This window comes from Streptomyces sp. NPDC002328, assembly GCF_042890065.1.
In the GTDB taxonomy this organism is placed as follows: domain Bacteria; phylum Actinomycetota; class Actinomycetes; order Streptomycetales; family Streptomycetaceae; genus Streptomyces.
In genome coordinates, this window is sequence record NZ_JBIARQ010000029.1 from 1 (window position 1) to 56,919 (window position 56,919).

The following is a 56,919-nucleotide window of genomic DNA, read 5'->3' on the forward strand; positions in this document are numbered from 1 at the left end:
GGGCCGCCCCGTCGCTGCTGCCCCTGCCCGCCCCCGCCGAACGCTCCGCACCCCCCCCCCCCCGCCCCCCCCGCCCCCCCCGCCCCCCCCGGCCCCCCCCGCCCCCCCCGCCCCCGCCCCGCCCCCCCCCCCCCCCCCCCCCCCCCCCCCCCCCCCCCCGGACCCGCGAGGAGGAGGAAGAGGACCAGGACCGGGACGTATGCGGTGAGTGCGTTCATGAGGTAAGCATCATCCGCAGCTGACACTCCTGACAGTGGCAGGACTGCCGTATGGCTTCAATTTCCTGCCACTCCCGGGGCACACTGGCGGCATGCTGAAGAACGTGGCCGCGATCCTCCTCGACGGAGTGCACCCCTTCGAACTCGGTGTGGTGTGCGAGGTGTTCGGCATCGACCGCAGCGACGAGGGGCTGCCGGTCTACGACTTCGCGGTCGCCTCGGCCGAGGGGCCGACGCTGACCACCCACGCGGGCTTCACCCTGGGCACCGAACACGGGCTGGAGCGGCTGGAGTCCGCCGATCTGATCGCCGTGCCGGCCGGGGACACCTACGCGGTGCGGGAGTACCCGCCCGAGCTGCTGGACGCGCTGCGCCGGGCCGTGGACCGGGGCGCGCGGGTCCTCAGCGTGTGCTCGGGGGCGTTCGTCCTGGCGGCGGCCGGGCTCCTGGACGGCCGCAGGTGCTCGGTGCACTGGCGGCACGCGGAGCAACTGGCCCGGCAGTACCCCCGGACGACCGTGGAGCCGGACGTGCTCTACGTCGACGACGACCCGGTGATCACCTCGGCCGGCACGGCCGCCGGCATCGACGCCTGTCTGCATCTGGTGCGCAAGGAGCAGGGGCCCGAGGTCGCCAACCGGATCGCCCGCCGGATGGTGGTGCCGCCGCACCGGGACGGCGGCCAGGCCCAGTACATCGAACGGCCGCTGCCCCGCTCGGCCTGCGACACCGTCGGCGAGGTGCTCGCGTGGATGGAGCAGCACCTCGACCAGGAGGTCACGGTCGAGCAGCTCGCGGCCCGCGCCCATATGTCGCCGCGCACCTTCGCCCGCCGCTTCCAGCAGGAGACCGGCACCACCCCCTACCGCTGGCTCCTGCGGCAGCGGGTGCTGCTGGCCCAGCACCTGCTGGAGGCGACGGACGAGACGGTCGACGCGATCGCCTGGCGCGCCGGGTTCGGCACGGCGGCCGCGCTGCGGCACCAGTTCGTGCGGGCGCTGGACACCACCCCGAACGCCTACCGGCGCACGTTCCGCGGCCCCGAGGCCGCGTGACCGCGCGCCGGTGCGGAGCCCGGTGTGACCGCGCGCCGGTGCGGAGGCCGGTTCAGCGTGGCACGGGCCGCAGCCGCAGCCGCTGCGGGCGCAGGGTGATGCCGATCCGGATCGCGTCCTGGGACCCGGGGACCTGCTCGAACCGGAACGCCGTCGCGAGCGCCGCGGTGACCAGCGTGAGCAGGGCCATCGAGAAGTGGTCGCTGGGGCACTTCCGGTTCCCCACGCTGAACGGCCGCATCGCGTACTTGGGGATGTCCTTCGACCGTTCCGGACGCCACCGGTCGGGGTCGAACTCCAGATGCCGCTCGTAGGAGCGCGGGTCGCGCTGGATCGCGTACGGGCTGTACACGATGTCGGCGCCCGCCGGAATGCGATACCCGCCGAGTTCGGTGTCGGCGACCGCACGCCGCGTCAATATCCATACGGCGGGCAGCAAACGCATCGCCTCGACGACGACGTTGTTCGTGTGCGTCAGCTTGCGTACGTCGTCGAATGCGACGGGCCTGCCGCCGGTTACGGCCCGGACCTCCGCGCGCACTTTGTCCGCGTGTTCCGGATGGTCGGCGAGGACCAGCAGCAACGACATGATCGTGGACGCGATGGTTTCGCTGCCCGGGGTGAGTATCGCGACGACCTGGTCGTGGATCTCCTGTTCCCCGATGGGGTCGCCATTGTCGTCCTTCGCTTCGAGCAATGCCGTCAGCAAATCGTCCGGCCTTTGACCGGATGCCCGGCGTTCGGCGATGATCTCGTCGACCAGGAGATGCAAATCGGCCAGCGCGCGGTTGAATTCACGGTTGGCCGGAAGCGGCAGCCGGTACAGCGGTCCGAGCGGCACCACCATGCGGTGGTACATGCCCTGGAACACGCTGGCGAGCGCGGTGCACAGCCGCTCGGCCCGCTCGTCCATGAACTGCCCGCGCAGCAGACAGCGGGCGGCGACGCGCACCGCGACGCGGAACGACTCCGAGGTGCAGTCGATCGCCTCGCCCACCTCGCCGTCCCGCCACCGGCGGGCCAGCCCGTGCGTCTCCTCCTCCATGATCGGGCCGTAGCCGGGGATGGCGTCGAGGCGGAACGCGGGCTGGACGGTGCGCCGTTGACGGCGGTGGAGCGGGCCGTTGGCGGTGGCCACGCCCTCCTTGCCGAGCAGGCCCTCCAGGGACTCCCACAGCGGCCCGGCGATGATGTAGTCCGGGCTGAGGGCCAGGGCCCCGGTGAGGGCCGGGGCGGTGACGGCGTACACCGTCTTCGGGCCGAGCTTGATGCGGACGACGTCGCCGTGGTCGCGCAGCCGGCTCATGAACGCCAGCGGGTCGCGGGCGAGCCGCCAGCCGTGGCCGAGGAGCGGAACCCTCCCGCCGGCCAGGGGCGGCTCCCGCAGCGCCGAGGCCTCGGGGGTCTCGGGAGCCTCGGGGGTTTCGGGGGTTTCGGGGAGTTCGGGCTTCACCGACTCGACGGTCATCGCTCACCTGCCGCTTCGTTGTCGACGTACGGGGGTGTGGACCGGTCGTCCCAGCTGTCGACCATGTAGCGGCCGGACTCGTGGTGGAACCAGTAGACGGAACTGAACCAGTTCCGCATGTTTCCGAGACAGGCCCGTACGGCGATGCTCAATTCCTTGCCGTGGACCGTCCCGTCGGCGAGCCGGTCGGCCAGCCGTAAGACCTCTTTCTCGACCGCGAGGAACTCGGAGACACAGTCCTCGACCCGCCGCCGGACCTCTTTCACCGCCTCTTCCAGAGTCAGTCCCTCATGGGTGATGAGACTGATTCCGAGATTGTGCACCTCGTCTCCCGCTATTTCCTTGGGGAGCGAGCAGAGGTCGTTGTACCAGGCGGCGAATTCCTGACTCAGCAGGGCGGCCCGCCGATAGGCCGGGTGTTTCCTCACCGGGTCGGGGAGTTCGCGTCCCGCGGCCGGTTCCAGCAGATCGGTCCAGATCCAGTGGGCGAAGGTGAGGCGACGCAGGGCGAGGTATTCCTCGACGGTGGGAATGCGTCCTTCGACGCGGTTGCGGAATTCCCGGTCGTACGCCTCGATCACGGTGTGGAAGTGCCGGGCGAACCGCGCGTTCCACGTCGCCGGCAGGAAGGAGAACAGCCGGCCCGCGCTGTCCGCGAGCCCGGCGACCAGAGGGTCCTCGTGGTGCAGGTGACCGGCGGGGGAGTCCAGGGCCGCGTGTAAGCGGAACCTCAACTGCCACCAGTCGGCGGCCCGGTCGTGCACGACGTCGCGGTCGTGCCGGTCGTCCCAGACGAAGAACCACGCGCTGTAGTCGGCGATGGCCTGGAGCACCTCGTCGGGGGCTCCGAGGTAGTAGCCCGCCATCAGATCGGTGTAGCACAGGCCGTCGGCATATTCGGCGACCTTGTCGGCCGGCATCAGCCGCTTTTCCAGCAGCCACGAGCGCGTCTTCTCCTGCAACCGGGGCCAATACGGGTGCAGTCGCCGGGGAAACGCCGTCTCGATGACCGGGAGGAAGAGCGAGGGAGGAACCGCGAGCGCGGTCCCCGTCGCTGCGGTGCGGTATGTGGTGCTGTATGGGAAAGCTGGCACGAACAACCCCTCTCAGCCGCCAGTGACGCACGCCCCTCCCGCTGTGCCGGGCGTGCGCCGTTGCGTATCCCCGCACTTCCCATTCAGCACTACAACTGACCGTTCTGGGAACCAATTTGCTTCATTCACTACCCCGACATGCTTCGAATCCACCCCGGCGGGACTGGTTATGGATCAGCGGATGTGCATAAGCGATCGAACGTGCGACAGACATACGAACGACGCCCGGCCGGGAGGGGATCCGGGCCGGGCGTCTCGTACGGGGGCGGCGGGGCTCAGCCGTTGGCGACCACGGGGTAGCGGGGCTCGTTCTCGGCCATCTGCCGCAGGGCGTCCTTGCGTTCGCGCTTGGAGAGACGGTCGATGTAGAGGTACCCGTACAGGTGGTCGGTCTCGTGCTGCAAACACCGAGCGAAGTAGCCGGTGCCGCGCACCTTGATCGGGTTGCCCTTCTCGTCCTGGCCGGTCACCTCTGCGTAGTCCGGCCGGGCCAGCGGCGCGTACGCGGTGGGCACCGACAGACAGCCCTCGTTGCTGTCGTCCAGTCGGCGCTGCTCGGCGGGCAGTTCGACGAGCTTGGGGTTGCAGACCACGCCGGTGTGCCGCACGCCGTCGTCGTCGGGGCAGTCGTAGACGAAGACCTTCAGGTCGACGCCGATCTGGTTGGCGGCCAGGCCCACGCCCTCGGCGGTGTGCTGCGAGGCGAACATGTCCGCCACCAGCTGCCGGAGCTCCTCGCCGAACTCGGTGACGTCCTTGCACTCCTTGTGCAGCACCGGGTTGCCGACCACGGTGATCGGCCGCGAGGTCCCGGCCTCACGCCAGGCCTGCTCGCGCTCCTCCGCCTCCTCGACGTCGATGACGAAGCCCTCGTCGTCCACGGGGAGCACGCCCGTGTGCTGCTGATCGGTGTCCTGCTGCGCCATGACCGACGATGCCTTCCTCAAAACCGGGGTGAAGTTGCGAATACAGGGTACGTGGCCGCGAGATCAGCAAACCTCTTCCAGATCCCGCCAATCCCTGGAGTCGGGGCTGTCGGCGACCCACCCGTCCAGCAACCCCCTCACCAGCCCAGCCGGCGCAGCCACCCCGCATTCCCGTTCCGGCACCCACAGTTGCCCGTTCGTCCGGTGCCCGAGCGGCCCGGGATGCCCCGGCTCGCTGTGGTCGTGCGGGTCGAGATGCTCCCCGTCGCCCTCGTCCGACGGCATCCGGGACTCCGAGCACGTACGGCACAGCAGCCGCACCGAGGACGACCAGTCCTCCGCCGCGAACCCGGCGTCTGCGGCGAGCTGTTCCAGCGCGTCGCGGTCGGCCTCCGTCGCCGCCTCCAGCAGCACCACCCAGGTCGGCACCGGAGAGGGCGCCCACAGCTCGATCTCGTCGAACACCGGGTACGCGTGTCCCGTGGACGTCGTCCGCTCCCCGTGCGGCACCCCGTCGTGCAGGACGACCTCGCCCCAGCGCCGCCCGGACGACGGCAGCGGGATCGACAGCACCTCGATCCGGGCCGGGTCCAGCCGCCGCCCCCACACCACCTCGGCCTCGCCCTCGGGCGAGAGCCGCACGGCCGCGCTGCCCAGCTGCATGCCGACGGGCTCGCCGGAGGCGGTCACGTTGCCGGGCACCCGCAACCCGTAGGCCTGCCAGGCGCGCCGGGCCAGCGGCCAGTCCTGGAGGGCGGTGGCCGCGATGCCGACGTTCCACCAGTCGGGGGCCCCGGTCTCCCGGTCGAGCAGGGCGACCGCGCGCAGACCGGCGCTGCGGGCCTGCTCCCAGTCGTGCCGGAACTTGTGCAGCAGGGCGAGGTTGAACCAGGACTCCGACAGCCAGGGTTCCAGGTCGGCGGCACGTGTCAGCAGCGCGCCCGCGTCCTCGTACCGGCCGTCGCCGATGAGCGTGAACGCACGGTCGGTGGCCTGCCGCCAGGAGGCGGAGGGCCGGTGCCGTCCCTTGCCGAAGATCCTCACGATTCCCGCCTGCCAGTTCCGAAATGTGGGCTGGCCAGTGCCCCCGGACACTCTCTCCCTCGCATCCAACCACGTGTGGCTGGGAGGACGCTCATTACCCATGGGTTACCCAGGGGCGGGCAGGGTAAGACAGTCCTTCGACAGCACCCTGGCCAGCGCTTCGACCACTTCGGGAGCGTACTCCCCGCCCGTGCCCAGCCGCAGTTCCTCCAGCGCGGACAGCGGCCCGCCGGGACCGGCGTCGCGCACCTTCTCCTCGTAGGCGTTGACCGCCCGGACGATCCGCGCGGCCGGCGGCTGCTCGGGGTAGGGGTCGGCCTGCCGCTCCACGACCGTCGCGACCTGCGCGTTCGCCCCGGTCCGGCGGACGACGGCCCCGCCGAGCAGCGCGATCCGCCGCTGCTCCGCCGGCGGCAGCCCGGCCGTGGCCCCCGCCGGGACCGGGTCGACGAGGCTGAGCTGCCCGATGTCGTGCATCAGCGCCGCGTACTCCAGGACGGTCAGCTCGGGCTCGGTGAACCCGAGGTCCCGGCCCACGGCCAGGCTGAGGGCGGCGACCCGGCGGGCGTGCCCGGGCGGGGTGTAGCCGGCGATCTCGGTGGCGCGGGCGAGGGAGGCGATGGTCTGCCGGTAGGTGGCGCGCACGGCGGCGTACCGGCGCAGGGACAGCTGGGTGAGCAGCAGCGGCACACAGAACATCGGCAGCGCCCACAGTCCGACGACGGCCACCGCGAGCGCCATGACCGCGCCGGTCGCGCACACGGCCGTGCCGATCCCGGGCAGGCCGCGCAGCTCGTCGCGCAGGAGCGGGGCGAACGGCCAGCCGGTGCGGGAGCGGGCGAGCACGGCGGCGACGAGGGCGTCGCACAGGGCGGTGAGGACGAGCAGCGCGAGCAGCAGCAGCGCGTACGCGGGGCCGCTCCAGGTCTCGAACGCCCCGTTGTTGTAGAGGGGTTGGAAGCAGACGGCGGCGAAGCCCACGGCCAGCACGCGGCGGACCAGGTGGTCGAGGACCGGCCCCTCCCCGCGGGCGATACGCGGCACGTTGCCGAGCAGGGAGGCGGCGGCCACGACGGAGACGACCTGTGCGAGCCCGTGGTGCGTGGCCTGCCCGGCGTGCTCCCCGAGCAGCGCGTACGACAACGAGCCCGCGGCCCCGAGCGGTGCGGCTTCCCGCAGCCCCGGCCCGCTCGCCGGGGTGACGCCGTGCGAGCGCGACCGGCAGCGGGGCAGGGTGAGCTCCCCCACGGCGACGAGCACGCCGAAGGCGAGGGCGACGGGCCGCTCCTCGACGCCGTCGCGGAACGTGACGAGGAGGGAGCCGACGACGAGGAGCGCGGCGGCGGTGTGCAGCGCGGTGGCTGTGTGCGGCGCGGTGGCGGTGTGCGGCATGGTCAGGGACCGACGGGAGCTCATCGCCGGGGCCTCGCTCGGGGTGCTTCCGGGCGGGCCGGGGAGAGGGAGGGGGCGGGGGACGGGACGGAGGGGGCGGCGGGCGGTGCCGGGGGGTCGTGCGGGGTGTCGGCTCCGTGCGGGGTGTCGGCTCCGTGCGGGGTGTCGGCGGTGACCACCGGGTGCCAGCCGTCGCGGGCGATCACCCGGACCAGCGCGGACACCATCCGCGGGTCGAAGTGCGAGCCCGCGCACCGCTCCAGTTCCTCCAGGGCCGTGCCGACCGGACGCGCCCGGCTGTAGCAGCGGGTGGAGGTCATCGCGTCGAAGGCGTCCGCGACCGCCACCACCCGGGCGGACTCGGGGATCTGGCTGCCCACCAGCCCGTAGGGGTAGCCGTTGCCGTCCATCCGTTCGTGGTGGTGGAGGATGGCCGAGCGGGCCTCGCCGAGGAAGGCGATGCCCCGGGTGATCTCGTGCCCGTACTCGGGGTGCAGCTCGATCACGCGGCGTTCCTCGGGCGTCAGCGCCCCGCTCTTGCGCAGCAGCCGGGTGGGGACGCCGAGCTTGCCGACGTCGTGCAGGATCCCGGCGAACCGGATCGTCTCGATCCGCCGCTCGTCCATGCCCAGCTCGCGCGCGATCATCATCGAGGCCTGTCCGACGCGTTCGCTGTGCCCGCGGGTGTAGCCGTCCTTGATGTCGACGGCCTGCACCAGCGCGCGGATGGTCGCCTGATGGGCGGCCCGCTCCTGGTGGTACTGGGCGAACACCCACCAGGAGACGCCCATCGGGAAGAGCACGAGCAGCGCGGCGACCGGCCCGTAGGGGCTGCGCCACAGCACGGCCATCATCAGCCCGGCCAGCCCGTGCACCCCTACGGGTGCGAGCGACCGCAGGAACAGCCCCCGCGTCACCCGGCGCGGCGGCAACCCCTCGGCCAGCGCGAGGATCCCGCCGTCCAGGACGGCGAGCACCAGGCAGAACGCGAGCACGGCGGCCCCGGCGGGCAGGAGGGCTCCGGGGACGTCGGAGTCGACGACCGCTTCCCCTCCGTCGAGCGCCCGGTGCACCCGGGCCGCGGCCCACACGCCGATCGCGAGATGGGCGGCCCGCCAGATCCGCCGCAGCAGGAAGGGCCGCTGTTCGACCAGGGAGAACAGCGCGCCGGGCAGCGGGACGAGCGCGGCGGCGGACGGCGGCAGCAGGAAAGCCCCGGCGAGGAGCACGGGGTAGAAGGTGCCGGCGAACCGGCGGCGGGCGATCCGCTCACCGCCGGCGTACAGCGCGGCGAGCAGCGGGACCGCCCACCACGACGTCGGTTCCGGGGGCGGAGGAGCCGGCCAGGACGGCGGAACCAGACAGAGCAGGGCTCCGAGGGCGGCGCAGACGACGTACACGCGCGCCCGCGCCGGAACTGCGTCCATGTCGCCCTCCCCCGACCACACCTTGGTCCGGGCACCGGAGCATAGGGTGGCGAGGGGTGGCGATGTGGGCTTATCACCCGCGGATTAGCACATTCGGGTGACGGCAAGGCGCTCAAGACGCCTGGCGCGCTCAGCAATCCCGGCGAATCCCGAAGCGCTCAGGACTCCTGGGGCGTGACCGTCACGTCGTGCTCGGGCACGGCCTGGCCGGAGCGGATCAGGTCGAGCCGCCCGAGGACCTTGGCCCGCAGGTCGGTCGGCACGTCGTCATGACCGCAGCACCGCTTGACCAGCTTTTTCACGGCCTCTTCGAGCCCGTACTTCTCCAGGCACGGCGAGCACTCGCTGAAGTGCTGCTTGAACTTGTCGCGGTCGAGGTCCGGCATCTCGCTGTCGAGGAACTCGTAGAGATGGTCGAGGACCTCACTGCAGTCCGTCTCGTGCGGCTCTCCGCAGCTCATGAGCCCGAGCCTTTCGCTTCGTTCGACTCTCCGGCGCCGGCCGGGACCAGCCCGCGCTCACGGGCGTAGTCCTCGAGCATGCCGCGCAGCTGACGGCGGCCCCGGTGCAGCCGGGACATCACCGTACCGATGGGGGTCCCCATGATGTCCGCGATCTCCTTGTACGCAAAGCCCTCGACGTCCGCGAGGTACACGGCGATGCGGAATTCCTCGGGGATGGCCTGGAGCGCTTCCTTCACGTCCGAGTCGGGCAGGTGGTCCAGCGCCTGCGACTCGGCCGAGCGCAGACCGGTCGACATGTGCGACTCGGCGCGCGCCAGCTGCCAGTCCTCGATCTCTTCGGCCGCGCTGCGCTGGGGTTCGCGCTGCTTCTTGCGGTACGAGTTGATGAACGTGTTGGTCAGGATCCGGTACAGCCAGGCCTTGAGATTGGTGCCTTCGCGGAACTGGTGGAAGGACGCGTACGCCTTGGCGTAGGTCTCCTGCACCAGGTCCTCGGCGTCGGCCGGGTTGCGCGTCATGCGCAGGGCGGCCGAGTACATCTGGTCGAGGAACTCCAGCGCGTCCCGCTCGAAGCGCGCACTGCGCTCGGCGGTCGACTCGGCGCTCGTCTCCACGCCCGTGCCCTGGCCCTCGGGCCGCTCCGCCTGGCCGTTGTCGGTCCCTGCGTCGGTACCGGTGACCGGACCCACCTCCTCAAGATCGCGGGCGGGACCGACGATTCGGAGTCCGGTCCCACTCGAATCGGAGGATAGACGACCCTCGGCCGGGGCGCTCTGCCCGACCGCGTCCTTCGCCTCGCGAACCGGTGCGGTCCTGGCCGCGTGCAGCACCGTCCAGTCCAGGTCAGCTCGGCTGCTGCGGCTGGGGCACAAGGTCGAACCCATGCGGCGGACTTCCTCTCCCACGACGTCTGCGCTGCGTGTTCAGCGCTTCCGTCGGGCTCAACAGCGACCCGCCCCGCAACATTCCCTGATTTTTACCCTGAGGACGCCTCAGCGGAGTGACGCGGCCCACTGGACGACGGCGTCGGTGACGATCCGCAGGGCCTGCTCCTGGGTGACGTCGGCCCGCTTGGGCACGGCGAACCCGTGGTCGCCGTAGGGCACCTCGACGAGCTCGTGAGCGCCCCGCGGGAACTCCTCGGGCTTCCCGAACGGGTCGTTGGCCCCCTGGACGACGAGCGTGGGCGCCCCGGCGCCGAGCAGTTCGGCGGCGCGGGACTTCTCCGGCCTGCCCGGCGGGTGGAGCGGGAAGCCGAGCGCGAGGACGGCGCGGGCGCCGAGTTCGGCGGCGGTGCGGCAGGCGACGCGGGCGCCGGCGGACCGGCCGCCGGAGATCACCGGCAGGCCGGGCTTCGCGAGCGCCGGCCAGATGCCGCGCCAGCCGACGTCCAGGGTCTTCGGCGCGGGCGCCACCTTCTTGCCGGCCACCCGCCAGGGCTGCTCGACGAGCGCGACGGTGACGCCGTGCCCGGGGAGGACCGCCGCGAGGGCCTGGAGGTCACGCGCCTCGATGCCGCCGCCCGCGCCGTGGCTCACCGCGAGGAGCAGGCGCGGCTTCTTCGCCGGGTGCCAGGTGATGCGGGCCTCGCCCGCGTCGGTGGGGACGGTCTCCGTCGTCATGCCGGTCGTCACATCGGTCGTCACATCGGGGGTCGCGTCAGGGATCTCGTCAGGGGTCTTGTCAGGGATCTCGTCAGGGCTTTCGTCGGTCGTCACGTCAGAAGAGTGTGCCCTCCTCGGGCCCCTCCAGCTCCTTCAGCAGCTCCGGTCCGTTGTTGCGGACGTTGCTGACGGCCGTGGGGACGGGATAGGCGCGCATCAGACCGGTGGGCGGGGGCGTGAGCAGCGCGCGCAGCTCCTCGGCGTCCGTGCGGCCGGGGTCCAGCCAGGCGTCCCAGCGGTCGGGGGTGAGCATCAGGGGCATCCGGGGGTGGATGTCGGACAGGGAGTGCGGGCCGTCGGCCGGGGCGACGGCCAGCGGGCCGGTCTCGGCCTCCGTGGTGATCACCGAGCAGGTCGCCCACCAGGCCTGCGGGTGCTCGTCCGGCAGGGTCCGGTCCCGCCAGAACTCGTACAGCCCGGCCATCGCGAAGACCGAGCCGTCGGCCGGGAGCACGAAGTAGGGCTGCTTGCGGGGCCGCTTCTTCTTCCCCTCGACCTCCAGGTCACGTTCCTGCTGTCCGGTGACCCACTCGTAGTAGCCGTCGGCGGGCAGGATGCAGCGCCGGGAGGAGAAGGCGCGGCGGTAGGACGGCTTCTCGTGGACGGTCTCCGCGCGCGCGTTGATCATCCGGGCGCCGCCCTCGGGGGTCTTCGACCAGGACGGGACCAGGCCCCACTTCAGCTTCCGCAGCTGACGAACCGGGCTCGGGTCGGCCACGTCCTTCAGAGGACGGTCCAGGACGGCGTAGACCTCCTTGGTGGGGGCCACGTTGAAATCGGGCGCCAACGTCTCCTCGGGCTCCCACTTCTCGATCTCAAAGATTCCTGCGAGATCCTCGGGCCTGCGACTCGCTGCATACCGTCCGCACATACGTGCCACACTGCCAGACTCCGAAGACGACAGGGAGCCACCAAGGAATATGGACAGCACCGCCGCCACCGCGCTGCCCGACCTGTGGGACCGGCTCACCGGCACCCAGCCCGACCCCGATCTGTGGGTGGTGCTGGCCACCATGGGCGCAGCCCTCGCCATAGTCGTCCCCCACACTCTGTGGCGTATCTCCCGCAACGCGATCACCATCGCCCACGAGGGGGGTCACGGACTGATAGCCCTGCTGACGGGCCGGACGCTGACCGGCATACGCCTGCACTCGGACACCAGCGGTCTGACCGTCAGCCGGGGCAAGCCGCACGGCCTCGGCATGATCCTCACCGCCGCCGCCGGCTACACCGCTCCCCCGCTGCTCGGCCTCGGCGGCGCCTCGCTGCTGGGCGCGGGCCGCATCACGCTGCTGCTGTGGGCGGCGACGGCGCTGCTGCTGGTGATGCTGGTGATGATCCGCAACGCGTACGGGGCGCTGACGGTGATCCTCACGGGCGGCACGTTCCTCGTGGTGTCCTGGCTGGCGGGCCCCCAGGTCCAGGCGGCGTTCGCGTACGCGGTGGTGTGGTTCCTGCTGCTGGGCGGGGTCCGGCCGGCGTTCGAACTCCAGGCGAAGCGGGCGCGCGGCGGGGCGGGCGACTCGGACGCGGACCAGCTGTCCCGGCTGACGCACGTCCCGGCGGCCCTGTGGTTCTTCCTGTTCCACGCGGTGAGCCTGTGCTCGCTGCTGGGCGGCGGCCGGTGGCTGCTGCGGCTGTAGCGCCACCGGCCCGCTCGCCGTACGCCCCGTGAGGGTGCGGGGCGGTCCTCGCGAACGTCGGGGCGGTCCGGCGGCGACTAAAGTGGGCGCATGCCCGTGAACCCCGCCCACACCGCCCTCTGGCCCGCCCCGCACGCGAGCGGAGCCGTCGACGCGACGGTCCACGTGCCGGGGTCCAAGTCGGTCACCAACCGCGCCCTCGTCCTGGCCGCGCTCGCCTCCGAGCCGGGCTGGCTGCGCCGCCCCCTGCGCTCCCGGGACACCCTGCTGATGGCGGGCGCCCTGCGCGCGATGGGCGTCGGCATCGAGGAGACGGTGTCGTCCAGCTCGTCGGTCCCGGGCGGGCCCGGCGGCGCCGGCGAGGCCTGGCGCGTCCTGCCCGCGGGGCTGCGCGGCCCGGCCACGGTCGACGTCGGCAACGCCGGCACGGTGATGCGGTTCCTGCCGCCGGTCGCCGCGCTCGCCGACGGTCCCGTCCGCTTCGACGGCGACCCCCGCTCCTACGAGCGCCCCCTGAACGGCGTCATCGACGCGCTGCGCGTGCTGGGCGCCCGGATCGACGACGACGGGCGCGGCGCGCTGCCGCTGACGGTGCACGGCGGGGGCGCGCTGGACGGCGGCCCGGTGGAGATCGACGCGTCGTCGTCCTCGCAGTTCGTCTCGGCGCTGCTGCTGTCCGGACCGCGCTTCAACCAGGGCGTGGAGGTCCGGCACACCGGCGCCTCCCTCCCCTCCGTGCCGCACATCCGGATGACCGTCGACATGCTGCGCGCGGTCGGCGCCCAGGTGGACACCCCGGAGTCGGGCGGCGAGCCGAACGTCTGGCGGGTCACGCCGGGCGCGCTGCTCGGCCGGGACCTGACGATCGAGCCGGACCTGTCCAACGCGCAGCCGTTCCTGGCGGCGGCGCTGGTGACCGGCGGCCGGGTGCTGATCCCGGACTGGCCGTCCCACACCACCCAGCCGGGCGACCGGCTGCGGGAGATCTTCACCGAGATGGGTGGTTCCTGCGAGCTGACCGAGTACGGCCTGGTCTTCACCGGGACGGGCTCGGTCCACGGCATCGACGTCGACCTGGGCGACGTCGGCGAGCTGACGCCCGGCGTCGCGGCGGTCGCCGCCCTCGCGGACTCCCCCTCCACCCTGCGGGGCGTCGCCCATCTGCGCCTGCACGAGACGGACCGGCTGGCCGCGCTGACGAAGGAGATCAACGAGCTCGGCGGCGACGTCACCGAGACCGCCGACGGCCTCCACATCCGCCCGCGCCGGCTGCACGGCGGGGTGTTCCACACCTACGACGACCACCGTATGGCGACGGCCGGCGCGATCATCGGACTGGCGGTGGAGGGCGTGCAGATCGAGAACGTGGCGACGACGGCGAAGACGCTGCCGGACTTCCCGGAGCTGTGGACCGGAATGCTCGGGGCATAGGGACTTCGCCATGCGCCGCTACGGCAAGCACACCGACGAGGACGACATCCGCAGCCGCCCGAACCGCAAGGGCAACCGGCCGCGTACGCACATCCGGCCCAAACACGAGGACGCCGCCGAGGGCATGGTCCTCACCGTCGACCGCGGGCGGCTCACCTGTCTCGTCGACGGGCGGATCGTCATGGCGATGAAGGCCCGCGAGCTGGGCCGCAAGGCCGCGATCGTGGGCGACCGGGTCGCCCTGGTCGGCGATCTGTCCGGCAAGAAGGACACCCTCGCGCGCATCGTCCGCATCGAGGAGCGCACCTCGGTGCTGCGCCGCACGGCGGACGACGACGACCCGTACGAGCGGGTGGTGGTCGCCAACGCCGACCAGCTCGCGATCGTCACCGCCCTGGCCGATCCGGAGCCCCGTCCGCGGCTGATCGACCGGTGCCTGGTCGCGGCCTACGACGGCGGTCTTGAACCGCTGCTGGTCATGACGAAGTCGGACCTCGCCGCCCCGGACAAGCTGCTGGAGCTGTACGGCGACCTCGACATCCCGTACGTGGTGACCAGCCGCGACGAACTGGAGAACGGCGACTCGGCGGACCGGGTGCGCGCCTATCTGACCGGGCGGATCACGGCGTTCGTGGGCCACTCCGGCGTCGGCAAGACGACCCTGGTCAACGCGCTGGTCCCGGAGGAGCGGCGGCGTCTGACGGGCCACGTCAACGCGGTGACCGGCCGTGGCCGCCACACGACGACGTCGGCCCTGGCCCTGCCCCTCCAGGGCACGGACGACTGGGTCATCGACACCCCGGGCGTCCGGTCCTTCGGGCTCGCCCACATCGACCCGTCCCGGGTGATCAACGCCTTCCCGGACCTGGAGCCGGGGACGGCGGGCTGCCCGCGCGCGTGCAGCCACGACGAGCAGGACTGCGCGCTGGACGCGTGGGTGGCCGAGGGCCACGCCGATCCGGCGCGGCTGTACTCGCTGCGCCGGCTGCTGTCGACGCGGGAACGCACGGAGGGCGACTGACCTCCGCGTTGTTTGTCGGCACGTGAGTTCGGTAAGTGCATAATCGCACCGAGCCGCACATACGGGAGGACAGCACATGGCGTGGCTGCTGGTCATCGTCGCGGGACTGCTCGAGACCGGCTTCGCCGTCTGCCTGAAGCTGTCGCACGGCTTCACACGGCTCTGGCCGACGATCGCCTTCTGCGTCTTCGCCCTCGGCAGCTTCGGCCTGCTGACCCTGGCGCTGAAGAAGCTGGACGTCGGCCCCGCGTACGCGGTGTGGACCGGCATCGGCGCGGCGGGCACCGCGATCTACGGCATGGTCTTCCTCGGCGACCTGGTGTCGACCCTGAAGATCGTCTCGATCACCCTGGTGATCACCGGGGTGATCGGCTTGCAGCTGTCGGGGTCGGCGCACTAGCCGGGGATCGGTCACATCGCCGGCTGGCGGTGCAGGACTCCCCGCACCAGTTCCGCGACGCCCCCCTCGCCCGGCGGGGCCGCCACGCAGGACATCGCCAGCCGTACGGCCAGTTCGCAGGTGCGGGAGAGCTCGGCGGTGTCCAGGGCGGCGCCCGGTGCGGCGAGGGCGGCCACGGCACGGTCGCGGACGCCCGCCACCAGGTCCCCGGGCGAGGGAAGCGGCCCGTCCGCCCGCCGCTGCGCGGGCACGGCGGAGGAGGAGGGCACCGCGGAGAGCGTCGGGGAGGGCAGGCGCTCGCTCCAGCAGCCGGTGAGCATGGCCCGTACGAGCGGATTGCCGCGGGCGACGTTGGTCGTCCACTCGGCGGCGGCGGTGAGCCGCTCGCGGGCGTCGCCGTGCAGGGACAGCGCGCGTTCGACGCCGGCGAGATACCCGTCGGCCTCGCGCCTGACGAGCGCCCGCGCGAGCCCGTCCTTGCTGCCGAACTCGTTGTAGAGGGTCTGCCGGGACACCCCGGCCGCCGCGGCGACGTCCACCATCCGCACCGCGGCCCACGACCGTCGCGTGAGCGCCGTGAAAGCGGCGTCCAGTAGGGATTCCCGGGCAGCAGGCATCATCGCCTCCCTGGGGCGAGCGGCTCTGCGCCCAGGTTTGACGCGCGGGGATGCACTGTCAAGGGTGTGCGGGGGAGGTGGGGGTGCGTGCCGGCCATGAACGTTGAGGGGGTAGACGTCGTGCTTGCCCGCCGGGCGGCGAACCCCACCCGACCCACGACGCCTACCCAGCCCCACCGGCCCCAAGCGCACCGCGGACGCCCGGATATTCGGCCTCCTCGACCCCGCCGTCCCCGTCCGCGCGGCGCCCGCACCCCCGGTGGCCCGTCCGCCACCTCGGCAGATAGGTTCGTTACATGCCGGACTACCTTGACGATCTCCGCCTCGCCCATGTCCTCGCCGACGCCGCCGACGCCGCGACCATGGACCGCTTCAAGGCCCTCGACCTCAAGGTGGAGACCAAACCGGACATGACGCCGGTGAGCGAGGCCGACAAGGCCGCCGAGGAACTCATCCGCGGCCAGCTCCAGCGCGCCCGCCCCCGCGACGCGATCCTCGGCGAGGAGTACGGCGTCGAGGGCACCGGCCCCCGCCGCTGGGTGATCGACCCGATCGACGGCACCAAGAACTACGTACGGGGCGTGCCCGTCTGGGCCACCCTCATCTCGCTCATGGAGGCGGGCGAGGGCGGCTTCCAGCCCGTCGTCGGCCTCGTCTCCGCCCCCGCCCTCGGCCGCCGCTGGTGGGCCGCGAAGGGCCACGGCGCGTTCGCGGGCCGCAGCCTGTCCTCCGCCGGCCGCCTCCAGGTCTCCCGCGTCCCGAAGCTCTCCGACGCCTCCTTCGCGTACTCCTCGCTGAGCGGCTGGGAGGAGCAGGGCAAGCTGAACGGCTTCCTCGACCTCACCCGACAGGTCTGGCGCACGCGCGCGTACGGCGACTTCTGGCCGTACATGATGGTCGCCGAGGGCTCGGTGGACCTCTGCGCCGAACCGGAGCTGTCCCTCTGGGACATGGCGGCCCCCGCGATCGTCGTGACGGAGGCCGGCGGCTCCTTCACCGGCCTCGACGGCCGCCCCGGCCCGCACAGCGGCAACGCCGCCGCGTCGAACGGCCTGCTCCACGACGAGCTGCTGACGTATCTGAACCAGCGTCACTGAGGCCTGCCCGGCGGACAACAGATGAGCGCGTGCGCCCTCAATTGACCACGCGCGCCCCCTTGTTGACCCGCACTTTACCTGCCACGCTGACAGCACCCCCACTTGTGAACATGTGAATCTCCTTTACCGGGGATTCTTAGGAGGTGGCTCCAGCCCATGCTCGTCCGCGACGCCATGAGCACGGTGGTCCTGACCATCGGCCCCGCACACACCCTCCGACAGGCCGCCGCACTGATGTCCGCACGCCGCGTCGGCGCGGCGATCGTCCTCGACCCGGACGCCGGCGGCATAGGCATCCTCACCGAGCGGGACATCCTCAACTCCGTCGGCCTGGGCCAGAACCCGGACACGGAACCCACCCACAGCCACACCACCGACGACGTCGTCTTCGCCGCCCCGACCTGGACGCTGGAGGAGGCGGCCCGCGCGATGGCGCACGGGGGCTTCCGCCACCTCGTCGTCCTCGACCGCGGCGAACCGGTGGGCATCGTCTCGGTGCGCGACATCATCCGCTGCTGGGCGCCCGCCCGCCAGCAGGTCCCGGCCTGAGCGCGCCCGGGGCGCTCCGGGCGCCCCGGACACACGGACGGGCCGGACTCCCCGAAGGGAATCCGGCCCGTCCGCTCACGGCACTGATCAGACGAGGTCGAACCGGTCCAGGTTGGAGACCTTGACCCAGGCGGCGACGAAGTCGTTGACGAACTTCTCCTTCGCGTCGTCGCTGGCGTACACCTCGGCGACGGCGCGCAGCTCGGAGTTGGACCCGAAGACGAGGTCGGCACGCGTGCCGGTCCACTTCAGCTCGCCGGTGTCCGCGTCACGGCCCTCGAAGAGGGTCTGGTCGGCGGACGTGGACTTCCAGGTCGTGCCCAGGTCGAGCAGGTTGACGAAGAAGTCGTTGGTCAGCGTGCCCGGCTTGTCGGTGAGGACGCCGTGCGAGGACTGGGCGTGGTTGGCGCCCAGGACACGCAGGCCGCCGACGAGGACGGTCAGCTCGGGCGCGCTCAGCGAGAGCAGGTTCGCCTTGTCGAGCAGCAGGTACTCGGCGGGGAGGCGGTTGCCCTTGCCCTGGTAGTTGCGGAAGCCGTCGGCCGTCGGCTCCAGTGCGGCGAACGACTCGGCGTCCGTGTGCTCCTCGGTCGCGTCCACGCGGCCGGGGGTGAAGGGCACCTCGACGTCGTGACCGGCGTCCTTGGCGGCCTTCTCGACCGCGGCGGCGCCGCCGAGCACGATCAGGTCGGCCAGGGAGACCTTCTTGGCGCCGGAGTTGAACTCGGCCTGGACGCCCTCCAGGACGGTCAGGACGTGACGCAGGTCGTCCGGGTTGTTGACCTCCCAGCCGCGCTGCGGCTCCAGGCGGATACGGGCGCCGTTCGCGCCGCCGCGCTTGTCGCTGGAGCGGAAGGTGGAGGCCGACGCCCACGCGGTGGACACCAGCTGCGAGACGGTCAGACCCGAGGCGAGCAGCTTGGCCTTGAGCGCCGCCACATCGGCCGCGTCGATGGTCTCGCCCTCGGCCTGCGGCAGCGGGTCCTGCCACAGCAGGGTCTCCTGCGGGACCTCCGGGCCGAGGTACAGCGACTTCGGGCCCATGTCACGGTGGGTCAGCTTGTACCAGGCGCGGGCGAAGGCGTCCGCGAACTGGTCGGGGTTCTCGTAGAAGCGGCGCGAGATCTGCTCGTAGATCGGGTCGAAGCGCAGCGACAGGTCGGTGGTGAGCATCGTCGGGAGGTGCTTCTTCGACGAGTCGTGCGCGTCCGGGATGATCGCCTCGGCGTTCTTGGCCACCCACTGCTTGGCGCCGGCCGGGGACTCCGTCAGCTCGTACTCGTACTCGAACAGGTTCTTGAAGAAGCCGTTGCTCCACTGCGTCGGCGTGGCGGTCCAGGTGACCTCCAGGCCGGAGGTGATGGCGTCGCCGCCCTTGCCGGTGCCGTAGGTGCTCTTCCAGCCCAGGCCCTGGTCCTCCAGAGAGGCGGCCTCGGGGTCGTCGCCGACGTGGTCGGCCGGGCCGGCGCCGTGGGTCTTGCCGAAGGTGTGACCGCCGGCGATCAGGGCGACCGTCTCCTCGTCGTTCATCGCCATGCGGCGGAACGTCTCGCGGATGTCACGGGCCGCGGCGATCGGGTCCGGGTTGCCGTTGGGGCCCTCGGGGTTGACGTAGATGAGGCCCATCTGGACGGCGCCGAGCGGGCTCTCCAGCTCGCGGTCGCCGGAGTAGCGCTGGTCGTCGAGCCAGGTGGTCTCGGGGCCCCAGTAGACGTCCTCCTCGGCCTCCCAGACGTCCGCGCGGCCGCCACCGAAGCCGAAGGTCTCGAAGCCCATCTGCTCCAGCGCGACGTTGCCCGTGAGGATCATGAGGTCGGCCCAGGAGATGCTCTGGCCGTACTTCTTCTTGACCGGCCACAGCAGACGGCGGGCCTTGTCCAGGTTGGCGTTGTCCGGCCAGCTGTTGAGGGGGGCGAAGCGCTGCTGACCGGCGCCGGCGCCGCCTCGGCCGTCGCTGATCCGGTAGGTGCCGGCGCTGTGCCAGGCCATACGGATCATCAGCGGGCCGTAGTTGCCGAAGTCGGCGGGCCACCAGTCCTGAGAGGTGGTCAGCACCTCGGCGATGTCCTGCTTCACGGCCGCCAGGTCGAGGTTCTTGAAGGCTTCGGCGTAGTCGAACGCCTCACCGAGCGGGTTGGCCACGGCGGGGTTCTTGGCAAGGATCTTCAGATTGAGGCGATCCGGCCACCACTGGCGGTTTCCGCCGCCCTGAGTCGGGTGCGCGGCCCGCCCGTGCGCGACGGGGCAGCCGCCGGTCTCCGCCGGCTTCTCGTCGGTGACGATCGCGTCGTGGTTCTCAGTCATGGGAATCCTTCGAAACTAGGCGGATCACGGTGCTCAGGAACGGTGGGCGGCCTGGGATTCGCTCATGGTGCCGACGTCACTTCCTGCTGTTCCTGTCGCTTGGCCAAAGCCGATTCCGATCCTACAATGGACAATGTCTAAGTCAAGTGACGCTCCAAAGTCACACACGTTCGGGACCTGGTCCCCCTTGCTGTTAGGCTGGTCTGTATGAGTGACCTTCTGGAACGGCTGCGCGGGCGCGGCTGGCGGTTGACCGCGCAGCGGCGCGTCGTGGCAGAGGTCCTCGACGGCGATCATGTCCACCTGACGGCCGACGAGGTCCACGCGCGGGCCGTCGCCAAGCTGCCCGAGATCTCCCGGGCGACCGTCTACAACACGCTGGGCGAGCTGGTCTCGCTCGGCGAGGTGCTCGAAGTCGCCACCGACAAGCGCGCCAAGCGGTACGACCCGAACGCTCACCGCCCGCACCACCACCTGGTGTGCGCGCAGTGCGGCGCGATCCGCGACGTCCACCCGAGCGGCAACCCGCTGGCGGACCTGCCCGACTCCGAGCGCTTCGGCTTCACCGTCTCGGACGTCGAGATGACCTACCGAGGCGTCTGCCCCAACTGCGCGGCGGCCTAGCGCACACGCCCCTGAGCCCCTGCCCTCCGAGCCCCTGCCCTCACCGACGAGGGCGGGGGCTTCGTGCTGCCCACCCTCGCGCTGCTCTCGTGCGACCCGAGTCACTCCCTCATTCAACCTGTGTCACTCCACGACCGCACGTACTCTGCGAGGAGATTTCGTGAGACAGGCGCAAAAAGGCCGAGGGCCGGAATCCATCGGATTCCGGCCCTCGGCCTTCAGTAGCGGGGACAGGATTTGAACCTGCGACCTCTGGGTTATGAGCCCAGCGAGCTACCGAGCTGCTCCACCCCGCGTCGATGAATGCAACGTTACGTGAGAGGGGCGGGCAGAGGCAAATCCATTAACGCGAGGCCCGTTCTCGCCCCTGCCCCGCCCCCGCCCCGCCCCCGCGGCATGACCCGGACGCCAGGCCTCCGCTAGGCCGACAGCTCCTCCCGCAGCGCGTCCCGCAGGCGCGCCGCCCGTTCCGCGACCTCGCCCGGCCCCAACGACACCGCCCGGTCGGCCCACCGCTGCCCCTCCGCCAGCTCACCCCGACGCGCGTAGACGAGGGCCAGCCGCAACGCCGCCCGCCCGTGCCCCGCGTCGGCCGCCCGCGTCCACCACACGGCCGCCTCCGGCTCGCTCCCCTCGCGGGCCAGCAGCAGCCCCAGGTTGAACGCGCCGTTGCGCGAGCCGGCCTCCGCCGCCTCCCGGTACCAGCGCGCCGCCTCCACGACGTCGCCCCGCCCGGCGGCCAGCATCCCGACCCGAACCTGCGCCCGCCGGTGCCCCTGGGAGGCCGCCCGCTCGTACCACTCCTCGCACTCGGTCTTCTCGTGCACGGTCTCCCCGAGCTCGTGCGCGGGCTGCGGCGGCCGTCGCGCGTCCAGCACGGCCGCCAGCCGGTACGCGGCCTCCGCGCTGCCCCCGCCCGCGGCGCACCGCAGATGCCGTTCGGCCCCTTGCTCGTCGCCTTCCCGCAGCCGGGCCATGCCGACCTGGAGCGCGGCCTCGGTGTGCCCGGCCGCAGCCGCCCGCTCGTACCAGCGCAGCGCCACGACGTCCTCGCCCCGCCCTGCGAACAGGATCCCCAGGTTGAACGCGGCGTCGACGCTGCCGGCCTCCGCGGCCTTGGAGAACCACGGTTCGGCGCCGGCCGTGTCCCCGCCCTGGAGCAGCAGGATGGCGAGCGCGTTGGCCGCCTCCCGGTGCCCGGCGTACGCGGCGCGCCGGTACCACTGCTCGGCCTGCGCGGTGCGGCTCTGCTCGGCGCACAGCAGCCCGAGGTTGTACGCGCCGTTGTCGTCGCCGGCGTCCATCGCGGCCCGGTACCAGCGCTCCGCGGTCTGGGTCTGACCGCGCTCGGCGTAGAGCGCGCCCAGCGCGTTGGCCGCGTTGCCGTCGCCGTCCTGGGCGGCCCGCAGCCACCACACGGCCGCGTTCTCGGTGTCGCCGGCGTCGCGCAGCAGGAATCCCAGCGCGCAAGCGGCGCGGGGCTCGCCGTCCTTGGCGGACGTGAGGTACCAGCGTCCGGCCTCCTTGAGGTCGCCGCGCTTCTCCAGGATCGTCCCGAGGTGCAGCGCGGCCCGCCGGTGGCCGCGCGCGGCGGCCTGCCGGTACCACTGCTCGGCCTCCGGCGACGCCGACGGGGAGACACCGTCGGCGTCCGCGCCTCTGTCGCCGTCGACGGTCCGGGCGTCCGTCGCCCGGTTGTCCTTGCGGTCGAGGGCGCGCGCGAGACGGTACGCCGCCTCACGGTGCCCGCGTTCCGCCGCGGCCCGCATCCAGCGCTCGGCGGCCGGGTCCGCGCGGTGCTCCAGCAGGTCGGCCAGGGCGTACGCGCCCAGCACGTGCCCCTGCTCGGCGGACTGGCGCAGCCAGTACTCGGCGGCGGGCTCGTCGCCGCGCTCGCGGTGGTGGCGGCCGAGCGCGTGCGCGGCGGCCGAGGAGCCGGCGACGGCGGCGACCCGCCACCAGCCGGCGGCGTCGTCGGGGTAGCCACGCTGGTGGAGGAGGACGCCGAGGTTGTTGGCGGCAGCGCGGTCGCCCGCCGCGGTGGCGGCACGCAGATGGGGTTCGGCTCCGTCGAGGTCGCCGCGGCGCAGCAGCAGGGCCCCGAGGACGCTCATCGCCTCGACGTCACCGGCCTCTGCGGCCAGTCGCCGGCGGGCTTCCTCGACGGCCTCCACCGTCTCGTCCCGGTGTTCGTCGCGGTGTTCGTCCCGGGTGTCGTCGCGGTGTTCGCCGCCGCGTTCGTCCCGGTTCTCGCCCCGGCTCCGGTCCGGGGCGGCCTCCCCATGGGAAGGCTGCACAAATCGCCCTGTCTCGAACAGAGTTGCCTTGTCCCCCATAACGTCCATCGTCGCACCACCTGCAACCCGGGTACACCTGGTATACCGCGGCCCGTAAGGTCACTTCAGCGTTTTGTCGACATGCCCACAGAGAGACAAGTCAAACACAGTTACCCCCAACTCCCCGAGGCGGCACGGCGGTAGAAGTCCCGAGCACATGCGTTCGCACACCACGAAGGCCCGGATCCTCTTGAGGATCCGGGCCTTCGTTTTCAGTAGCGGGGACAGGATTTGAACCTGCGACCTCTGGGTTATGAGCCCAGCGAGCTACCGAGCTGCTCCACCCCGCGCCGTGTTCCACAACCGTATCACGGCGCGAGGGGTGCTATTCGATCTTTTAGATCAGCCGCTGGGACTGCTGCTGGGGCTGCCACTGGGACCGCCGCTGGGCTTGGCGCCCGGACTCGCTGCGGGAGCGCCCGCGGCACTGCCGCCGGGTGTCGCGGCGGCGCTCGGACTGGCGCCCGGGCTCGGCTTGGCGCCGTTGCCCGTGGCCCCGCTCTTCTCCGCCTCGGCCTGCGCCGCCTCAGCCCGCTTCAGCGCGTCCTCAAGGTCCTTCTGGGCCTTGGCGTACGCCTCCCAGTCGGGCTTCTTCAGCGCTTCCTGGCCGGCGGTGAAGGCCTCCTGTGCGTCCTTCAGCGCCTCCTGGACCGTCGCGTTGCCGGTCGCCGGCGGCGGGGTGGTGCCTCCGTCGTCCGCGGGCGGCGGCGTCGTGCCCTCGGTGCCGAAGACCTTGTTGAGGGCCTCGTCGAGGGTGTCCTCGAAGGCGGTGTTGCCTCCGTAGGTCACCAACACCTTGCGCAGCAGCGGGTACTTGAGGCCACCGCCGCGCACGTACACGGGCTCCACGTACAGCAGTCCTCCGTCGAGCGGCACCGTCAGCAGGTTGCCGTACTCGACCTCGGAGTCGCCGCCTCTCAGCAGCCTGATGGACTCGGCGATGTCCTGTTCGGAGTTGAACTGGCTCTGGACCTGCTTGGGTCCGTCGACGGTCGTGCTCGTTGGCAGCTTCAGGACTCTGATCTTGCCGTAGTCCGGTGTGCCCGCTTCGGAGTCGACCGACATGAACGCGCTCAGGTTGTCCCGGCCGTTGGGCGTGAACGTCGTCGTCAGCGAGAACGCCTGCGCCTTCTGGTCGGGCATCGCCATGCTCAGGTAGTAGGGCGGCACCGCGTCACCCGACTTGTTGGTCGGGTCGTCCGGCACCTGCCACACCTCGCTGCCGCTGAGGAACGTCGTGGCGTCCTTCACGTGGTAGCGGGTGAGCAGTTCACGCTGGACCTTGAACAGGTCCTGCGGGTACCGGAGATGGGCCATCAGGTCGGCGGAGATCTCCGACTTCTTCTCCACCGTGCCCGGGAACGCCTTCATCCAGGTCTTGAGGACCGGGTCCTTGGTGTCCCACTGGTAGAGCTTGACCTCGCCGGTGTACGCGTCGACGGTCGCCTTCACCGAGTTGCGGATGTAGTTGACCTGGTTCTGCTGGGCCACCACCGCGCGGTTGTTGTTGGTGGCGGTCAGCGAGTCGGCGGTCGTGTCGCCGAGGGTCGTGCGCGAGGCGTACGGGTAGCCGTTGGTGGTCGTGTACGCGTCGACGATCCACTGGATCCGGTTGCCGACGACCGCCGGGTAGGCGTCGCCGTCGATGGTCAGCCAGGGGGCGACCGCCTCGACGCGCTCCTTGGGCGTGCGGTTGTACAGGACCCGCGAGCCCTCGCCGATCGCTCCGGAGTACAGGATCTGCGGCTCGCCGAACGCCACCGCGTACGCGGCCCGGTTCAGCGGGTTGGAGAGGTTGACGCCGCTCTTGCCGGTGTAGCTGGTGGTCTTCTCACCGTCGTCGTCGGAGTAGTCGATCTCCTTCTGGGGACCGCCGACGATCGAGTACGTGGTCGTCTTCTCGCCGTAGTAGACCCGCTGCTCGTACTTTCCGAGGACGCCCTGGGAGGGCAGGTCGGACTCGGTGAACGCGGGGCGGCCCTCGGCGTCGGCGGTGGTGCCCTTGGCGGCGACCACGCCGTAGCCGTGGGTGTAGCGGAAGTGGTTGTTGATCCAGTTCTGCTTGTCGACGCCCGCCAGGTTCAGCTCGCGCAGACCGATGACCGTGTCCTGGTCCTCGCCGTTCACGCTGTAGCGGTCGACGTCCAGATTGGTCGGGAAGGCGTAGTACTTCCGCATCTGCTGGAGCTGCTGGAACGTCGGCGACACGATGTTCGGGTCGAGGACGCGGATGCTCGCCGTGGCGTCGACGTCGTCGCGCAGCGTCGTCTTGTCCTCGGTCTTGCTCACACCCGAGTACTCGGTGACCTGCGCATCGGCGATGCCGTACGCCTCACGCGTCGCCTTGAGGTTCTTCGCGACGTACGGCGCTTCCTTGGCCTGCTCGTTCGGCTGGACCTGGAACTTCTGGACGATCGCCGGGTACAGGCCGCCGATGAGGATCGCGGAGAGCACCATCAGACCGAAGCCGATCACCGGCAGCTGCCAGGTGCGCCGCCACAGCGTGGCGAAGAACAGCAGCGCGCAGATGACGGCGATGCAGAACAGGATCGTCTTGGCCGGCAGATAGGCATTGGCGTCGACGTACCGCAGACCGGTCCAGTTGTCCGTCGCCTTGAAGTCGCTGGACTTCACGGCCAGGCCGTACCGGTCGAGCCAGTAGGCGACCGCCTTCAGCGCGACGAAGATGCCCAGCAGCACCGACAGATGGCCGGTGGCCGCGGCGGTGGCCCGCGCGCCGGGGCTGGTGACGCGCAGCCCGCCGTACAGGTAGTGGGTCAGCGCGGCGGCGATCAGGGAGAGGATCGTGGCGGCGAAGCCGAAGCCGAGCAGGAACCGGTACCAGGGCAGGTCGAAGGCGTAGAAGGCCACGTCGAGCTTGAACTGCGGGTCCTTCTGTCCGAAGGGCACGCCGTTGACCCACATCAGCCACGTACGCCACTGGCTGGACGCCGAGGCGCCCGCGATCAGCCCCACCAGGGCGGTGATGCCGAACAGCAGCCACTTCTTGTACGGCGCGATGCCCATGCGGTAGCGGTCGAGGCTCTGCTGCTCCATCGACATGGCGCTCAGCGGCGGGCGCAGCCGGTGGGCCAGCCAGATGTTGAAGCCGACCGCGACGGCCATGAGCAGGCCGAAGACGAAGAACAGCCCGATCTTGGTCGACAGGGTCGTCGTGAACACGGAGGAGTAGTTCACCGACCGGTACCAGAGCCAGTCCGTCCAGAACCCGGCGAACATGGTGAACGCCATGCCGAGAACGGCAAGGACGCCCAGCGTCATGAGCAGGGTCCGGACACGCCGGGACGGGCGGCCCACTCTGATCCGCGGCCCCGTCGGGCCTCCGCCGCGGTCCGGCATCTGGAAAGCCAAGGTGCGCACCTCGAAAGTCGCTGTTGTCGATTCGTCAGGCCCGCGTGTTCGTGGACCGTGTGTGGCGCCCCGTGATCGCGGGCCCACACCTATGCAACTTACTCACCCTTTACTCGGTTCCCGATTCCGGGCGGGAACGAGGCAGGATTGTGACCATGTCCAACACTCCCATGGCAGCGAACCCGCTCACCCGGGCCGTACTCGAGATCGACGAGTACGCCTCCGGCCTCGGCTGGGACCAGCCCGCCCGCCTTTTCGCCCTCGTAGACACCGCACGGCTGCGGACTCAGGAACCCTCGCTCGCCGCCCAGCTCGGTCTGGAGGAAGAGACCGGCGCGACCGGTCTCACTCCGATCGAGCAGGACGAAGTGCCAACGGACAAGGCGCTCGACGAGTTCCTCGCCACGATCGCGTGGCCGGACCCGGTGGTCGGCTGCGCCCTGACCGTGGAGCGTCTGATGCTGCCGCCGTCCGCCGAGGCGCAGGTCCCGCAGGGCCTGAGCGAGGCGAAGCTGGCGCGGTGGGTGGCCGACCACCCCGACCGCCAGGAGGTCCGGATGACGGTCGCGGTGCTGCGCGACGGCACCCGTGACTCGGCGCTGCGGCTGCGCGAGAAGGACGCCTCGACGGAGGTCCTCACGGGCGCCGGCCTGGTCCCGGGTCTCGCGGAGGCCCTGTCGGCGACGTTCGAGGAGTAGGAGCAGGGCGGGGCCTCTCGCGTCCCGCGCGGCCTATCCGGTCGTGCACTTCGGCAGGCCGGCGGTGTCGCCGCCGCGGATGTCCGCCAGCGCGCCGAGGGCGTCGTCGATGGTGTCGACCTTGACGAGCGTCAGCCCGCCGGGGACGTCCTTGGCGGCCTCGGCGCAGTTGTCGGCGGGCGTCAGGAAGTACTCGGCGCCCTTCGCTCGCGCGCCGACGGTCTTCATCTGGATGCCGCCGATCGGCCCGACCTTGCCGTCGTCGTCGATGGTGCCGGTGCCGGCGACGAACTTCCCGCCGGTCAGGCTGCCCGGGGTGAGCTTGTCGTAGATGCCGAGCGCGAACATCAGACCCGCGCTCGGCCCGCCGACGTCGGCGAGCTTGATGTCGATGGTGAACGGGAACGTGTGGTCGGTCCCGGCTGAGATGCCGACGATCGCCCGCGCCTGCCCCTGGTCCTCCGACTTCGCCGTGGTGATGGGGACGGCCACGAGCTCGTTCGGCGTCCGGTTCTCCTTCTCGGCGGCGGCCTGCTCCTTGGCGGGCACGATCCCGAAAACGACCTTCTCGCCCGGCTTGTGCTTGGTGACCAGCTTCGCCACATCCTCGGGCGCCTTGATGTCGGTGCCGTCGACGGTCTTGATGACGTCGCCGGCGTGCAGCTTGCCCTCGGCGGGCGAGCCCTTCACCACGGTGGAGACGATCACCCAGGAGCGCACGGGGATGTCCAGCTCCTTCAGGGCGGCGACCTTGGCGCTCTCCTGGGACTGGCTGAACTCCTCGGCGTTCTCCTGGGTGGACTGCTCCTCGGTCTTGCCGTCCGGGTAGAGCGTGTCGTGCGGCACGACCTTGTTGTCGTGCGCCAGCCAGCCGTAGACCGCCTCGACGAGGTTCATCCGGTACTCGGCGCCGGTGACCCGCACCGTGGTCATGTTCAGGTGGCCGCTCGACTCGTAGGTCTTGCGCCCGGAGATCTGAAGCACCGGCTCGCCGTCGTGATCGCCGAGCGTGTTCACCGTGGGCCCCGGGGACATCTCCGAATACGGCACGGGGATGAGCACTCCCGCGCACAGGAGCGCGATCAGCATCAGGGTGGAGGCGAGCATCGTCGCGGTGCGGCGTGGCATGTCACGACAGTACGGGACGCCTCTGTCAGCACACCGTCAGGGCCGCCGCCCGGATCATGAACCGGTGTGGGACCTCTCCATGGCCGCCCGGAAGCGCGCGTACCCGTCCAGTTCGGGGCCGTCGCCGCGGACCTTGCGGGTCCGGTTGGCCCAGCTTCCCCACAGACCGGCGCCGATCGCGGCCACCAGCGGAATCAACAACCAGGCGAGCACCGCCATGCCGGCCTCCCAACCCCAAGTGCGCCACCGCAACTTACTGATCAGCAGATTAACCATCCGCACTGACAACGCTCACGGCAGGGGTCGGGTTACGCAACCGGAGGACGATCGACGACTTCGGGCCGCCGTTCAGCGGCTTCGGGCCGCCGTTCAGCAGGCGCCGACCCACTCCTCGGTGCCGTCGGAGAACGTCTGGTGCTTCCAGATCGGCACCTCGCGCTTGAGGTCGTCGATCAGCTTCCGGCAGGCCTCGAAGGCCTCGCCCCGGTGCGGACACGACACGGCGACGACGACGGCCAGGTCGCCCACCTTCAGCTCCCCCACCCGGTGCACGGCCGCCAGCGCCCGCACCGGATGGTCGGCGGCGACCTTCTCGGCGATCCGCCGCATCTCCGCCTCGGCGGTGGGGTGACAGGAGTACGCGAGCGCGTCGACGTCGGCGCCCCCGTCGTGATCGCGCACGGTCCCCACGAACAGCGCCGTGCCACCGGCGGCGTCGTCCCCGACGGCGCGGAAGACCTCGTCCAGGGAGAGCGCGGTGTCACGGACGGCGATCAACTTGAGGGGATCAGATGAGCCCCGCTCACCCGGGTGATCGTTGCTGGAAGCCATGCTCCCCATTCTCTCAGCCCGTCTGGGGTCCCCCTTCCGGGGGAGTTCGAGGACGAGGCCTTTCGCGGCCGATGCGGGGGTCGGTCCGGGGGCGGCAGCCCCCGGGGTCGGGACGGGAAGGGGCGGCGGGGGTGACTCCAAGGGCCCCGCACCGCGCGCGCGTGGACGCGTGGCCCCCCTAGCACCGCGCGCGTGGACGCGTGGCCCCCTACCGCCGCCGAGCCTTCCGACTACCGTCGCCGGGCCTTCCGAGCCCGCCGCACCACAGCCGCCGCGCCCAGCAGAGCGACCGTCGCCCCCGCCGCACCCGCAGCGGTGGCGTCCTTGCGCCCCAGCCGCCGCCCGGCCACGGTGTGCCGCCCGGAGACCTCCTCCAGCAACTCCGCCAGCACTTCCTCGTTGGTCCACCCCGGCCGCCACCCGGCGTCGTGCAGCCGGCTCCCGCTCACCACCCACGGGTACATCGTGTACGCCAGGTCCCCCGCCGGGGACGGCGTCAGCCCGATCCGGTGCAGCCTGGCGGCGGCCCCCAGCGCGACCGCCGACGGCAGCTCCATCCGCCGGATCCCGCTGAGCTCCTCCACCTCCTCCTGCTCCAGCCACCCGTCGCAGCCCACCGCCAGCTCCCCGTCCACCTTCTCCAGGACGGCGTACTCCAGCGCGCCGCACAGGTCCTCGACGTGGCAGAACTGCCAGGCAGGCCGAGACCCGGCGACGACGAGCAGCCGGGGCGACTCGAAGTACCGGGTCAGCGCCGTGTCCGTGCCTCCGACCAGCACCGCCGGCCGCACCACGGTGACGTTGAGCCCGGGGTGCGCGCGGGGAGCGCGCCGCGCCAGCCGTTCGATCTCCAGCAGGTCGCCGACGCCGGTCGCCTCCGCCGTCGCCTTCAGCTCCGCGTCCTCCGACAGCGGCAGCTCGTTGTCGGGCAGCGCCCCGTAGACCATCGCGGAGGTGCACAGCACCACGCGGTGCACCCCGGCCGCCGCGGCGGCGGTCAGCACGGTCTGCGTACCGCGCACGTTGTACGCCGTCCGGGCGGCGGAGTCGCTTCCCAGGTCCAGGTCGAGCGCGAGGTGGACCACCACGTCCGCGCCGCGCAGTTTGTCGGCGATGGCGGGGTCGCGGACGTCGAGGATGTGCCACTGTGCCGCGTCGCACTCTCCTCGCCGTTCGTCGATGGCGACGACCTGCTTGATCTCGTCCGACGCGGCGAGCCGCTCGGTCAGCAGCGCGCCCACTCCGGTCGCGGCGCCGGTGACGGCGACGACGGGCCCGCGCCCCGCAGCGGGGGCCGAGTGGTTTCGCGCTGCGCGAACCTGCGGATCTGGGGAACTCACCAGGTGTCTCCAGCGGTTGTTTTCCATACGAGCGCGAGTGGCGCGTACGTACCAGGTGGCATCCATCCTGCCGCAGGCCGAGAGTCGGCGAAGCACCGAGGCCCGATCGAGCCGGGGTGTCTACGCTGGGTGGTGTTGCAGGGCAGCCGCGCCGCCGGCCGAGAGCCGGTGGCCTTACCAGCCGAGGAACCCCGTGAGTGACACCCCATTCGGATTCGGCCTTCCGCCGGAGGAGCCGGAAGACGGCGACGAGGGCAAGAAGAAGGACCCGCAGAGCGGCGGTGGGCAGGGACCGGGCAACCCGTTCGGTTTCGGGCTGCCGGGCGCCGGAGGCTTCGGCGTCCCGGGAGGCCCGGGCGCCGACAATCCGCTCGCTGCCATGTTCGGTTCGCTGAACCCCACCGACCTGGGCGCCGCCTTCCAGCAGCTCGGCCAGATGCTCTCCTACGAGGGCGGCCCGGTGAACTGGGACATGGCCCAGCAGATCGCCCGTCAGACGGTCGCCCAGGGCACCTCCGACGGCGTCAAGGACGCGAGCGTCGGCCCCGCCGAGCGCACCGCCGTGCAGGAGGCCGTGCGCCTGGCCGACCTGTGGCTGGACGACGCGACGTCCCTGCCGTCCGGCGCCGGCTCCGCCGTGGCGTGGTCGCGCGCGGAGTGGGTCGAGGCGACGCTCCCGGCGTGGAAGGAGCTGGTGGACCCGGTCGCCGAGCGCGTCGGCACCGCCATGGGCGATGTCCTGCCGGAGGAGATGCAGGCCATGGCCGGCCCGCTGATCGGCATGATGCGCTCGATGGGCGGCGCCATGTTCGGCTCGCAGATCGGGCAGGCCGTCGGCGTGCTCGCGGGCGAGGTCGTCGGCTCGACCGACATCGGCCTGCCGCTCGGCCCGGTCGGCAAGGCCGCGCTGCTGCCGGCGAACGTCGAGGCGTTCGGCAAGGACCTCGGCGTCCCGAAGGAGGAGGTGCGGCTCTACCTCGCGCTGCGCGAGGCCGCCCACCAGCGTCTCTTCGCGCACGTGCCGTGGCTGCGCTCGCATCTGTTCGGCGCGGTCGACGGCTACGCGCGCGGGATCAAGGTGGACACGGCCAAGCTGGAGGACGTGGTCGGCCAGTTCGACCCGCAGAACCCCGAGCAGCTTCAGGACGCGCTCCAGCAGGGCATGTTCCAGCCGGAGGACACTCCCGAGCAGAAGGCCGCCCTGGCCCGTCTGGAGACCGCCCTGGCGCTGGTCGAGGGCTGGGTGGACGCGGTGGTGCACGCGGCGGCGAAGCCGCGTCTGTCGTCGGCGGACGCGCTGCGCGAGACGCTGCGCCGCCGTCGCGCCACGGGCGGCCCGGCGGAGCAGACGTTCGCCACGCTGATCGGTCTGGAGCTGCGCCCGCGCCGGCTGCGCGACGCGTCCCGTCTGTGGGCGTCGCTGACGGACGCGCGCGGCGTCGACGGCCGTGACGGCCTGTGGGCCCACCCGGACATGCTGCCGACGGCCGCCGACCTGGACGACCCGGACGGCTTCGTCCACCGCGAGCACATGGACTTCTCCGAGCTGGACAAGATGCTCGGCGAGGCGGCGAGCGGCTCGACCGGCGGGAAGCCGGACCTGAGCAAGGGCCCGGACAAGCCGGAGGCGGGCGAGCCGGGCCCGGGCGCGAAGGGCGACGACAAGGGCGACGACAAGGGCGACGACACCGAGTGAGCCTGCACGACGACGCGGTCCTCGTCCTGAAGGAGTACGAGGGCCAGCAGGAACTGCGCCAGGCGTATCTGGAGCATCTGGAGGCCCACCCGGACGGCATGTGGAAGGCCTGCGGGGCCGGGCACATCACGGCGAGCGCCCTGGTGATCGACCCCGTGCGGGGCCGGGTGCTGCTGACGCTGCACCGGAAGCTGCGCATGTGGTTGCAGATGGGCGGCCACTGCGAGCCGGCCGACACGACGCTCTCCGCCGCCGCCCTGCGCGAGGCGACCGAGGAGTCGGGCATCGCGGGGCTGAGTCTGCTGCCCGGCGGCCCGGTGCGCCTGGACCGCCATCACACGCCGTGCGCGTGGCACCTCGACGTCCAGTACGCGGCGCTCGCTCCGGCCGGCGCTCTGGAGGCCATCAGCGACGAGTCCCTCGACCTGCGCTGGTACCCCTACGACGCGGTCGCGGAGGTGGCGGACGAGTCGGTCGTCCGCCTCGTGGAGGCGACGCGGGCCCGGCTGTGAACGCGGACGAGCCGCACGCGGGCACGGCTGTGAACGCCAACGTGTAAGGGGCGACCTTCTGGTGGTCGCCCCTTACGTTCGTTCACGTTCGTCCTCCGGGCGTCAGCCCCAGACGTTGCTCTGGTTCTGCCCCCGCGCGCCCTGCTGCCCCATGCCGTACTGCGCGGCGATGCCGGAGCCGAGCTGGGCGTTCTGCGGCGGCAGCAGTTCACTCGGCTGGATCAGTGCGAAGCCGGTGCCCATGAAGCTGAGCTCCCAGCCCTCGCCGGTGCTGCCGCGCCGCCGCCACACCCCGGAGGAGTGCGTCTGGGCCTGCATCTGCACCCTGAGCCCGGTGGACCAGGCGACGATCGCGTCCGCGTCGCAGTTGACGTACTTGTCGGGCGTGACCTGCATCATCAGCGGCGCGCCGGACGTCATCAGAGCGACCCGGCCACGACCGGTGATGTTGAGCTGGTACTTCCCGGAGCCGGAGATGCCGTAAAGGCTGTCGACGGCGATGACCTCGTGGTGCAGCGAGGAGTCCATCGCGAGGACGTAGCTGCTGTCGACGGTGAGGCCGTCCTGCTCCACGTCCACGAGGTGGATGTACTGGGCCAGGTTGGCGAGGTAGACGGTGCCCTGCCCATGACAGCGCATCAGGTCCAGGCCCTCGCCGGTGTGCGCACGCGCGCGTGACTGGTTGCCGCTCTGGTACTCGGCGTCGAACTCGACGAGCCCCTGGTAGGCGACCATGGTGCCCTTGCGGGCGAGGATGTCGTCGTGGCCCTCCAGCGCGACCCGGAGCATGTGCTTGTTCTGGAGGCTCCAGCGCTCCTGCGTCGGCTGGTCGTTGTAGGCGAAAAGCGAACTCTGCATGGTGGCTCTGGCTCCCCCTCAGCCCCGGACCCGGAGGCGGTCGGTGCTGTCCTCGCTGGGCTGGACGACGACGATGCCCTCACCGGAGAAGGCCATCTGGTAGGCCTCGCCGCTGCCCCGGCCGATGAGCGACTGCGCCTTGAAGCTGCGCTTGCCCTTGACCTTGAGGTTCGGGGACCACGCGACGAGCGCGTCCGGGTCGACGTACGTCTCGTTCTCGCCGCCGCCGCAGTCGACGACGATCGGCTTGCCCCGGGAGGTCAGCGCGACCCAGCCCTGCCCGGAGATCTTGGTGTTCCACAGGCCCTGGCCGGCGAACTTCGCCAGCCCCTTGACCCGCTCCACGCCCCAGGTGAGGTGCGCGTCGAAGGCGAGCAGATTGGTGGCGTTGACGGAGATGCCGTCGCCGTTGAGGTTGATCACGACGACGTTGGCGCCGTAGTCGGCGAGGTAGAGCAGGCCGTCGCCGGAGCACTTCATCAGCGGCGCGCCCTCGCCGGTCATCCAGTCGCGCGCGATCTGGCGCACGGCCGGCGGGTTGGGCTCGTACTGGATGAAACCCTCGTAGGCGACCATCGAGCCCACGCGCGCGAGGAGGTCGTTCCCGGTCTGGAGAGCGACCTTCAGCATGTGGTTGCCGTGGTTCTCCATCCGGGCGGTGACGGGTGCCGGGGCGTAGCCCGCGAGCGGCTGGTTCATGACGGGCTCCCTCAGACCTCGTACGGCTGGACGACGATGAAGTTGCCGGGAGCGCCCCGGAACTGGAGGTTGACGCTCTCGCCGGTGTCGCCCGGGTAGGCGTTGCGGCGCATCCGCACCTGGCTGGAGACGACGACCTGGGAGGCGGCCGACCAGGCGACGACGGCATTGCAGTCGGCGAAGGTCGTGGGCGTGACCGGCAGGACGACGGGCGTGCCGTGCGTCTTGACGACGATCGTGCCCGTGCCCGTGAACTGCATGGTGAACAGGGCCCCGCCGGGAATGCCGTGGCCCTCGATGCGGCGGACCTCGTACTGGAGGCTCTCGTCGAAGGCGAGGACGTTCTCGGCGGAGACGCAGACGCCGTCGCCCTGGAGTTCGATGGGGTGCAGCATCGTGGAGTTGTCGGCGAGGAACACCTGTCCCTGGCCGGTGCAGCGCATCAGTTGCATCTCCTGGCCGGTCGCGTTGCCCACGATCCGGCCGGCGAAGCCGGCGCCCTTGTAGCTGAAGTCGACCTTGCCCTGGTAGAGCACCATGCTGCCCTGGCGGGCCAGCACGGGCTGGCCGCCGATGCCGAGGTCGACGCGGATCAGCTTCTTGTTCTGCTGCGTCCAGCGCTGCCCGGTGGGCGTCTCCTTGAACTGCTGGAGCGCGGCCGTCACACCGGCGCCGCCCGGGGGCGCGCCCTGCGGCACTCCGTAGGCCTGCTGGGCGGGGGCCTGCCCGAACGGGGGCTGGCCGTGGCCCGGCGGCTGCTGGCCGTAGCCGGGGGGCGGGGTGGCCTGGCCGTAGCCGGGAGGCATCGGGGCCTGCGGCGCCTGGGGCTGGCCGTAGCCGGGGGGCAGCGGGGCGGTCGGGGCGGCCTGGCCGTACGACTGCTGCTGGGGCGGCTGGCCGTACGGCGGCTGCTGGCCGGGCTGACCGGGCTGGCCCGGCTGGCCGTAGGGCGCGGGGGCTGGTGCGGGCGGCGGGACCTGGGCACCGCCGGGCGGGGTGATCGGCGCGACGATGGTGGGTGCGGAGTGCACCGGGGGCGTCGGCGCTGGGGGCGGGGTCGCGGCATGCGGTGTCGCGGCGGGCGGGGCGAAGCCCTGTGCGGCGGGCTGCGGCTGCTGCGGGGCGGGAGCCGGTGCGGGCACGGGCGCGGCTGCGGGCGTCGCGGCGGCGGGGACTCCGAAGGCGGGCGGCGCGGCGGCCTGGGCCGGCGGGGCGAACCCGGGAGCGGCTCCGGTCTGCGGCTGCTGGGGGGCGGCGGGCGCCTCCTCCTCCATGACCTCGCCGCCGAAGTTCTTCAGCAGCGCGTCGAGACCGCCGTCGAAGCCCTGACCGACGGCCGCGAAGCGCCAGACGTCCTTCAGATAGAAGTCGCCCAGCATGACGGCCCGTTCGGTGGAGAACTCCGAGCCGTCGAACGCGTACCGGGCCACCTCCTCGCCGCCCGCGACGATGCGGAGGTACCCGGGGCCGATCTGCGACATCTGTCCGGCGCCGTCGAGGGTCGCCGTGAAGGACAGCTTGTGGATCTGCGGCGGGATCCGGTCGAGGGTGACGCGGAAGGACTCCGTGTCACCCGCCTGGGCGCCCAGCAGCTGGATGGACTCCTCGGGGGACTTCGGCTGGTTGAAGAAGACGAAGTACCGGTCGTCGGAGAGCCGCTCGTCGGCGTCGAGGCCGAAGCAGCTGATGTCGAAGGTCAGGCCCGGACCGGAGATCTGCACGCCTACGTACAGATCCGTGCCCGCGGTGAGGTCACTGATCTTGGCCTTGTGGCCGCGTTGGAATTCCCTGGGCATGCGTAACGACCGTCCCCCATCCCGAATCGAGTGCGTCGCGCCAGGCTAACGGCAAACTCCGACATCGGACGATGTCGGTACAGACCCGGTACACAATGCGCGCGGGACGGTGCCGGGCCTCGTGCGGGACAGTGCTGGCCCTCGCGGAGGATGCGGCTCACTCCTCGCGCGCACCAGGTCCGTGGGGCAGGCGCTCGGCCGCCGCGACCCCTTCCAGGTATCCGCGGGCCCGCTCGGTGCGCGGGTAGGCCTCCAGGAGCCGCCAGAAGTCGGGGCCGTGCCCGGGCACGAGGAGATGCGCGAGCTCGTGCAGCAGGACGTAGTCGATGACGTACTCCGGCATGCCCTTCAGCCGGTGCGACAGACGGATGCTGCCCTCGGCCGGGGTGCACGAGCCCCAGCGGGTGTTCTGGTTGGTCACCCAGCGCACGGAGTGGGGCCGCGCCCGGCCGTCGAAGTACTGCGCCGACAGCCGCTCGGCGCGCTCGGCCAGCTCGGCGTCGCCGGGGACGCGCCGGCTCTCCTGGGCGGCGAGCTTGTCGAGCATGACGCTCACCCAGCGCTGTTCCTCGGCCTCGGACATCCGGGCGGGGATGAGCACGATGGTGCGATCGCCCTCGCGGTACGCGGAGACCGTCCTGCGTCGGCGGGAGCTCCTGCGGACCTCGATCGCGCTCGTCCCCGAGCCGCTCGTCGGCTGACTCGTCGTGCTGCGCTGTGGCGTTCCGGAACGGTGCAGTGGGTCGGCGGGCACGCCAAGACGTTACCCGCTGCACATGGGGGAAGTCCCGACTCCGGGACGGTCGGGTTGCGAGCCGAGACGGTCCGTTCGCCACGTTCGACGGATTTGTACGACGAATCCCCCGGCCTGTGGACAACTTTCGGCGGCCGTCGACGGCGCCCGGCATGCTGGCACGAGCCGGCGGAGCGAGGCCGTCCCCACGCCTCCGCTCCGCCGGTGTACGCAGGTGCAGGCTGATCGCGGCGCGGGGCCGCGGTCTCGGGCCGACGGGGGTTCTCGATGCATCCGATGGTGAAGCCCGCGCTGCGGCGCGGCTGGCGTGACCTCAACACCGTGCAGTTCGGCATGACTCCGGCGCACGCGATGACGCTCGGTCCGGTGGACACCGCGACGGGCAGCTTCCTGGACCTGCTGGACGGCACCCGTGGGCTGCCGCTCCTGCGGGAGGAGGGCACACGCATGGACCTGCCCGACGATCATGTCGATCTGCTGGTGAAACGGCTGGCGCGGGCGGGACTGCTGGACGACGCCCGCGGAGGCGGGCCGGACGCCGACGCGCTGCGGGAGAAGAAGGACGTCCTGGAGCGGCTGCGCCCCGACCTGGCCTCGCTGTCCCTGACCACCTCGGAGCCGGGCGAGGCGGCGGCCCGGCTGGCGGCGCGACGCCGGATGCGGGTGCAGGTGCGCGGCGCGGGACGGGTGGGCTCGGTGCTGGCCTCGCTGCTGGCAGGGGCGGGGATCGGCGAGGTGGACGTCCGCGACGGCGGCCGGGTGGAGCCGGGGGACGTCGCGCCGGGCGGGCTGCCGGTGGAGGCGGTCGGCGAGCGTCGGGACGAGGCCGCGCGGAGGGCGGCGCGCCGGGCGGCTCCTGACCGCCCGCCGCGCAGGAGCGCGAGGTCCCCGGCCGAGCCGGACTCGCCCGGCTTCTCCCTGGTGATCCTCGCCCCGCGTGACGATGTGTCCGTGCACGCGCCCGTGCCGTCGGAGGCCGCGCCTCTGATCGCTTCGGGCACTCCGCATCTGTTCGCGGGAGTGGTGGAGGCGACCGGTGTGGTGGGTCCGCTGGTGCTCCCCGGGGAGACGGGATGCGCGGGCTGTCTGCACCAGGGGCGCACCGACCGGGATCCCGCCTGGCCGCGTCTGGTGGCGCAGTGGCACTGCGGAGGGCGGCGGCGCCCGGCCCGCGCCTGCGATCTGACGCTGGCCACGACCGTCGCCGGGCTGGCTGCCGCGCACGCGATCGCCTTCCTCGACGGCGGGCTCCCGTCCAGCGTGGGAGCGCGCTGGGAGGTCTCGGTGCCGACGCTCCAATGGCATGCGCGACCGGTATGGGCACACGCCGCGTGCCCGTGCGGCGCGGCGGAGAAAGGTAAGGAGGAACACACTGCCCCCGAGGAGCCGGGGTCGCGCGCGACAATGGCGGAGCAACGGCATTCGACGGAGTTACGCCGTACGGCAGAAGCGGCGCGGCTTGCTGGGACCTGGAGGGCGCATGTCTGATCTTCCCCGGAAGGCGGTCACCCGGACCGCCAAGCTCGCCGCGCTCCCGCTCGGCTTCGCCGGCCGGGCCACCTGGGGCCTGGGCAAGCGCATCGTGGGCGAGTCCGCGGAGATCGTCGGCCGCGAGCTGCAACAGCGCACCGCCGATCAACTGTTCAAGGTTCTCGGCGAGTTGAAGGGCGGTGCGATGAAGTTCGGGCAGGCGCTGTCCGTCTTCGAATCAGCCCTGCCCGAGGAGGTCGCCGGCCCCTACCGCGCGGCGCTCACCAAGCTCCAGGAGGCCGCGCCGCCGATGCCGACCCGCACGGTGCACGCCGCGCTCGCCGAGCGGCTCGGCGAGGACTGGTCGGACCTGTTCCTGGAGTTCGACGACAAGCCGGCCGCGGCGGCCTCGATCGGCCAGGTGCACCGGGCGGTGTGGCACGACGGGCGCGAGGTCGCGGTCAAGGTGCAGTACCCCGGGGCGGGTGAGGCCCTGCTGTCGGACCTGACCCAACTCAGCCGCTTTGCCCGCCTGTTGGGGCCCCTCGTGCCCGGCATGGACGTCAAGCCGCTGATCACCGAGCTCCGGGACCGGGTCTCCGAGGAGTTGGACTACGGCCTGGAGGCGCAGGCCCAGCAGGCCCACGCGGAGGAGTTCGCCGACGATCCCGATGTCGTGGTCCCAACGGTGGTCCACCAGGGCGACCAGGTCCTGGTCACCGAGTGGATCGACGGCGTGCCGCTGTCCGAGGTGATCTCCGACGGCACCCGGGAGCAGCGGGACCGTGCCGGTCAGCTGCTGTCCCGCTTCCTCTTCTCCGGCCCGGCCCGCACCGGCCTGCTGCACGCCGACCCGCACCCCGGCAACTTCCGTCTGCTGCCCGGCGGACCGGAGGGCGAGGACGACTGGCGTCTGGGCGTGCTGGACTTCGGCACCGTGGACCGGCTGGCGGGCGGCCTGCCGCAGCCCATCGGCGAGTCGCTGCGGATGACGCTCGACGGCGAGGCGGAAGCGGTCTACGAACTGCTGTGTACGGAGGGCTTCGTCAAGAAGTCCATAGAGCTGGACCCGGACGCCGTCCTGGACTACCTGTTGCCGATCATCGAGCCGGCCCGGGTGGAGGAGTTCACCTTCACCCGGGACTGGATCCGCAGTCAGGCCGCCCGGATCGCCGACCCCCGCTCCCCCGCCCACCAGCTGGGCAAGCAGCTCAACCTGCCCCCGGCGTATCTGCTGATCCACCGGGTGACGCTGAGCACGATCGGAGTGCTGTGCCAGCTCGGCGCGACGGTACGGCTGCGCGAGGAGCTGGAGGCGTGGCTGCCGGGGTTCGTCCCGGAGGAGGAGCTGGAGGCGGAGGAGTCGGTGGCGGAGGCGTAAGAGCGCGAGGCGCAGGACGTGGGCGTGAGGCGTGCGGCGTCTCAACGCACTGCGGGGGCCGGTCCGTTCGGACGGACCGGCCCCCGCGGGGAGAGCTTCGCCTCCCCTGTCGGGAGGCCACCGCTTCAGGTGGGAAGGGTTACTGCATCACGGCCATCGCGAGCGCCCGGCGGGCGCGCAGGGAAGCGCGCTCGGCCCGACGCTGCATCCGGCGGGCGGTCGCCAGGCGCATGGCCCGGCGTTCCCGCTCGGCCTCGTGCAGTCGGTCGTGCATATGCGCACGAGCCAGGGCTTCTGGGATGAGTTGCATCTCTCGGGTCCTGTTCTGACGCGAGTCGTTCGCGCCGGTGGTGGTGACGTCTTCAGTCGCGGAGCCGGCGGGCTCGCTGGTGGACGGCTTCATCGGGGCCTGCTTCTTGGGGTCGTGCGTGAGGGGACGGTCGATCGTTCCTGCGGTGTTCATGCCGTGACCGGGTTCTTGCGCGGGCGGCCACGCGGCCGCTTCCGGGCGACGACGACGCCCTGGACGAACAGTTCGCCACCCCAGACGCCCCAGGGCTCACGCCGCTCCTTGGCGCCGGCGAGGCAGGCCTCCATCAGCGGGCAGGTGCGGCAGAGGGACTTGGCGTACTCGACGTCCGCGGGCGACTCGGCGAAGAAGACCTCCGGGTCGTAGGAGCGGCAGGGGACGGGTACGCCGAGGTTCTCGATGGCGTCGTCGAGCGCGGTGAGCGCGGTGAGCGGGGTCAAGGTGGGGTCCTCCGTGAGGCCGGGCGGGGGGATCGTTTCGGAAGGCGGTACGGACGGGGCGTGCGCTTCGAGTTGCACGGTTCGTCTTCCTCGTCTGGTCGGTCGGCCCTGTAGGGCCGGTGGCGGCTGGTACCGGGTTCTTTTCTTGTCCCGAGGCCCCTTCGCTCCGTCATCCCCGTTGGAGGACAAACAGAAGGGCCGCGGATCCCGGATGGGGTTCCGCGGCCCTGAAGGCGCCGGCCTGATCGATGATCAGGCTGGATCACTCCAGGGTTCTGGCCCACGGAAGGCCCACATCAGGTGGTGCTGCGTCGTCTGCTCCCGGAACCCGGCACCGGTCGCCGTAAAGGCATAGGCCTTCGCCTGTGCCACTACTGCCGCTTCCAGTGCCTTGGTCGGTCGCTCGCTGCGCTCGCGGACGAGGAGGCCCGCGGGGGCAACGGAGGAGGACGCCGGCCGATCGGCGCGAATGCCGGACAGACCGGTGCCCAGGTTCGAGGCGCCGAGCATGCACATGGAGACGATCGAGCGATCGGTCAGTTTGACGGTGCTGGTGGAGCTGGTGTTGTTGATGATCACTGGAATCGCCTCCTCTCGGCGTCTCGGGGGACCAGGGGTGAGCCCGGTCCGACGGATATGTAAGTAGAGCACGGGATCAGGGCCTTGGAGAAGGCCTCTGTTCTCGTGCCTAAGAACCTATGGGGATTGCCGGGGCATGCGCAAACTATTTTTTCGACGAGTTCGGATCAGTCTTGTCCGGCCTCTTCCGCCGGATCCTGGCCTGCGCAGATGGCGAGCACATCGGCTCCGTAGCGGTGGAACTTGCGCATGCCGACACCCGGGATCCGCGCCAGCTCCCCCGCCTCCTCGGGGACCGTCTCGGCGATCGCGACGAGGGTCTTGTCCGTGAAGACGCAGAACGCGGGCTGCCCGTTGCGTCCCGCCTGGATCGCGCGCCAGGAACGCAGCCGCTCGTAGAGGCCCTCGTCCATGTCCGAGGGGCAGTCCTCACAGCGCATCAGCTTCATCTCCCCGGCCTCGGTGAGACTGCGCCCGCAGACCCGGCAGCGAGCCGGAGTGCGCTGCGTCCGCCGCGGCACGGCGGACACTCCCGTCGCCGCGCTGCTGAAGCCGCGCTCGACGCCTCCCGAGGCCGCGGATCCGCCCCGGCCCGCGGCGGCTCCCGTGCCGGGGCGCAACCCGTCCAGGAAGCGGCTGGGGCGACGGCTGGGGCGTCCGCCGGGCGAGCGGGACAGCGCCCAGGAGACATGGAGCCTTTCGCGGGCCCGGGTGACCCCGACGTAGAGGAGACGGCGCTCCTCCTCGATCTGCTCGTCGGTCTTCGCGTAGGTGATCGGCATCATGCCCTCGGCGACGCCGACCAGGAAGACGACGTCCCACTCCAGGCCCTTGGCCGAGTGCAGGGAGGCGAGGGTGACGCCCTGCACGGTCGGCGCGTGCTGGGCGTTCGCCCGCTCGTCGAGCTCGGCGACCAGGTCGGCGAGGGTGGCGCCGGATCTGGCGGCGGAGAAGTCCTGGGCCAGGTTGACCAGGGCGGCCAGCGACTCCCAGCGCTCTCTGACCGCGCCGGAGCCGGCCGGGGGCTGCGCGGTCCAGCCCTCGCCGGACAGCACCGCCCGCACCTGGGAGGGCAGGTCGACGGCGTCTTCGAGGAACGTGTCGTTGCCGCTGAACCGGGCCGAGCCACGCAGGGAGACGATGGCCTTGCGCACCTCGGGGCGGTCGAAGAACCGCTCGGCGCCGCGCAGCTGGTAGGGAATGCCGAGGTCGGCGAGGGCCTGTTCGTAGGTCTCGGACTGGGCGTTGGTGCGGAACAGGACGGCGATCTCGGCAGCGGGGACGCCGGCGGCGAGCAGTTCGCGGATACGGCGGGCGGCGCCCTCGGCCTCGGCGGGCTCGTCGGTGTGCTCGGAGTAGGCCGGTTCGGGCCCCGGGCCGCGCTGGGAGATCAGCTCCAGACGGTGGTCGGCGGCGCGGCCCCGGGCCTGGGCGAGCAGACCGTTGGCGAGGCGCACCACCTGCGGTGTGGAGCGGTAGTCGCGGACCAGCTTGACGACGGTGGCGCCGGGGTGGCGGGTGCGGAAGTCGAGGAGGTGGTCGGGGGTGGCGCCCGTGAAGGAGTAGATCGTCTGGCTGGCGTCGCCGACCACGCACAGGTCGTCCCGCTCGCCGAGCCACAGCTCCAGCAGACGCTGCTGAAGGGGGCTGACGTCCTGGTACTCGTCGACGACGAAGTGCTGGTACTGGGCGCGGACCTGGTCGGCGATGTCGCGCCGGTCCTGGAGGACGGCGACGGTCAGCAGCAGGACGTCCTCGAAGTCGATGACGGAGCGCTGCCGTTTGAGGTCCTCGTAGGCGGCGTAGAGCTGGGCGATCTCGGCGGGGTCGCGAGGGGCGTCACGGCCCGCCTTGACGGCGGCGAGGGCGTAGTCGGCGGGGACGGTCTGGGTGACCTTGGACCACTCGATCTCGGCGGTGACGTCCCGCAGTTCGCCCCGGTCGAGGCGGATGCGGCAGGCGGCCGCCGCGTCGGCCACGAGCTGGATCTTGCGGTCGACGAGCCGGGGCAGGGAGCCACCGACTGCTTTCGGCCAGAAGTACTGGAGCTGGCGCAGGGCGGCGGAGTGGAAGGTGCGGGCCTGGACGCCCTGCGCGCCGAGCTGGCGCAGCCGGCCGCGCATCTCGCCGGCGGCGCGGTTGGTGAAGGTGACGGCGAGCACGCTGGAGGGCTGGAGGATCCCGGCGCGGACCCCGTAGGCGATGCGGTGGGTGATGGCCCGGGTCTTGCCCGTACCGGCTCCCGCCAGCACGCACACCGGACCGCGCAGGGCCGTGGCCACCTCGCGCTGCTCGGGGTCGAGCCCTTCGAGCACCGCGTCGGCCGAGTCCGGTACCTGCGGGAAGAGGGTGGAATGCGTTGCTGCTGTCACACAGCCATGCTGCCAGGTCGCCGGAGACCGGTGGGACGGTTGTCCACAGGCGGGCCTTCGCAGTCGTACTAATGCGGCAGGCGTCACGTCGCGGAGCGGTCTCCTCGCGGGAATGGCGACGCCTGTGCGGACGTTCCTCCACTGCGACCAGACATCCCCGACCCACCGAAGGAGCGCGCCGAGATGCCGGGCACCGTGACGATGTACAGCACCACGTGGTGCGGCTACTGCCGCCGGCTGAAGAGCCAGATGGACCGCGAGGGCATCGCGTACGAAGAGATCAACATCGAGCAGGACCCGGAGTCCGCGGCCTTCGTGGAGAAGGCGAATGGCGGAAACCAGACGGTGCCGACGGTGCTCTTCCCCGACGGCTCGACGCTGACGAACCCTTCGCTGGCCCAGGTCAAGCAGAAGGTCGGCGCGTAACCCACGGCTGGGCGATGAGGGCGGTCCCCGAGGTACTGCGAAGTACCTCGGGGACCGCCCTTCTCTCTGCGTGCCTGTTCTCCTCGCGGGACTTCTCGCGTCGCGTCACACGAAGCTGCGGGTCGGCAGCGGCTTGCCGTACCAGAGCTCGATCAGGCGGGCCGCGATGGAGATGCCGTAGGGCGGCAGGACCTCGCCGGACTCGAAGGCCGCGCCGAGTTCGTCGCGGGAGAACCAGCGGGCTTCGTGGATCTCGTCGCCGTCGACGTCGATGGCGGTGGAGGTGGCGCGGGCGACGAAGCCCAGCATGAGGCTGGACGGGAACGGCCAGGGCTGGCTGGCGATGTAGTCGACCTGCCCGACGCTGACGCCGACCTCCTCGAAGACCTCGCGGCGCACGGCCTGCTCGATGGACTCGCCGGGCTCGACGAAGCCCGCGAGGGTCGAGAAGCGGCCCTCGGGCCAGTGGACCTGGCGGCCGAGCAGGATGCGGTCCTCCTCGTCCGTCACCGCCATGATCACCGCGGGGTCGGTGCGCGGATAGTGCTCGGCCCCGCAGGCGGGGCAGCGGCGGATGTGACCGGCGGCCGCGATGACCGTGCGCTCGCCGCAGCGGGAGCAGAAGCGGTGGGTGCGCTGCCAGTTCTCCAGGCCGACGGCGTGCACCATCAGGCCGACGTCACGCGGTGACAGCAGCAGTCCGGCCTCGCGCAGTCCGGCCGGGCGGGCCGACTGGTCGATACGGCCGGGCAGCGCGTCCTTCTGGAGGGCGAAGTAGCTGACGCCGTCCTCGTCGGTGCCGAGGAAGTAACGGTGGGCCTCGGTGAGGGGCGCTTCGAAGGACGGGGTCATGACGAGTTCGGTCCGGCCCTCGGACGTCTCGTCGATGAGGACCTGGCCGCCGGAGACGACGAAGCAACGCGTCGTGGGGTGGCTCCATGCCGCGGCGAGCCAGGCCTCGTCGAGCCGGTGGTGGGCGGCGCGGTCGATGCCGCTCGGTGCGGTGAGCGAGACGGGCCGGTCGGCGTTCTGGTCGGTCCAGGTGGTCACGGGTGCTTCCAACTCCCCCGGTGGAACGGTGGTTTCGGCGGGCGGTTCAGCAGGACGTACGGCAGGGGACGACCGTGAGGCCGTCAGGGCGCGCGGCGCCAGGTCTCGGCGAGGTCGCCCCACAGGTGGGCGGCGGTCTCGACGCCCTTGAGGAGGAGGCTCAGTTCGACCTTCTCGTTCGGGGCGTGCCAGCCGTCGGACGGGACGGAGATGCCGAGGAAGAGCACGGGTGCCCCGAGGACTTCCTGGAGGTCGGCGGCGGGCCCCGAGCCGCCCTCGCGCGTGAAGCGGACGGGGCCTTCGAAGGCGCGGCCCATGGCGCGGACCACGGCTTGCAGGGCCGGGTGGTCCAGCGGGGTCAGACAGGGCCGGGTGGCGGGACTGAAGGTGATCTCGTGCCTGATCCCCGCGGGCACCTGTGCTTCGGCCCACGCGCGGACGGCCTTCTCGACCTTGTCGGGGTCCTGGCCCGCGACCAGCCGGAAGGACAGCTTCACGAAGGCCGAGGACGGGATGATCGTCTTGCTGCCGGGGCCCTGGTAGCCGCCGCCCATGCCGTTGACCTCGGCGGTGGGGCGGGCCCAGACGCGCTCCAGGGTGGTGTGTCCGGCCTCGCCGTGGGCGGCGTGGGACTTGGCGGTGCTCAGCCACCGCCGCTCGTCGAAGGGCAGCTCGGCGAAGAGTTCGCGTTCGCGGTCGGTGAGCTCGACGATCCCGTCGTAGAAGCCGGGGACGGCCACCCGCGCGTGCTCGTCGTGCAGGGCGGCGATCAGCCGGGCCGCCGCGGTGGCCGGGTTGGGCACGGCGCCGCCGAAGGAGCCGGAGTGGATGTCCTGGTCGGGGCCGGACAGCCGGACCTCGCACTCGGCGAGCCCCCGCATGCCGGTGCACACCGTGGGCGTGTCCTCGGACCACATGCCGGTGTCGGAGACGATCACGGCGTCGGCGGCGAGCCGTCCGGCGTTCTCCTCGACCAGGGCGCGGAAGTGCGGGGAGCTGGACTCCTCCTCGCCCTCGATCAGCAGCTTGAGGCTGACGGCGGGGGCGGTGCGGCCGGTGGCGGCGAGGTGGGCGCGGACGCCCAGGGTGTGGAAGAAGACCTGTCCCTTGTCGTCGGCCGCCCCGCGCGCGTAGAGGCGGTCGTCGCGGACGACGGGTTCGAAGGGGTCGCTGTCCCAGCCGTCCTCACGGGCGGCGGGCTGCACGTCGTGGTGGCCGTAGACCAGGATCGTGGGCGCGTAGGGGTCGCCGGAGGGCCACTCGGCGTAGACGGCGGGCGCGCCCGGCGTCTGCCAGACCTCGGCGGTCGGGAAGCCGGTCTCCTTGAGCTTCGCGGCGAGCCAGTCCGCGCTGCGCCGTACGTCGGGGGCGTGGTCGGGCTGCGCCGACACCGACGGGATGCGCAGCCACTCGGCGAGGTCGTCGAGGAAGGCGGCACGGTGACGCGCGATGTACGTGCGGACGGCGCTGACGGCACTGTCAACGGGATGGCTCATGGTCACGAGCCTATCGGCCCGCGGCGACATCCTCGCCGGGCGGCTGCGCGCGGTCCTCCCACGCGACCGGCTCCGCGAGGTCGTCCCCGGCGGCCTCGTCCCGCGTCAACAGGCGCTCCAGCACGGCACGGTCCGGCAGTCCCTCGGGGCGTACGACCTCTCCGGTGCGCACGTACACGAACGCGGCTGTGACGGATTCCACGGGCACGCCCTGCTGCTCGGCCCAGGCGAGCCGGTACAGCGCGAGCTGGAGGGGGTCGGCGGTGCGGCCCCGGTTGGTCTTCCAGTCGACGATCTCGTACGTCGTCGTACCGCCGTCGCTCTCCTTGTAGACGGCGTCGATCCGCCCCCTGATGACGCGGCCGGCGAGGGCGAGCTGGAAGGGGGCCTCGACGCGGTGGGGGGTGCGGCGGGCGTACTCGGTGCGCTCGAAGGCGTCCTTGAGGTTCTCCAGGTCGCGTTCGTCGTCGATCTCCGCGTCCTCGCCGGGCAGTTCGTCCGGGCCGAGCAGGGGCAGCGTCAGTTCCTCGAAGCGGGCCTCGACCCAGGCGTGGAAGCGGGTGCCCCGGCGGGCGGCCGGCTGCGGGGGGCGCGGCATGGGGCGCGCGAGTTCCTGCGCGAAACCGTCCGGGTCGGCGGCCAGGCGCAGCAGCTGCGACGCGGTCAGGGTGGTCGGCAGGGGGACGTCAGTGACGCTCCGCCGGGCGCGGAGGAGCTCTCCGGTGAGCGCATCGAGGTCGCGGTCCCAGGAGTCGATCGTGCGGGCCTCCTCGGGGGTGAGGCGGGCCTCCTCTGGGCTGAGGGGGGTGCGCCGCGGCTCCGGCTCGGGCGGGCGGGGGCGCGCGGCGGGGGGCTCGGGGGGCGAGGCCTGGTGCGGGACGGTGGGGCGGCGGGCCGGGGAGTGCTTGTCGCGAGGCCGTTCGTGAGGCCGTTCGTCGTGCGGCGGCTCGTCGAAGAGCGGCGCGTCGAAGGGATCCTCGTCGAGGGGCGGCTCGTCGTACGGGTCCTCCTCGAAGGGCGGCTCGTCGGGGACGGGCGCGTCCTCGTCCGGTGGCGGTGACGGCCAGTCGGGGTCGTCGTAGGTCTCGGGGGCGAGCGCGGCGGCGGGGCGGTCGTCCTCGGCAGCGGCAAGGCTGTCCAAGTGGGCGAGGCTGTCCAGGTGGGCGAGGACGGTCTCGGCGGCGGTGCGGCGGCGGGCCAGGGCGCCGGGGTCCAGGGGCAGCGGCCAGACATGGTCGGCGGTGGCCGCGTGGAAGGCGGGGTTCTCCGCGTCCTCCTCCGGTTCGTCGGCCCAGGCCTCGATCTCGCCGTGGCCGGCCGCGCAGTGGTCGTGGAGGGCCTGGAGGAAGGCGGAGGGCCCGCGCGGCTTCTTCTGCGTGGGGCCCCACCAGTGGCCGGAGCCGAGGAGCAGGGAGCGGGGGCGGGTGAAGGTGACGTAGCCGAGGCGGAGTTCCTCGGTGTGCTGGTGGTCCTTCATGGCCTCGTGGAAGGCCTTCATGCCCCGGGAGTCCCAGGAGCCGATGTCGGGGAGGGTGTCGGCGTCGCCGCGCAGGGCGTGCGGCAGCACCTTGGCCTGGGCGGTCCACTTCTCGCGGCCCTGGCCGCTGGGGAACGTGCCGTCGACCAGGCCGGGGACGGCGACGACGTCCCACTCCAGGCCCTTGGACTTGTGTGCGGTGAGCACCTTGACGGTGTTCTCGCCGCCGGGCAGGGCGTTGTCGAGGCCCTTCTCGTACTGGGCGGCGGTGCGCAGGAAGGCGAGGAAGGCGAGCAGGCTCGCCTCGTTCTCGCCGGCGGCGAAGGAGGCGGCGATGTCGAGGAAGTTCGACAGGGTCTCGCGCCGGCGGGCGGCCAGGGCGTGCGGGGACGCCGACAGCTCCACTTCGAGGCCGGTGACGGCGAGGACGCGGTGCAGGACGTCCATCAGCGGGTCGGCGAGGGAGCGGCGCAGGTCGCGCAGTTCGGCGGCGAGCCGGGCGAACCGTACGCGCGCGTCCGGCGAGAAGGGCAGTCCGTCGTCCTCCCTGGTGCCGTCGGCGCCGTAGAGGGGTGACTCCAGGAAGGTGTCGAGGGCGTCGGCGAGCGAGACCACCTCGGCCGGGTCTACGCCTTCGACGGCGTGGGCGAGACGTCGGTCGGGGTCTTCGGCGTCGTCCCCGCGCGCGTGGGACACCAACAGGCGTGCCCGCCGCCCCAGGAGGGCGAGGTCGCGCGGGCCGATGCGCCAGCGGGGGCCGGTGAGCAGCCGCACCAGGGAGGCGTTGGCGCCGGGGTCCTGGAGGACCTCGCAGACGGCGACGAGGTCGGCGACCTCCGGCAGGTGCAGCAGCCCGGAGAGGCCCACGACCTCCACCGGCACGTCCCGGGCGACCAGCGCGGCCTGGATCTCCGCGAAGTCGGTGGCCGTGCGGCACAGGACGGCGATCTCGCCGGGCGCCTTCCCTGTGCCGACCAAGTGGGCGATGGAGTCGGCGATCCAGTCGATCTCCTCGGCGTGGGTGCTCAGGAGGGCGCAGCGCACCACTCCGTCGCGTTCGGCTCCCGGAGCGGGGCGCAGGGCCTCCACGCCCGCGTGCATCGCGCGCAGGGGCTCGGCTAGGCCGTTGGCGAGGTCGAGGAGGCGGCCGCCGCTGCGGCGGTTCTCGCTGAGCGCCTGCCGGGTGGCGGGGCGGCCGTCGGCGTGGGCGAAGTGCTCGGGGAAGTCGTCGAGGTTGGCGACGGAGGCGCCGCGCCAGCCGTAGATCGCCTGGCAGGGGTCGCCGACGGCGGTGACGGGATGGCCGGTGCCGCCGCCGAAGAGGCCGGCGAGCAGGATGCGCTGGGCGACCGAGGTGTCCTGGTACTCGTCCAGGAGGACGACCCGGAACTCGTCGCGCAGGATCCGGCCGACCTCGGCGACCTGGCCGAGCCGCGCCGCCTGGGCGATCTGGTCGCCGAAGTCGAGCAGGTCGCGTTCGCGCTTGGCGGCCCGGTAGCGCCGCACCAGGTCGGCGAGTTCACGCCGGGCCGCCGCGGCCTCGGGCGCCTTGCGCAGGTCGGCGTTGCTGAGCTTGGCGCCCTCCAGGGTGTGCAGCAGTTCGGCGTCCCACGCGCGCAGGTCCTCGGGGCGGACGAGGTGCTCGGCGAGGTCGGCGTCGAGGGCGAGGAGGTCGCTGACCAGGTCGGCGAAGGAGCGGGTGAGCGCCGGGTAGGGGCCGGGCGCCTCGCGCAGCACGCGCGCGGCGAGCTGGTAGCGGGTGGCGTCGGCGAGCAGGCGGGAGGTCGGCTCCAGGCCGATGCGCAGGCCGTGGTCGGTCAGCAGCCGGCCCGCGAAGGAGTGGTAGGTGGAGATCACCGGCTCGCCCGGCGGGTTGTCGGGGTCGATGACGTCGGGGTCGGTGACGCCGGCCTTGACCAGCGCCTTGCGGACGCGCTCGGCGAGCTCGCCGGCGGCCTTGTTGGTGAAGGTCAGGCCGAGGACCTGCTCGGGAGCGACCTGTCCGGTACCCACCAGCCACACCACGCGCGCGGCCATGACCGTCGTCTTGCCCGACCCGGCTCCGGCCACGATCACCTGCGGGGCGGGCGGCGCGGTGATGCAGGCCGTCTGCTCCGGGGTGAACGGGATGCCGAGGAGTTCTTTGAGCTGCTCGGCGTCGGTGATGCGGGCGGGCATGTCGGGAAGGCTAGCGGCGGGCACTGACAGTCGATGACAAATCGCCCGCCGTCCCGCGAGAAGCGCAGGTCAGCGCGGGTGGTGCGGTCCGTCACACCGGTGTGCTCACTCCACCACGTGACGTCCCTCGGGGCGCGCGCTGCACGAGGCCCGGAACGCGCAGTGCGTGCAGTGCTGCCCGGCGGTGGGCGTGAAGCGCTCGTCGAGGACCTTGCCGGCCGCGGTGGCGAGCAGGTCGCCGACCCACTCCCCCGCGGCTCCTTCCAGGGCGTCCTGGGCCTGCACCTTGGGCAGGCTGTCGCCGCCGTCCCGTTTGGCGGCTCCCTGGCGCAGATGGACGAGTTCGGCGCCGCCCGGCTCGGGACGCACCCCGTCGAAGGCCTCGTCGACGGCGCCCTCGCGGACGGCGAGCTGGTAGACGGCGAGCTGCGGGTGGCGTTCCACCTCGCGCGCGGTGGGCGCCTGTTTGCCGGTCTTGAAGTCGACGACGTAGGCGCGGCCCTCGCCGTCCGCCTCGACGCGGTCCATCTGGCCGCGGATGCGCACCTCGTAGTCGCCCGCGCCCAGGGTGACGTCGAAGTCGTGCTCGCTGGCGACGGGCGTACGGCCTGTACGGACGCCCCCGGAGTCGACGTGCCAGGTCAGGAAGCGTTCCAGCGCCACGCGCGCGTTGGCCTTCTCCTGTTCCGACTTCCAGGGGGCGTCGAAGGCCAGCGCGTTCCACACCGATTCCAGGCGCTCCATGAGGACGGCCAGGTCGGCCGGGGTGTGCCCGGAGGCGACCTCGTCGGCGAGGACGTGCACGACGTTGCCGAAGCCCTGGGCGACGGTGGCGGGGGCGTCGGCCTTCACCTCGCGGCCCAGGAACCACTGGAGCGCACAGGTGTTGGCGAGCTGGTCCAGCGCGCTGCCGGAGAGCGCCACGGGCCGGTCGCGGTCGCGCAGCGGCACCTTGCTCTCGGTCGGCTCGAACATGCCCCACCAGCGGTACGGGTGCGCCGACGGCGCCAGCGGCCGGCCGTCCTCGTCGGAGAGCGCGGCGAGCCTGGCCAGCCGGCGGGCGGCCGCCTCCCTGAGGACGGCGGACGCGCGCGGGTCGACCGTCGTGGCGCGCAGTTCGGCGACCAGCGCGGCGACGGACAGGGGGCGGCGCGGGCGGCCCGTGACGTCCTTGGGTTCGACGCCGAGTTCGGTGAGGAAGCGTGAGGGCTGGTCGCCGTCGTCGGCGGGGGCCTTCACGGCGGTGACGACGAGACGGTCACGCGCGCGCGTGGCCGCCACGTAGAAGAGGCGGCGCTCCTCGGCGAGCAGGGCGCCCGGGGTGAGCGGTTCGGCGAGCCCGTCGCGGCCGATGCGGTCGGCCTCCAGCAGGGAGCCGCGGCGGCGCAGATCCGGCCACAGTCCCTCCTGGACGCCGGCCACAACGACCAGGCTCCACTCCAGGCCCTTCGCGCGGTGCGCGGTCATCAGGCGGACGGCGTCGGGGCGTACGGCGCGTCGCGTGAGGGTGTCGGCGGCGATGTCCTCGGCCTCGATCTCGGCGAGGAAGTTCAGGGCGCCCCGGCCTCCGGTGCGTTCCTCCGCGCGCGCGGCGGTTGCGAACAGCGCGCACACGGCGTCCAGGTCGCGGTCGGCGTTGCGGCCGGCCGCGCCGCCGCGCCGGGCGGCCCGCTCCAGACGAGTGGGCCAGGGGGTGCCGTCCCACAGGTCCCACAGCGCCTCCTCGGCCGTGCCGCCGCCGGCGAGCCGCTCACGTGCCTTGCGCAGCAGCGCGCCGAGGCGCTGGGCTCCGCGCGCGTACGTCGGGTCGTGCGTGACCAGCCGTTCCGGCTCGGCGAGCGCCCGCGCGAGCAGTTCGTCGGAGGGCGGCGGCAGCGGGTTCCCCGCGGCCCGCTCCTCCTCGCGCAGGGCGCGCCCGAGGCGGCGGAGGTCGGCGGCGTCCATGCCGGCGAGGGGGGAGGCGAGCAGAGTGAGAGCGGTCTCGACGTCGAGCCACCCGGGCCCGGACCTCGCCTCGCCCCCGCCGGCCTCGACGTCGGCCTGGGAATCAGGGCTGCCGGCCCGCGCGTCGACTTCGTGCTCAGGGACGACCTCTCCGTCGGCCTGGGGCTCAGAGGCAGTACCGGTGCCAGCCTCGTGCGCAGCGTCGGTCCCGGCGTCGGCCTGGTGCTCAGGGACGGTGCCAGTGCCGGCCTCGCGCGCAGGGTCGGTCCCAGCCTCAGCCTTGGGCTCGGGGGCGGCTTCGGCCTCGGCCTGGGACGAAGAAACAGCCTCGGCGTCGGCCTCGTGCTCAGGAAGAGCCCCGGCCCCAGTGCCCGGCTCGGCCCCCTCCGCTCGGGCCGCCCCCACTCCCGTCGCGTCCGCCTCCTGCTGGCCGGCCTCCCCCGCCGCCGCGGCGGCTGCCTCCCCCGACGCGCCCACCACCGTCGACGCACCCGACTCCCCCGACACGCCCGACTCCGCCACGGCACCCGATTCCGCCAGCGCCACCGCGCGCAGTGCCGTCAGCAAGGGTGCGACGGCCGGTTCGTGGCGCAGGGGGAGGTCGTCGCCGTCGATGTCGAGGGGGACGCCGGCGGTTGTGAGGGCGCGACGGACCGTCGGGATGGTGCGGGCGCCGGCGCGCACCAGGACGGCCATCTCGCCCCACGGCACGCCGTCCTCCAGGTGCGCGCGGCGCAGCACGTCGGCGATGTTGTCCAGCTCGGTGCCGGCCGTCGGGTACGTGTACACGTCGACGCGGCCGCCCTCGCGCACCGGGGCGAGTTCGCGGTGGGCGCGGACCTTCTCCGCGGGGAGCCGGGTCAGGGGCATCCGCTGGGTCAGCAGGCGGGTGGCGGCCAGCAGGGCTGCGCCGGAGCGGCGGGAGGCCCGCAGGACCTCCACGGGGGCCGGACGGCCGTCGGGGCGCGGGAAGGCGCGGGGGAACTCCAGGATGCCGTTCACGTCCGCGCCCCGGAAGGCGTAGATCGACTGGTCGGGGTCGCCGAAGGCGACCAGGGTGCGCCCCCCGCCGGCGAGGGCGTGCAGCAGCCGTACCTGGGCCGGGTCGGTGTCCTGGTACTCGTCGACGTAGACGGCGTCGTACCGGGCGGCGAGCCGCTGGGCGACCTCCGGGCGGTGGGCGAGGAGGACCGCGCGGTGGACGAGTTCGGCGTAGTCGATCACGCCGTGCAGGTCGAGGACATCGAGGTACTCGGCGAGGAAGGAGGCCGCGGCCCGCCAGTCGGGCCGGCCGATGCGCCCGGCGAAGGCGTCCAGGGCGTCGGGGCCCAGGCCGAGTTCGCGGCTGCGGGCGAGCACCGCGCGGACCTCGTCGGCGAAGCCGCGCGTGGTGAGGCAGGCGCGCAGTTCGTCCGGCCAGCGCACGTGCGCGAGGCCCAGCCGTTGCAGGTCGAGCTGGCCCGCGAGCAGTTCCCGCACGGCCACGTCCTGCTCGGGGCCGGACAGCAGCCGCAGCGGTTCGACGAACAGGTCGCTGTCCTGGTGGGCGCGGACCAGGGCGTAGCAGTACGAGTGGAAGGTGGTCGCCTGGGGGGCGCGGGCGGCGCCCATGCGCAGCGCCATGCGGTCGCGGAGTTCGACGGCGGCCTTGCGGCTGAAGGTCAGCACCAGGATGCGCGCGGGGTCGTCGCCGCGGGCGACGCGGGCCGCCACGGATTCGACGAGGGTGGTGGTCTTGCCGGTGCCCGGCCCCGCCAGCACGAGCAGCGGCCCGGCGGCGTGGTCAACCACGGAGCGCTGCGCGGCGTCAAGACGAGGGGGATCGACTGAGGCCGGCGGGGTACGTACCAGTCGGTAAGCGCCACGACTCCCCTGTCGCCCTGAAGGGTGCGACAGGCGCCTGGTGGAGGAAGAGGAGCTCACGTGGTTCGCCGGTCCTGGTGGGTGTGCTGGTTGGCGGAGCATCGCTCGGGGAGAGCGGTGGTCGCGGGATGAGGGGGACGCGTGCGGGCGACGCTACGCCGACAGGTTGCCTTGAAGGACGGCTTCCGCTTCTTCCCTCGTGCCCCGTGCGGCCCGCGGGCCACGCATGCCCCACGCCTCTCGAACGTACGCCATGCCGCCGACGTGCCCCGATTCCTCCGTATGGGCGATGGGCTCCCATCGGACACGGCCGATGGCGGAAGCTGTCAGGTGTGACCCTCCGCACGTTCGCCGCCGTCCCATCGCGCGCGTCGCATGTCGAGCCGCGGCAGATGGCCCTCGGCGGCTCTGCTCGCCTCCTTCAGGGGTGTGCCCTCCGCGCGGTAGTGGTCCAGGGCCCGCAGTTCGTGGCCCGGCAGCAGCACCCCGTCGGCGCGCACGACGCGCCACCAGGGGACGGCGCCCCCGTAGAGGGCCATCACCCGGCCGACCTGCCGGGGCCCGCCCTCCCCGAGCCACTCGGCGACGTCCCCGTATGTCATGACCCGCGCGGACGGGATCGACTCGGCCACCTCGAGGACCCGCTCGGCGTACTCGGGCAGCGCGTCGTCCGGGTGCTCCGGGCGGGCGTCGTCGTACTCCGGACGGGCGTCGTCCGGAAGGCTCAGCTCGCTCATCCGTCCCATCCTGCCCCACGCCACCGACAACGCGACCTGCCCGCGACGGTGAGTGACCCTCGCCCCGGGGCGACGCTTGGGGCAGACTGTGCGATCCCGCATTTGCACCCTGATGCCCCCGTGTGTCGGTGGGGCATGCCACCATCGTGCGGGCGGTGACCGGTGATACGAGATCAAGAAGAGACGATGAAGCAGCAGGGTGTGCATCCCGAGGGCGCGGAGGGCACCTCTGACGCTGCGGCGCGCCCGGACCCCGCGGACAAGGCGGAGCGGAACGCGAAAGCGACCGCGAAGAAGGCTGCGCGAAAGGACGCGGATCAGAACTCCGAACTGGTCGAAGTGACGCACATCGACGAGGTCGAGGGCGACGAACCGCTGCTCCCCGCGCGCGTGCACCGCCCCTCGGACCTGATGCGGCTGCTGGTGGGCGTGCTCGGCGTGATCGTCCTGCTCGCCATCGCCGCCTTTGCGCACGGAACGACCTCGGGCCTGGAACAGGACATCAACAAGGGGACGGGGCAGGCTCCCGATCTCCTCATCAAGATCGCCGGTCTGGCGTCCAGCATCGCCATCCTGCTCGTCCCCGTCGCCTTCGCCATCGAACGCCTGATCAAACGGGACGGACTGCGCATCGCCGACGGCGTGCTCGCGGCCGTCCTCGCGCACGGGATCACCCTCGCCACCGACCTGTGGGTGGCCAAGGCGGCCCCGGAATCGATCGCGGAGGCCCTCACCCAGCCCTCCCCCGGTGACATCACCGCCCTCACCGATCCCGTGCACGGCTATCTCGCGCCGGTGATCGCGTACATGACGGCCGTCGGCATGTCCCGCCGGCCGCGCTGGCGGGCCGTGCTGTGGATCGTGCTGCTTCTCGACGCCTTCTCGATGCTGGTCACCGGCTATACGACGCCGTTCTCGATCATCCTGACGGTCCTGATCGGCTGGACGGTGGCGTACGGCACGCTCTACGCGGTCGGCTCGCCCAACGTCCGCCCCACCGGCCGGACCCTGATGGCGGGCCTTCGGCACGTCGGCTTCCGCCCGGTCAGCGCGGCCCGCCAGGAGGTCGCCGACACGCCGGAGACCGGCGACCGGGGCCGCCGCTACTTCGTCACCCTGGAGGACGGTCCGCCGCTGGACGTCACGGTCGTCGACCGTGAGCAGCAGGCGCAGGGCTTCTTCTACCGCGCGTGGCGCAATCTGACGTTGCGCGGCTTCGCCACCCGCAGCAGCCTCCAGTCGCTGCGCCAGGCGCTGGAGCAGGAGGCGCTGCTCGCCTACGCGGCCATCGCGGCCGGTGCCAACGCGCCCAAGCTGATCGCGACCTCCGAGCTCGGCCCCGACGCCGTGATGCTCGTCTACGAGCACTCCGGCGGACGCACCCTCGACTCGCTGCCGGACGAGGAGATCACCGACGACCTGCTGCGGGAAACCTGGGACCAGGTGCGCGCCCTCCAGTCCCGGCGCATCGCGCACCGCAGGCTGGTGGGCGACGCGATCCTGGTGGATCGTTCCGGCACGGTCATCCTCACCGACCTGCGCGTCGGCGAGATCGCGGCCGGCGATCTGCTGCTGCGCATGGACACCTCCCAGCTGCTGGTGACGCTCGGGCTCAGGGTGGGCGCGGAGCGCGCGGTCGCCTCGGCGGTGGGCGTGCTGGGCCCCGACGCCGTGGCCGACTGTCTGCCGATGCTCCAGCCGATCGCGTTGAGCCGCTCCACGCGCGCGACGCTGCGCAGGCTGGCCCGGGAGCGGGCGCAGCGCGAGCGCGACGCGGTGCTGGAGGCGTCCCAGCAGGCCAAGCAGGCCCGTCACGAGGCGTCCGGCGACGCTCCCGTGGTGACCCTCGACAAGGTCGGCAAGAAGGCGGAGCGCGCGGAGGCGCGGGCGGAGAAGCGGGCCCTCGACGAGGCGCTGGAGGAGGCCCGCGAGGAGGACCTGCTGACGCAGATCCGGCACGAGGTGCTGCGGATCCGGCCCCAGGCGCCGGTGGAGCCGGCCCGGCTGGAGCGGGTGCGTCCGCGCACGCTGATCAGCTTCATCGCCGGCGCCTTCGGCGCTTACTTCCTGCTGACGCAGCTCACACACATCGAGTTCGGCCCGCTCGTCGCCAACGCCGAGTGGGGCTGGGTCGCCGCGGCGGTGCTGTTCTCGGCGCTGAGCTATGTGGCCGCGGCGATGAGCCTGCTGGGGTTCGTGCCGGAGCGGGTGCCCTTCCCGCGGACGGTGGCGGCGCAGGTCGCCGGGTCCTTCGTGAAGATCGTCGCCCCGGCCGCGGTCGGCGGGGTCGCCCTCAACACGCGCTTCCTGCAACGCGCGGGCGTGCGGCCGGGGCTCGCGGTGGCGAGCGTGGGTGCCTCGCAGCTGTTCGGGCTCGGCTGCCACATCCTGATGCTGCTGTCGTTCGGCTATCTCACCGGCACCGAGAAGACGCCGTCGCTGTCGCCGTCCCGCACGGTCATCGCGGGCCTGCTGACGGTGGCGGTGCTGGTGCTCGTGGTCACCTCCGTGCCGTTCCTGCGGAAGTTCGTCGTCACGCGCGTGAGGTCGCTCTTCGCGGGTGTCGTGCCGCGCATGCTGGACGTGCTCCAGCGCCCCCAGAAGCTGGTCACCGGCATCGGCGGCATGCTGCTGCTCACCGCCTGCTTCGTGATGTGCCTGGACGCGTCGATCCGCGCGTTCGGCGACGAGAACGCCTCGATCAGCATCGCCAGCGTCGCCGTCGTCTTCCTCGCGGG

At 72.1% G+C, this 56,919-nt stretch carries 46 protein-coding genes and 2 tRNA genes (1 of these 48 only partly in view); 15 read left to right on the forward strand and 33 right to left on the reverse strand.

Annotated elements, in window-relative coordinates:
- The first annotated feature begins 310 nt into the window (after positions 1 to 310).
- Entirely contained in the window at positions 311 to 1,273 is a 963-nt protein-coding gene (locus ACFYX4_RS38030) for a GlxA family transcriptional regulator (protein WP_389343970.1), read from the forward strand.
- 52 nt (positions 1,274 to 1,325) lie between these two features.
- Here ACFYX4_RS38030 and ACFYX4_RS38035 read toward each other — a convergent pair whose 3' ends face one another.
- The 10 genes from ACFYX4_RS38035 to ACFYX4_RS38080 all read right to left on the reverse strand — a co-directional run bounded on the left by ACFYX4_RS38035 (position 1,326) and on the right by ACFYX4_RS38080 (position 11,623).
- The gene (locus tag ACFYX4_RS38035) at positions 1,326 to 2,741 is read right to left on the reverse strand and encodes a cytochrome P450 (protein ID WP_389343972.1); all 1,416 of its coding nucleotides are present in this window, start codon (positions 2,739 to 2,741) and stop codon (positions 1,326 to 1,328) included.
- Positions 2,738 to 3,835 carry an epi-isozizaene synthase gene (gene cyc1 / locus ACFYX4_RS38040; RefSeq protein ID WP_389343974.1) on the reverse strand — a complete coding sequence of 366 codons (1,098 nt, stop codon included), beginning with the start codon at positions 3,833 to 3,835 and terminating at the stop codon, positions 2,738 to 2,740. Before cyc1 ends, ACFYX4_RS38035 begins: the two co-directional genes overlap by 4 nt.
- 275 nt (positions 3,836 to 4,110) lie before the next feature.
- Complete coding sequence (def, locus tag ACFYX4_RS38045; RefSeq protein WP_389343976.1) at positions 4,111 to 4,761, reverse strand: peptide deformylase; 651 nt, start codon at positions 4,759 to 4,761, stop codon at positions 4,111 to 4,113.
- A 63-nt stretch (positions 4,762 to 4,824) separates the two neighbouring features.
- A complete protein-coding gene (locus ACFYX4_RS38050) occupies positions 4,825 to 5,805 on the reverse strand; it encodes a tetratricopeptide repeat protein (protein WP_389343978.1) in 981 nt (326 codons plus the stop codon).
- Positions 5,806 to 5,910: 105 nt separating this feature from the next.
- Positions 5,911 to 7,197, reverse strand: a complete 1,287-nt coding sequence (locus ACFYX4_RS38055) for an HD-GYP domain-containing protein (protein WP_389344066.1) — start codon at positions 7,195 to 7,197, stop codon at positions 5,911 to 5,913.
- A gap of 20 nt (positions 7,198 to 7,217) precedes the next feature.
- Entirely contained in the window at positions 7,218 to 8,624 is a 1,407-nt protein-coding gene (locus tag ACFYX4_RS38060; protein ID WP_389343980.1) for an HD-GYP domain-containing protein, read from the reverse strand.
- Positions 8,625 to 8,782: 158 nt separating this feature from the next.
- Entirely contained in the window at positions 8,783 to 9,085 is a 303-nt protein-coding gene (gene rsrA, locus ACFYX4_RS38065; RefSeq protein WP_389343982.1) for a mycothiol system anti-sigma-R factor, read from the reverse strand.
- The gene (sigR, locus tag ACFYX4_RS38070; RefSeq protein WP_389344068.1) at positions 9,082 to 9,777 is read right to left on the reverse strand and encodes an RNA polymerase sigma factor SigR; all 696 of its coding nucleotides are present in this window, start codon (positions 9,775 to 9,777) and stop codon (positions 9,082 to 9,084) included. Before sigR ends, rsrA begins: the two co-directional genes overlap by 4 nt.
- A 303-nt stretch (positions 9,778 to 10,080) precedes the next feature.
- Positions 10,081 to 10,710 carry an alpha/beta family hydrolase gene (locus tag ACFYX4_RS38075; RefSeq protein WP_389344070.1) on the reverse strand — a complete coding sequence of 210 codons (630 nt, stop codon included), beginning with the start codon at positions 10,708 to 10,710 and terminating at the stop codon, positions 10,081 to 10,083.
- Between the two features lie 97 nt (positions 10,711 to 10,807).
- Positions 10,808 to 11,623 carry an SOS response-associated peptidase gene (locus tag ACFYX4_RS38080; RefSeq protein ID WP_389343984.1) on the reverse strand — a complete coding sequence of 272 codons (816 nt, stop codon included), beginning with the start codon at positions 11,621 to 11,623 and terminating at the stop codon, positions 10,808 to 10,810.
- A 49-nt stretch (positions 11,624 to 11,672) separates the two neighbouring features.
- Between ACFYX4_RS38080 and ACFYX4_RS38085 the strand changes: the two genes are divergently transcribed.
- The 4 genes from ACFYX4_RS38085 (at position 11,673) to ACFYX4_RS38100 (ending at position 15,247) form a co-directional block, all read left to right on the forward strand.
- Positions 11,673 to 12,395: a M50 family metallopeptidase gene (locus ACFYX4_RS38085; protein WP_389343986.1), complete on the forward strand. Its 723-nt coding sequence runs from the start codon at positions 11,673 to 11,675 to the stop codon at positions 12,393 to 12,395.
- A gap of 90 nt (positions 12,396 to 12,485) precedes the next feature.
- The gene (gene aroA / locus ACFYX4_RS38090) at positions 12,486 to 13,826 is read left to right on the forward strand and encodes a 3-phosphoshikimate 1-carboxyvinyltransferase (protein WP_389343988.1); all 1,341 of its coding nucleotides are present in this window, start codon (positions 12,486 to 12,488) and stop codon (positions 13,824 to 13,826) included.
- Between the two features lie 10 nt (positions 13,827 to 13,836).
- Positions 13,837 to 14,847, forward strand: coding sequence for a ribosome small subunit-dependent GTPase A (rsgA, locus tag ACFYX4_RS38095; protein WP_389343990.1), 1,011 nt, complete (start codon positions 13,837 to 13,839; stop codon positions 14,845 to 14,847).
- Positions 14,848 to 14,923: 76 nt separating this feature from the next.
- A complete protein-coding gene (locus ACFYX4_RS38100) occupies positions 14,924 to 15,247 on the forward strand; it encodes a DMT family transporter (RefSeq protein ID WP_389343992.1) in 324 nt (107 codons plus the stop codon).
- 11 nt (positions 15,248 to 15,258) lie between these two features.
- Here the strand turns inward: ACFYX4_RS38100 and ACFYX4_RS38105 are convergent, their stop codons facing one another.
- The gene (locus ACFYX4_RS38105) at positions 15,259 to 15,867 is read right to left on the reverse strand and encodes a TetR/AcrR family transcriptional regulator (RefSeq protein ID WP_389343994.1); all 609 of its coding nucleotides are present in this window, start codon (positions 15,865 to 15,867) and stop codon (positions 15,259 to 15,261) included.
- A gap of 293 nt (positions 15,868 to 16,160) precedes the next feature.
- On the opposite strand from ACFYX4_RS38105, the gene hisN reads away from it, so the two are divergent.
- Entirely contained in the window at positions 16,161 to 16,961 is an 801-nt protein-coding gene (gene hisN / locus ACFYX4_RS38110; RefSeq protein WP_389343996.1) for a histidinol-phosphatase, read from the forward strand.
- Positions 16,962 to 17,117: 156 nt separating this feature from the next.
- The gene (locus ACFYX4_RS38115) at positions 17,118 to 17,510 is read left to right on the forward strand and encodes a cyclic nucleotide-binding/CBS domain-containing protein (RefSeq protein ID WP_389343998.1); all 393 of its coding nucleotides are present in this window, start codon (positions 17,118 to 17,120) and stop codon (positions 17,508 to 17,510) included.
- A gap of 87 nt (positions 17,511 to 17,597) precedes the next feature.
- Here ACFYX4_RS38115 and katG read toward each other — a convergent pair whose 3' ends face one another.
- Complete coding sequence (katG, locus tag ACFYX4_RS38120; protein WP_389344000.1) at positions 17,598 to 19,814, reverse strand: catalase/peroxidase HPI; 2,217 nt, start codon at positions 19,812 to 19,814, stop codon at positions 17,598 to 17,600.
- 207 nt (positions 19,815 to 20,021) lie between these two features.
- Between katG and ACFYX4_RS38125 the strand changes: the two genes are divergently transcribed.
- On the forward strand, positions 20,022 to 20,438 hold the full coding sequence (locus ACFYX4_RS38125; RefSeq protein WP_389344002.1) for a Fur family transcriptional regulator: 417 nt from the start codon (positions 20,022 to 20,024) through the stop codon (positions 20,436 to 20,438).
- Between the two features lie 222 nt (positions 20,439 to 20,660).
- Here the strand turns inward: ACFYX4_RS38125 and ACFYX4_RS38130 are convergent.
- From ACFYX4_RS38130 to ACFYX4_RS38145, 4 genes are all read right to left on the reverse strand, one after another.
- Positions 20,661 to 20,734 (reverse strand) — tRNA-Met (locus ACFYX4_RS38130).
- A gap of 123 nt (positions 20,735 to 20,857) precedes the next feature.
- Complete coding sequence (locus ACFYX4_RS38135; protein WP_389344004.1) at positions 20,858 to 22,783, reverse strand: tetratricopeptide repeat protein; 1,926 nt, start codon at positions 22,781 to 22,783, stop codon at positions 20,858 to 20,860.
- 207 nt (positions 22,784 to 22,990) lie between these two features.
- Positions 22,991 to 23,064: transfer RNA gene (locus ACFYX4_RS38140), tRNA-Met, on the reverse strand.
- Between the two features lie 52 nt (positions 23,065 to 23,116).
- Complete coding sequence (locus ACFYX4_RS38145; protein WP_389344072.1) at positions 23,117 to 26,134, reverse strand: UPF0182 family protein; 3,018 nt, start codon at positions 26,132 to 26,134, stop codon at positions 23,117 to 23,119.
- 167 nt (positions 26,135 to 26,301) lie between these two features.
- Here ACFYX4_RS38145 and ACFYX4_RS38150 point away from each other — a divergent pair, with 167 nt between their 5' ends.
- Positions 26,302 to 26,844: a PPA1309 family protein gene (locus tag ACFYX4_RS38150; protein ID WP_389344006.1), complete on the forward strand. Its 543-nt coding sequence runs from the start codon at positions 26,302 to 26,304 to the stop codon at positions 26,842 to 26,844.
- 33 nt (positions 26,845 to 26,877) lie between these two features.
- Here the strand turns inward: ACFYX4_RS38150 and ACFYX4_RS38155 are convergent, their stop codons facing one another.
- The 4 genes from ACFYX4_RS38155 to ACFYX4_RS38170 form a co-directional block, all read right to left on the reverse strand.
- The gene (locus ACFYX4_RS38155; protein ID WP_389344008.1) at positions 26,878 to 27,972 is read right to left on the reverse strand and encodes a PDZ domain-containing protein; all 1,095 of its coding nucleotides are present in this window, start codon (positions 27,970 to 27,972) and stop codon (positions 26,878 to 26,880) included.
- Positions 27,973 to 28,026: 54 nt separating this feature from the next.
- Positions 28,027 to 28,191, reverse strand: coding sequence for a hypothetical protein (locus tag ACFYX4_RS38160; RefSeq protein WP_389344010.1), 165 nt, complete (start codon positions 28,189 to 28,191; stop codon positions 28,027 to 28,029).
- Between the two features lie 150 nt (positions 28,192 to 28,341).
- Entirely contained in the window at positions 28,342 to 28,803 is a 462-nt protein-coding gene (locus ACFYX4_RS38165) for a molybdenum cofactor biosynthesis protein MoaE (protein ID WP_389344012.1), read from the reverse strand.
- 230 nt (positions 28,804 to 29,033) lie between these two features.
- Positions 29,034 to 30,143 carry an SDR family oxidoreductase gene (locus ACFYX4_RS38170; protein ID WP_389344014.1) on the reverse strand — a complete coding sequence of 370 codons (1,110 nt, stop codon included), beginning with the start codon at positions 30,141 to 30,143 and terminating at the stop codon, positions 29,034 to 29,036.
- A 193-nt stretch (positions 30,144 to 30,336) separates the two neighbouring features.
- Between ACFYX4_RS38170 and ACFYX4_RS38175 the strand changes: the two genes are divergently transcribed.
- Together ACFYX4_RS38175 and ACFYX4_RS38180 are read left to right on the forward strand one after the other, a co-directional pair.
- Positions 30,337 to 31,839, forward strand: a complete 1,503-nt coding sequence (locus tag ACFYX4_RS38175; RefSeq protein ID WP_389344016.1) for a zinc-dependent metalloprotease — start codon at positions 30,337 to 30,339, stop codon at positions 31,837 to 31,839.
- Positions 31,836 to 32,351: an NUDIX hydrolase gene (locus ACFYX4_RS38180; RefSeq protein WP_389344018.1), complete on the forward strand. Its 516-nt coding sequence runs from the start codon at positions 31,836 to 31,838 to the stop codon at positions 32,349 to 32,351. The genes ACFYX4_RS38175 and ACFYX4_RS38180 overlap by 4 nt, the downstream gene beginning before the upstream one ends.
- Before the next feature lie 102 nt (positions 32,352 to 32,453).
- Here ACFYX4_RS38180 and ACFYX4_RS38185 read toward each other — a convergent pair whose 3' ends face one another.
- From ACFYX4_RS38185 to ACFYX4_RS38200, 4 genes are all read right to left on the reverse strand, one after another.
- Entirely contained in the window at positions 32,454 to 33,209 is a 756-nt protein-coding gene (locus ACFYX4_RS38185; RefSeq protein ID WP_389344020.1) for an AIM24 family protein, read from the reverse strand.
- A gap of 18 nt (positions 33,210 to 33,227) precedes the next feature.
- Entirely contained in the window at positions 33,228 to 33,908 is a 681-nt protein-coding gene (locus tag ACFYX4_RS38190; RefSeq protein WP_389344022.1) for an AIM24 family protein, read from the reverse strand.
- Between the two features lie 11 nt (positions 33,909 to 33,919).
- Positions 33,920 to 35,704, reverse strand: a complete 1,785-nt coding sequence (locus ACFYX4_RS38195) for a TerD family protein (protein WP_389344024.1) — start codon at positions 35,702 to 35,704, stop codon at positions 33,920 to 33,922.
- Positions 35,705 to 35,861: 157 nt separating this feature from the next.
- Entirely contained in the window at positions 35,862 to 36,458 is a 597-nt protein-coding gene (locus tag ACFYX4_RS38200; RefSeq protein WP_389344026.1) for a M48 family metallopeptidase, read from the reverse strand.
- Positions 36,459 to 36,725: 267 nt separating this feature from the next.
- Here ACFYX4_RS38200 and ACFYX4_RS38205 point away from each other — a divergent pair, with 267 nt between their 5' ends.
- Both ACFYX4_RS38205 and ACFYX4_RS38210 read left to right on the forward strand, forming a co-directional pair.
- Positions 36,726 to 37,946 (forward strand): TOMM precursor leader peptide-binding protein, encoded by a 1,221-nt coding sequence (locus tag ACFYX4_RS38205; protein WP_389344028.1) that lies wholly within the window; start codon positions 36,726 to 36,728, stop codon positions 37,944 to 37,946.
- Positions 37,939 to 39,309, forward strand: coding sequence for an ABC1 kinase family protein (locus tag ACFYX4_RS38210; protein WP_389344030.1), 1,371 nt, complete (start codon positions 37,939 to 37,941; stop codon positions 39,307 to 39,309). The genes ACFYX4_RS38205 and ACFYX4_RS38210 overlap by 8 nt, the downstream gene beginning before the upstream one ends.
- A gap of 139 nt (positions 39,310 to 39,448) precedes the next feature.
- Here ACFYX4_RS38210 and ACFYX4_RS38215 read toward each other — a convergent pair whose 3' ends face one another.
- The 4 genes from ACFYX4_RS38215 to ACFYX4_RS38230 all read right to left on the reverse strand — a co-directional run bounded on the left by ACFYX4_RS38215 (position 39,449) and on the right by ACFYX4_RS38230 (position 43,097).
- Entirely contained in the window at positions 39,449 to 39,772 is a 324-nt protein-coding gene (locus tag ACFYX4_RS38215) for a hypothetical protein (RefSeq protein ID WP_389344032.1), read from the reverse strand.
- The gene (locus tag ACFYX4_RS38220) at positions 39,769 to 40,137 is read right to left on the reverse strand and encodes a WhiB family transcriptional regulator (protein ID WP_073754157.1); all 369 of its coding nucleotides are present in this window, start codon (positions 40,135 to 40,137) and stop codon (positions 39,769 to 39,771) included. The genes ACFYX4_RS38215 and ACFYX4_RS38220 overlap by 4 nt, the downstream gene beginning before the upstream one ends.
- Positions 40,138 to 40,311: 174 nt before the next feature.
- On the reverse strand, positions 40,312 to 40,638 hold the full coding sequence (locus tag ACFYX4_RS38225; protein ID WP_389344034.1) for a hypothetical protein: 327 nt from the start codon (positions 40,636 to 40,638) through the stop codon (positions 40,312 to 40,314).
- Between the two features lie 167 nt (positions 40,639 to 40,805).
- Positions 40,806 to 43,097 carry an ATP-dependent DNA helicase UvrD2 gene (locus tag ACFYX4_RS38230; protein WP_389344036.1) on the reverse strand — a complete coding sequence of 764 codons (2,292 nt, stop codon included), beginning with the start codon at positions 43,095 to 43,097 and terminating at the stop codon, positions 40,806 to 40,808.
- A gap of 96 nt (positions 43,098 to 43,193) precedes the next feature.
- On the opposite strand from ACFYX4_RS38230, the gene ACFYX4_RS38235 reads away from it, so the two are divergent.
- A complete protein-coding gene (locus tag ACFYX4_RS38235; protein ID WP_389344038.1) occupies positions 43,194 to 43,436 on the forward strand; it encodes a mycoredoxin in 243 nt (80 codons plus the stop codon).
- Between the two features lie 105 nt (positions 43,437 to 43,541).
- On the opposite strand, the gene nudC is transcribed toward ACFYX4_RS38235, so the two are convergent.
- The 5 genes from nudC to ACFYX4_RS38260 all read right to left on the reverse strand — a co-directional run bounded on the left by nudC (position 43,542) and on the right by ACFYX4_RS38260 (position 54,181).
- Complete coding sequence (nudC, locus tag ACFYX4_RS38240) at positions 43,542 to 44,486, reverse strand: NAD(+) diphosphatase (RefSeq protein WP_389344040.1); 945 nt, start codon at positions 44,484 to 44,486, stop codon at positions 43,542 to 43,544.
- 83 nt (positions 44,487 to 44,569) lie between these two features.
- Positions 44,570 to 45,982, reverse strand: a complete 1,413-nt coding sequence (locus ACFYX4_RS38245; RefSeq protein WP_389344042.1) for a dipeptidase — start codon at positions 45,980 to 45,982, stop codon at positions 44,570 to 44,572.
- 10 nt (positions 45,983 to 45,992) lie between these two features.
- Positions 45,993 to 49,637, reverse strand: coding sequence for a UvrD-helicase domain-containing protein (locus ACFYX4_RS38250; RefSeq protein ID WP_389344044.1), 3,645 nt, complete (start codon positions 49,635 to 49,637; stop codon positions 45,993 to 45,995).
- Positions 49,638 to 49,742: 105 nt separating this feature from the next.
- A complete protein-coding gene (locus ACFYX4_RS38255; protein ID WP_389344046.1) occupies positions 49,743 to 53,504 on the reverse strand; it encodes a UvrD-helicase domain-containing protein in 3,762 nt (1,253 codons plus the stop codon).
- A gap of 266 nt (positions 53,505 to 53,770) precedes the next feature.
- The gene (locus tag ACFYX4_RS38260; RefSeq protein WP_389344048.1) at positions 53,771 to 54,181 is read right to left on the reverse strand and encodes an MGMT family protein; all 411 of its coding nucleotides are present in this window, start codon (positions 54,179 to 54,181) and stop codon (positions 53,771 to 53,773) included.
- Positions 54,182 to 54,367: 186 nt separating this feature from the next.
- On the opposite strand from ACFYX4_RS38260, the gene ACFYX4_RS38265 reads away from it, so the two are divergent.
- Positions 54,368 to 56,919, forward strand: the 5' portion of a protein-coding gene (locus ACFYX4_RS38265) for a lysylphosphatidylglycerol synthase domain-containing protein (RefSeq protein ID WP_389344050.1). It continues 202 nt past the right edge of the window; only the first 2,552 of its 2,754 coding nucleotides appear in the window; its start codon is at positions 54,368 to 54,370; its stop codon lies beyond the right edge, outside the window.

Coding starts and splice junctions, on each gene's coding strand:
- ACFYX4_RS38205 (WP_389344028.1), top strand. CDS start 36,726: ATGCATCCGATGGTGAAGCCCGCGCTGCGGCGCGGCTGGCGTGACCTC.
- ACFYX4_RS38150 (WP_389344006.1), top strand. CDS start 26,302: ATGTCCAACACTCCCATGGCAGCGAACCCGCTCACCCGGGCCGTACTC.
- ACFYX4_RS38135 (WP_389344004.1), bottom strand. CDS start 22,783: ATGGACGTTATGGGGGACAAGGCAACTCTGTTCGAGACAGGGCGATTT.
- ACFYX4_RS38145 (WP_389344072.1), bottom strand. CDS start 26,134: ATGCCGGACCGCGGCGGAGGCCCGACGGGGCCGCGGATCAGAGTGGGC.
- ACFYX4_RS38250 (WP_389344044.1), bottom strand. CDS start 49,637: ATGCCCGCCCGCATCACCGACGCCGAGCAGCTCAAAGAACTCCTCGGC.
- ACFYX4_RS38190 (WP_389344022.1), bottom strand. CDS start 33,908: ATGAACCAGCCGCTCGCGGGCTACGCCCCGGCACCCGTCACCGCCCGG.
- ACFYX4_RS38235 (WP_389344038.1), top strand. CDS start 43,194: ATGCCGGGCACCGTGACGATGTACAGCACCACGTGGTGCGGCTACTGC.
- ACFYX4_RS38105 (WP_389343994.1), bottom strand. CDS start 15,867: ATGATGCCTGCTGCCCGGGAATCCCTACTGGACGCCGCTTTCACGGCG.
- hisN (WP_389343996.1), top strand. CDS start 16,161: ATGCCGGACTACCTTGACGATCTCCGCCTCGCCCATGTCCTCGCCGAC.
- katG (WP_389344000.1), bottom strand. CDS start 19,814: ATGACTGAGAACCACGACGCGATCGTCACCGACGAGAAGCCGGCGGAG.
- rsgA (WP_389343990.1), top strand. CDS start 13,837: ATGCGCCGCTACGGCAAGCACACCGACGAGGACGACATCCGCAGCCGC.
- ACFYX4_RS38080 (WP_389343984.1), bottom strand. CDS start 11,623: ATGTGCGGACGGTATGCAGCGAGTCGCAGGCCCGAGGATCTCGCAGGA.
- ACFYX4_RS38075 (WP_389344070.1), bottom strand. CDS start 10,710: ATGACGACGGAGACCGTCCCCACCGACGCGGGCGAGGCCCGCATCACC.
- ACFYX4_RS38155 (WP_389344008.1), bottom strand. CDS start 27,972: ATGCCACGCCGCACCGCGACGATGCTCGCCTCCACCCTGATGCTGATC.
- ACFYX4_RS38260 (WP_389344048.1), bottom strand. CDS start 54,181: ATGAGCGAGCTGAGCCTTCCGGACGACGCCCGTCCGGAGTACGACGAC.
- ACFYX4_RS38085 (WP_389343986.1), top strand. CDS start 11,673: ATGGACAGCACCGCCGCCACCGCGCTGCCCGACCTGTGGGACCGGCTC.
- rsrA (WP_389343982.1), bottom strand. CDS start 9,085: ATGAGCTGCGGAGAGCCGCACGAGACGGACTGCAGTGAGGTCCTCGAC.
- ACFYX4_RS38055 (WP_389344066.1), bottom strand. CDS start 7,197: ATGCCGCACACCGCCACCGCGCCGCACACAGCCACCGCGCTGCACACC.
- def (WP_389343976.1), bottom strand. CDS start 4,761: ATGGCGCAGCAGGACACCGATCAGCAGCACACGGGCGTGCTCCCCGTG.
- ACFYX4_RS38195 (WP_389344024.1), bottom strand. CDS start 35,704: ATGCCCAGGGAATTCCAACGCGGCCACAAGGCCAAGATCAGTGACCTC.
- ACFYX4_RS38210 (WP_389344030.1), top strand. CDS start 37,939: ATGTCTGATCTTCCCCGGAAGGCGGTCACCCGGACCGCCAAGCTCGCC.
- ACFYX4_RS38215 (WP_389344032.1), bottom strand. CDS start 39,772: ATGAACACCGCAGGAACGATCGACCGTCCCCTCACGCACGACCCCAAG.
- ACFYX4_RS38125 (WP_389344002.1), top strand. CDS start 20,022: ATGAGTGACCTTCTGGAACGGCTGCGCGGGCGCGGCTGGCGGTTGACC.
- ACFYX4_RS38165 (WP_389344012.1), bottom strand. CDS start 28,803: ATGGCTTCCAGCAACGATCACCCGGGTGAGCGGGGCTCATCTGATCCC.
- ACFYX4_RS38035 (WP_389343972.1), bottom strand. CDS start 2,741: ATGACCGTCGAGTCGGTGAAGCCCGAACTCCCCGAAACCCCCGAAACC.
- ACFYX4_RS38245 (WP_389344042.1), bottom strand. CDS start 45,982: ATGAGCCATCCCGTTGACAGTGCCGTCAGCGCCGTCCGCACGTACATC.
- ACFYX4_RS38160 (WP_389344010.1), bottom strand. CDS start 28,191: ATGGCGGTGCTCGCCTGGTTGTTGATTCCGCTGGTGGCCGCGATCGGC.
- ACFYX4_RS38185 (WP_389344020.1), bottom strand. CDS start 33,209: ATGCAGAGTTCGCTTTTCGCCTACAACGACCAGCCGACGCAGGAGCGC.
- ACFYX4_RS38060 (WP_389343980.1), bottom strand. CDS start 8,624: ATGGACGCAGTTCCGGCGCGGGCGCGCGTGTACGTCGTCTGCGCCGCC.
- aroA (WP_389343988.1), top strand. CDS start 12,486: ATGCCCGTGAACCCCGCCCACACCGCCCTCTGGCCCGCCCCGCACGCG.
- ACFYX4_RS38115 (WP_389343998.1), top strand. CDS start 17,118: ATGCTCGTCCGCGACGCCATGAGCACGGTGGTCCTGACCATCGGCCCC.
- ACFYX4_RS38030 (WP_389343970.1), top strand. CDS start 311: ATGCTGAAGAACGTGGCCGCGATCCTCCTCGACGGAGTGCACCCCTTC.
- ACFYX4_RS38100 (WP_389343992.1), top strand. CDS start 14,924: ATGGCGTGGCTGCTGGTCATCGTCGCGGGACTGCTCGAGACCGGCTTC.